The following is a 42874-nucleotide window of genomic DNA, read 5'->3' on the forward strand; positions in this document are numbered from 1 at the left end:
AACCCCCTTGAAGACGACGAGGTAGATAGGGCAGAGGTGGAAGTGTGGTAACACATGGAGCTGACTGTTACTAATCGGGTGAGGGCTTGACCAACCAGCCGAGGAAGCGGGCAAGAAACAGCAGGAATGAATCGGAACAAGCTTGCTTGTGGAGAGGCATTCATGATGATTCTTGAACATTTGCGAAGCAAATGACATCGAACGACGGAGTCGTGAGATGACCCCCGCTGGAGTAGCCTAAAAGAACAGGCGATGCAGCGCAAGCTGCGAGCCCGTAAAAAAAGGTAAATCGGCACGCAGGTTAAACTTGATTCAACAAAAACGATTAACCATCAACAAACACATGTATGTAGTTTTTAAGGTACAAACCTTAATAAATAATCCTCCTTAGCTCAGTCGGTAGAGCATGCGGCTGTTAACCGCAGTGTCGTTGGTTCGAGTCCAACAGGGGGAGTTTTTTTATGCCTGTAAACAGAGTGCTGTTTACAGGCATATTTATATTTTCACATAATATCTGTTTTAACTGAATCGGGCAAGTCTCCTGCGGGATGGCGAATCCTCAATCTGCAGACAAAATCCAGAAATTCAGTTTACTCTCATCATACTCGATCGAGGCTCTTTTTCCTGCAAAAAAATTCTCCAGAACCTGATACATTTCATCAAAATGTCCTTCACATGCACAATTCCCAAGCGGTTCGATCCAACAGGATTGTTTTCCACAAGCATCACGAAGATGAATGCGAAAATGAAGTCCCTGATCTTTAAGTAGTCCATTTAGTTCAATGATATCATTAAAAGAAATACAATACATAAAATCAACCTCCCGTCAAATAATTATTGTGGTTAGAAATATCATAGCAAAGAAAAGAAAAACAGGCAATACAGATGCCGGTTTTCCGACAACAGACTGGAAACTGTTTTCAAATCATGTTAAAATATATACTATAGTAAATTTTGTCAGTTCCCAGACATTTTGGTAATCAGATAAAAAATCATCTGATTCACTTAAGAATAATTATAAGAGAAAGAAGCAGACAGATAAGAATGGAAATATTTGATATCATAGATGAAAACGGAAATCCTACCGGAAAGACCGTAGAACGGAGCATTGCCCATGCAGAGGGAATCCGCCATCGCACTGCGCATATCTGGATCATCCGCCGGAAAAATGGAAGAACAGAGATCCTTCTTCAAAAAAGATCCAGAAACAAGGATTCTTTTCCAGGAAAATTTGATACTTCATCTGCAGGCCACATACAGGCAGGGGATGAACCGTTGGAATCAGCATTGCGGGAACTAAAGGAAGAACTGGGGATACATGCAGTGCCAGAAGATCTGCAGTTTGCAGGAAAATTCCCGATATCTTTTGCCAAAGAATTTCATGGAAAAATGTTCCTGGATGAAGAGATTGCCTTTGTTTATATCTACGATCATCCGGTAGAGATCGATCGTCTTACACTTCAGAAAGAAGAAGTAGAAGAGGTACAGTGGTTTGATCTGGAAGAAACGTATCAGCAGTGCAGACAGCACAGAGATAAATTCTGTGTTCCATTAGGAGGCCTGCAGCTTGTGCGGGAATTCATAAAAAATAACAACAATAACGAATATAAAGGAGAGAAACAGTCATGAGAAAAGATTTTGGTGCAAAACCTTATACCTATCCACAGCCAGTATTAATGATCGCCACATATGGCGAGGATGGCAAACCGGACGTTATGAATGCTGCCTGGGGCGGAATCAGTGATGATAAGGAAATTTCCATCTGTGTCAGTGAGAGTCACAAAACAACCGAAAATATTCTGAAAAAAGGCGCTTTCACAGTAAACATGGCGGATGTGGATCATATGACAGCCTGCGATTATGTGGGAATTGTTTCCGGAAACAAAGAGCCGGATAAATTTGCAAAAGCCGGATTTACAGCAGAAAAGTCCGAAAAAGTAGATGCCCCCATCATCAAAGAGCTTCCCATCTGTGTAGAATGTAAACTGAAAAGCTACGACAAAGAAACCTGCCGTCTGGTTGGTGAGATCGTAAATGTCAGCGTGGACGAACGTGTTCTGGACAAAAACGGAAATGTAGATGTAGCAAAAGCTGCACCGATCACGTTTGATCCGTTTAACAACGCATATATCCGTCTTGGCGAAAAGGTGGGCGATGCTTTTAAAGCTGGAGCTGCATTGAAATAAATAATATTTATGGAAACAAAAAAGTCTCTTTAAGAAGAAAGGATTGAAAAACCTGCCTTCTGGAAGAGACTTTTTTTATAATATTCCAAACTCTTTAACCAAATCAAGTAAGTCCCCTGCTTCAATTGCGAAAAGCAATAAGCAGTGGGTGGGGACTTGCTTGTATCAGGAGGAGTGCAAGCTCCTCCTGATAAACTGCGGAGCAGTTATTTGATGTAGAGCCACGTAACGAAGCGGATTGCGAATATCCGCTTGACATGCCTGGAAAATCCCGTCCTGATCATTACTTTTTGTTATAAAAGAAACAGCAGATGAAGCTACAGATCATATATGAACATAACAGATTCACGAAAAAACTTCGGATTATTCAGAAATTTCATGCTTGTATGTAAATATACGATATGATAACATAATCCATATATCATTTTTTGTAAAAAACATACAAAAAGGAGGAGCTGCCATGCGCCCAATGAGAGAAAAAATGCATACAGGAGAATTATATCTCCCTAATGACGATGAAATCTTTCAGGATCAGATCAGGAAACTGGACAGGCTTTATGACTTCAATATGACACGCCCTACACAGCTGGATAAAAGAAATGCTGAAAGAGATGTTTGCGGAGATTGGTGAAGATTGTTATATCGAGCCACCGCTTCACGCCAATATGGCAGGTGCATATGTCCATTTTGGAAAAAATGTCTATGCCAACTTTAACCTGACACTGGTAGATGACGGTCATATTTATGTTGGCGATTATACCATGATCGGTCCAAATGTGACCATCGCAACTGCGGGGCACCCGATCTTACCGGAGCTTCGTGAAAAAGGATATCAGTATAATATGGAAGTTCATATCGGTAAGAACTGCTGGCTGGGATCTGGAGTTGTTGTGTTACCGGGAGTTACTATTGGTGATAATGTTGTAGTTGGGGCCGGAAGTATAGTAACGAAGGATCTGCCTTCCAATGTGGTTGCAGTCGGTAATCCATGCAGGGTGCTGAGAGAAATGAATGAGCGGGATAAAGAATATTATTTTAAAGACAGAAAAATTGATTATTCTGAGATCGTTTAACCAAATCAAGTAAGTCCCCTGCTTCAATTGCGAAAAGCAATAAGCAGAGGGCAGGAACAGAGGCGTAAGCTTTTGCACATCAACAGATAATGCCGGGAGCAAAGGTCGAATGATCTTATGAAATATGAAACAGGTGGATGAGAACAGGAATGGATGAGGACCTGTCTGATGCTGAAAGAAAAGAGGAAAAATTATGGGAATGAATGAAACACCGTCAGCAGACCGTGTACATATCGGTTTTTTTGGCAGAAGAAATGCAGGAAAATCCAGTATTGTAAATAAAGTGACAGGTCAGGAACTTGCTGTGGTTTCCGATGTTAAAGGAACTACCACGGATCCGGTGAGCAAGGCCATGGAGCTGCTTCCAATGGGACCGGTTGTAATTATTGATACGCCGGGTATTGATGATGAAGGACATCTTGGAGAACTTCGAGTCCGAAAGGCAAAACAGGTACTGAACCGTGTGGATGTGGCAGTTCTTGTTGTGGATGCTACCCTTGGAAAAACCAATGTGGATGAGGAGCTGATCCACATTTTTAAAGAAAAGGAAATTCCGTACCTGGTTGTATACAATAAATCCGACCTTCTTTCGGAAAATCAGAAAATAAATGCGGATTTTCCGGATCGGAATCAGGAACCCTTCATTTACGCCAGTGCGGCAACAGGTCAGAACATCTATGAACTGAAAGAAAAGATCGCATCTCTTGCAGTAACCGATGATCTGAAATTACGTCTGGTAGGAGATCTCCTGGAGCCGTCAGACTTTGCGGTTCTTGTAGTACCGATCGATAAAGCCGCACCAAAAGGCCGCCTGATCCTTCCACAGCAGCAGACAATCCGGGATGTGCTGGAGGCTGGAGCAGCAGCCATTGTGATCAAAGAGAATGAGCTTTCCAATACTCTGGAAACTCTGGGTAAGAAGCCAAAGCTTGTGATCACAGACAGTCAGGTTTTTGCAAAGGTCAGCAAAGAAACACCGAAGGATATCTGGCTCACTTCATTTTCAATTCTGTTTGCCAGATTTAAAGGAAATCTGAAAACAGCGGCAGCCGGGGCAGCAGCCATTGACCGACTGAAAGACGGAGATAAAATCCTGATTTCGGAAGGTTGTACCCATCACAGGCAGTGTGATGATATCGGAACAGTCAAGCTTCCACGCTGGATCCGAAATTATACGGGGAAAGATCTGGAATTTGAGTATTCTTCAGGAAGAGATTTCCCGGAAGATGTGACGAAGTACAACTTGATCGTGCACTGCGGTGGATGTATGCTCAACGAGCGGGAAATGCGCTACCGTCAGAAATGTGCGCTGGACCAGGAAATCCCCATTACCAATTATGGAATTGCCATTGCTTACATGCAGGGAATCCTGAAACGATGTGTGGAAATGTTCCCGGATGTAAGAAAAGAGCTGGATGTTTAACCAAATCAAGTAAGTCCCCTGCTTCAATTGCGAAAAGCAATAAGCAGTGGGTGGGGACTTGCTTGTATCAGGAGGAGTGCAAGCTCCTCCTGATAAACTGCGGAGCAGTTATTTGGTGTAGAGCTACGTAGCGAAGCGGATTGCGAATATCCGCTTGACGAAAAGTCTGTAAAAAAAAGCCAGATGTTAAATACAACAGTGACATTAGGTTTCGGATGCGTAGAGAATTATGCTACGCTAATGATGGAACAGAAAGATATAGTAAATTTATGAAGCAGTTGTTTTTTGTACAGAATTGATTTCTGTGCAGAGAGCAGCTGCTTTTTGCATGCCATTCGTAAATCTGGAAATTTTTGAAAAAAGATAGTTTTATTTAACTTAACCAATTGACAAACAAAGAAAGTTATCTTAAAATAACATTGTTATTAAATAACGGCGTTATTGAATAAAGGAGACAATCATATGAGACCTGTAAATGAGAAACTGGCAGCAGATCTTCTGGAAGCAGGAAAGCAGGAATTTCTGGAAAAAGGATTTCAGGGAGCTTCCATGCGTGGGATCGCATCCAGACTGTCTGTGACCACAGGAGCACTGTACCGCTATTATACAGACAAGGAATCTCTGTTTGATGTACTGGTGGAAGAACCGGCCAGAGTGCTGGAAGAGAGATACCGGGCGATCCAGAGAAACTTTGCAGATCAGCCGGTGAAGGACCAGGTGCAGACACTTCCGGAGGTGTCTGATGAAGGTCATTCCTGGATGGTGGAATATATTTATGATCATTTTGATGCATTTAAACTGATCGTATGCTGTTCTGCAGGAACCCGTTATGAACATTATCTGGACGTACTCACAGAGATCGAGGTTAATTCCAGCATTGTCCTTATGGAAAAAATGAAAGAGGCGGGTTATCAGCCGGAAGAACTGGATGAGAATCTGATCCATATGGTGGCGAGCAGCATGTTTAACGGCATGTTTGAAACGGTACGCTACGATATGCCCAGAGAAAAAGCTATTTCCTATATGAACAGCCTGAGGGAATTTTATTCTGCCGGATGGTTCCGGTTACTGGGAATCAGCGGATCGTGACAAAGCAGAAGAGTGTAGTGGAAGTCAGTTTAATTATCTGATATCTGCAAAAAGGAGTTGATACATATGGAAAAAAAGAAAGAACCATCTCCAATATCCGTCGTATGGGGATGGGCAGAAAAATATCACAGTAAATTTTATGGTTCAGTAGTTCTGGCTGTACTTGGTGTGGCAGGAACCATGGCTGCGTATTTCAGTATTGCGGCGATGATACGCATTCTTCTGGAAAATGGAGATTTCAGCCAGTGCCTGCCATGGTGCGGTCTTCTTCTGAGCAGTTATCTGGTAAAGTCTGTGGGTTCTGCATGGTCCACGTCCATGTCCCATACAGCAACCTACTATACTCTGCGGGATATCCGTAAAAAAATGCTGGCCAAGCTTTCCAGAGTGCCAATGGGAACCATTCTGGATACTCCATCCGGACAGTATAAAACAACCATCGTAGACCGTGTGGAAGGGATGGAGCCCACGCTGGCCCATCTGATCCCGGAGATGACAGCCAACCTTCTGGTACCGGTTGCCATTGCAGTATATATTTTTGCACTGGACTGGAGAATGGGATTTGCTTCCCTTGTCACAACTGTGATCGGTATGGCCATCATGAGCCAGAGCGGAAGAACCTATGCAGTCCGCTGGGAAGGCGCAGTTGCAGTAGGAAAACGTATGGCAAATGCCATCATCGAGTATGTAGGCGGGATCCAGGTAGTAAAGGCTTTCAGCCAGTCCGCCGGATCTTATAAAAAATATTCCGGAGCAGTGGAAGAGAACGCACAGTACTATGTGGACTGGATGCATGACAACCAGAAATATATGTCCACCATGCAGACCTGGACGCCGTCCGTCCTGATCACCGTGCTGCCTGTAGGACTTCTTCTGTGGTCTCACGGCAGCCTTTCCGCTTCGGATTTTTTCACCATTATTGTCCTTTCCATGGGATTTGCGGGCCCGTTTCTGGCGGCTTTGTCCTTTGTGGATGAGCTTGCCATTGTGGGTGCCAACGTAAAAGAAATCAACGGTATCCTGGACAGCCCGGAACTGAACCGTCCGGAGGGAAAAACTTCTCTTTCTGATGAGAAGATCTGTCTGAAACAGGTATCCTTCAGCTATGGTAACCAGGATGAAAAAGTGCTGAAAGGCGTAAACCTTACCATCAACCCGGGAACAGTTACCGCACTGGTCGGACCATCCGGTTCCGGAAAATCCACCATTGCAAAACTGATCGCAGGTTTCTGGGATGTAACCGAAGGAAACATTACCCTTGGGGGAAAAGATATCAAAGAGATCCCTCTGGATCAGCTGAATCAGGAGATCGCCTATGTTTCCCAGGATAATTACCTGTTTGACCGTACCATCCGTGACAATATCCGTATGGGAAAATTAAATGCCACAGATGCGGAAGTGGAGGCAGTGGCAAAAGCTGCCGGATGTGACGGTTTTATCCGGAAGCTGGATAAAGGATATGATACCATCTGCGGCGAAGGCGGCGGACATCTTTCCGGAGGAGAGAAGCAGCGGATCTCCATTGCAAGAGCCATGCTGAAAAACTCGAAGATCGTGATCCTGGATGAGGCCACCGCAAGCATTGACCCGGAAAATGAGGCCATGATCCAGAAGGCCATCTCCGCACTGACAAAAGGGAAGACACTGATCGTGATCGCGCACCGTCTGGGAACCATCACCGATGCGGACAACATTGTAGTGGTTCAGGATGGTCATATTGAGGCACAGGGAACCCATGAGCAGTTGAAAGAAAACTGCCCGCTGTACAGCAAGATGTGGAATTCCTATCTGGGTGTCCGCGACGTGGCATAAGGGGGAAAGAGAAATGATCCGGATATTAAAAGAAATCATCGCCTTTTCAGGCAAAAAGAAAAAACTTTTTACAAAAGCCATGATCGTTTCCTTTATCGGAGCGGTCTTTGGAGCACTGCAGTTTCTGGCGCTGATGATGACGCTGGATATCATCGTAGGTGGGAAAGAAGCACATATTCTTCCGGTATTTGCAGTAATGCTGATCTCCATGCTGGGAAGGCAGGCCTGCTTTTACTATGCGACCAATGCGGAGACAGAAACCGGATATTTTATGGCAGCAGAGAAAAGAGTCCATATCGGAGACCGTCTGCGCTATATCCCAATGGGATTTTTTAATGACAACAGCCTCGGAAATATCACAGCAGTTGTTACTACTACACTTTCGGATGTGGAAAACAATGCGTCCAGATGTCTGGTCATTGTGATCGGAGGATTTTTAAATACTCTGGCTTTCTGTCTGGCGCTGTTTGTGATCGATGTGCGTCTTGGAGTGATCGCTATTATTGGTATTCTGGTTTACCTTGCAGTAACAGAATGCTCCACGGCAGCAACCGCAAAAACAGGCCCTGGAAGACAGCAGGCGCAGGAAGGACTGGTAAAATCTGTTCTGGAATATGTGCAGGGCATGAGCGTGGTAAAATCCTATGGTCTGGAAAAAGATAACGATCAGGCAGCAGCCAGGGCAGTGGATGACAGCTGCAAAAAAGCGCTGGCTCTGACAAGATCTGTGACACCGTGGATCGGTATCCGACAGGTAACTGCAAAGGTATTTGGCGCGGCGCTGGCAGTGGCAAGTCTTGTATTTTATTACAGTGGAAGCCTGGATCTTTCCAGATGTATCCTGATGCTGATCGCTTCCTTTATGGTATATCAGGAGCTGGAAAATGCAGGAAATATGTCCGACAATCTGCAGATGCTTGGGGAATCCATGCGGAAAGCAAATTCTATTGATGACACACCGACGATGGATACCGACGGCAGTGAAATCCGTCCGGAAGATGCATCTGTGGAATTTAAAAACGTAAGTTTCTCTTATGGTGACCGTAAGATCCTGGATGGCGTTTCCATCCAGATCCCGGCAGGAAGCACCACTGCGGTAGTAGGACCTTCCGGCGGCGGAAAAACTACGCTCTGCAATCTGATCGCCAGATTCTGGGATGTACAGGGCGGAGAGATCCTGGTAGGCGGCCACAATGTAAAGGAATACAAGCTGGACAGCCTGATGAAAAATATTTCCATGGTATTCCAGGATGTATATCTTTTTAATGACACCATCGAAAATAACATCCGCTTCGGAAAACAGGATGCCACCCATGAGGAAGTGGTGGAAGCCGCAAAAGCTGCCTGCTGTCACGATTTTATCATGTCCCTTCCGGAGGGTTATGATACGGTTCTCGGAGAAGGTGGTGGAACTCTTTCCGGCGGCGAGAAACAGCGGATTTCCATTGCAAGAGCCATGCTGAAAGATGCGCCGATCATTATCCTGGATGAGGCAACTGCAAGTGTGGACCCGGAAAATGAGGCGGAGCTGCAGAAGGCAATCGATGTGCTGATTCATAACAAGACCATTATCATGATCGCCCACAGACTGAAAACAGTCCGAAATGCGGACCAGATCCTGGTATTAAACGGAGGAAAGATCACTCAGAGAGGAACCCACGAGGAACTTTCCGCCCAGAGCGGTCTTTATGCAGATTTTATCCATGCAAGAGAAGAGGCAGCCAGCTGGAAATTGGCGTAAAGAAGATTTGTGCCTGAGATAAAAATAAGGGGTATTGCCGGCAGTTCTTAATAACTGCCGGCAAAATACATTCAGGAGATGTTTACAATTCCGGGAGAAAGTGCTATATTACTAGAGTTTGTATTTTAAAAATATAGAGGAGTTGTAAATAATGATCGACCAGGCACTTGCACAGGCTCTGCAAAAAGAGATTCCGGTACTTACAGCCCAGATCCGCAGCCTTTATGCGGAATTTGATAAAAAATTTCATCTCAATGGAGCGAAGATCCCCATTACTTTTGGCATGGAGCCGGACCTTCTTGGATCGTATACAAGAGGCAGTTACCACGAAAAAGAGCATTTTCATTTTTCCCTGCTGTTTATTGGCTATGCGGTAAAAAATCCTCTGAAAAAAGAGGACAGGCTGGATCTTTACAAACATGAATATGCCCATTATATGCAGCATAATTTTCACATTCCCGCAGAGTATCAGTGGCAGCACGGAACCCACGGAAGTGCCTGGAAATACTGCTGTTCCCTGACCGGCGCGGCGCCAACGCCATATTATAAAGCAGGGGAAGCACTGATGAAACACGACTACGAGAAAAAGCTCCGAAGCCCAATCCATGAACGGACAGTAACAGTACGGGATACTTACCGGAGAAAGCAGCAGCATGAAAATACCCGGAACAGCATTGTGCGCTACGAGATCGGAGAAGATGTGAGCCATCCGAAATTCGGAACCGGAAACATTGAACATGTGGAGCAGCTTCCAGGCTCAGTAAGGCTTCATATCCGGTTTGGAGAAGAATTGAAAGTGATCGATCAGAAGTGGCTTCTCCGGTCAAAATATAAATAGAACAAAATGGTATAAAAAAATCTCCGGCACAGAAAAACTGTGATCCGGAGATTTTTGAATTTTATAAATTCGATATTTTATTCAGAAACTTTCACAAACTGGCTGTTATAAAGATTCTGATAGAATCCGCCTTTTGCCATAAGTTCCTCGTGATTTCCCTGCTCAATGATACTTCCGTCTTTCATGACAAGGATCTCATCCGCATTACGGATAGTAGAGAGACGGTGGGCAACAATGAAGCTTGTTCTGCCCTGCATCATCCGGTCGAAGGCTTCCTGGATCAGCATTTCAGTACGGGTATCAATGCTGGAGGTTGCCTCGTCAAGGATCAGCATCGGTGGCAGGCACAACATGACACGGGTGATACAGAGAAGCTGTTTCTGTCCCTGGCTTAAGCTGTCTTCATAGAGAATGGTATTCAGGCCATTTGGAAGACGGCGGATAAATTCCCAGCTGTGGGACATTTTTGCTGCCTGGATCACTTCTTCATCCGAAGCATCCGGTTTTCCGATACAGATGTTGTCGCGGACAGTTCCATGTTTGATCCAGGTATCCTGGAGAACCATGCCATAGCTTCCGCGGAGGGCATGTCTGGAAACTTCGGTGATCGGTTTTCCGTCTACGGAGATACTTCCGCCGGTGACGTCGTAGAAACGCATTAGCAGGTTGATAAAAGTTGTCTTACCACAGCCGGTAGGACCTACGATGGCGATTCGTCGGCCAGGCTCTGTGTGAAGGTTAAATCCTTCAATGAGAGGTTTGTCCTCTTCGTAGCGGAAAGAAACATTCTGGATATCTACGGCACCTTTTACATCATCAAGAGTTCCGGACAGGTCCGGGCTTTCCGGTTTTTCTTCCAGAAGGTCAAAGATCCTGGTAGCGCAGGCCAGAGCGTTCTGAAGCTCTGTAATCACGGAGCTGATATCATTAAATGGTTTCATGTACTGGTTAGCATAGGCCAACAGGACGGAAAGCCCACCTACCGTCAGATGACCGCCCGGGATCAGGAATGCACCTACAAGAGCTACACCTGCATAGATGATGTTGTTGACACATCGTGTGGACGGGTTGGTGAGACTGCTGTAAAAAACAGCTTTCTGGCTGGCATTTCGAAGCTCCTCGTTGATCGAAGCGAAACGCTCCGAAGAACGGTTCTCATAGCCAAATGCCTGAACCACTTTCTGATTTCCGATCATTTCCTCGATCAGTGCAGTCTGACGTCCACGGGCATCACTCTGTGCACGGAACATCTGGAAAGAATGGGAGGAGATGAATTTTGCCACAAAAAAGCTCACCGGAGTCAGGACAATGACCATCAGTGTGATCCACACGTTTTTGGAAAACATGAAGATCAGAGTTCCGATGATGGTGATGATACCGGAAAACAGCTGTGTAAATCCAAGGAGCATACCATCAGAAAGAATATCCGTATCCGCAATGACACGGCTGATGATATCACCGGTGCTGTGTCCGTCCAGGTAGGACAGCGGAAGTTTCTGGATATGGCGGATGGATTTCGCACGGATATCCTGTACTGTGCGGTAGGTCATACGGTTGTTGATGATGCTCATGACCCAGGTGGCAATACCGGAAAGCACGATCATGACAAGAATACGGGAAAGATAGAATCCCATTCTGCCAAAATCAACTTCATGGGCAGCAACCACCTCATCAATGGCATAGCCGAAAAGTACGGGAACATACAGCTGCAAAATGACAGTAACTGCGGCAAGGATCACACTTAATACAAGAAGAAAACGGTATTTTCCGATAAAGCGGAGCACCTTGAAGAAGGTTGCCATGCTGTTTTTGTCTGTTTTGCTCATGCCAGGACCTCCTTTCCGGTTGCTTTTTCATATTTGATCCGTTCTTCCGGGAATTGTGAGAAAAAGATCTCACGGTAAGTTTCACAGGTGGAAACAAGCTCCTGGTGGGTTCCTTTTCCGGCGAGCTGGCCGTCGTCCAGTACCAGGATCAGATCGGCCTGGCGGATGCTGGCTGCTCTCTGGGATACCAGGAAAGTGGTGGTGTTTCCGCCAAGCTGATGGAGAGACTTCCGAAGTGCCGCATCTGTGGCAAAGTCAAGAGCACTGGCACTGTCGTCCAGGATCAGGATCTCCGGCTTTTTTACAAGGGCGCGGGCAATGGTAAGTCTCTGGCGCTGGCCACCGGAAAGGTTACGACCGTTCTGTTCCAGACGGAAATCCAGTTGGCCTTCTTTTTTCTCCACGATCTCACGGGCCTGGGCAGTGGTAAGAGCCTCCCACATTTCCTCATCTGTGGCATCTTCCCGTCCCCAGCTTAAGTTTTCGCGGATGGTTCCCTGGAAAAGCGCAGCCTTCTGAGGAACCACGCCGATTTTTTCCCGGAGCTCATTCTGTGAATAGGTCTGTACATTCTGACCATCCAGGATAACAGTTCCGGAACTTGCGTCATAGAAACGTGCGATCAGATCCACAAGGGTGGATTTACCGCTTCCGGTACCGCCGATGATTCCGATGGTAGAGCCTTTTTTTGCGGAAAAAGTAATGTCTGAAAGGCTGGGTGCGCCGGTTCCTGCATAGGAGAAGGTCACATGGTCAAAAGCAACAGCACAGTCGTTCTTTGCAGCTGCCGGTGCGGAAGTTTTCTCCGGGTAAGCCATGGTGGAGTCTACTTTTAGGATTCCGGCAACACGGTCTGCACAGGCCATGGATTTGTTCAGGGTAATGATCAGGGAAGCAAGTTTGATCAGCTCCACGATCATCTGTGCCATGTAGTTGTAGAGGGCAACGACTTCACCCTGCTGCATGTTTCCCAGATTGACCTGTACACCTGCAGTCTGGATCAGGATTACGGTTGCGATATTGATCAGCACATAGGTGGCCGGATTTAAAAGTGCGGAGATTTTTCCCACAAATTCATTCAGTTTTGTGAGAGCAAGGTTGCTTTCGTCAAACTCTGCAACTGCGTGATCTTCCCGGCAGAATGCACGGATCACACGGACACCGGTCAGGTTTTCTCTGGTAAGGCGTGTGACAGTATCCAGGCGTCCCTGTACTTTTTTGAAAAGAGGGATACTTAAGAACATGATCACAAAGACAAACAGGAACAGGATCGGGATGGCAACTACGAAGATCAGCGCACAGCGCACGTTGATAGTAAAGGCCATCACCATGGCACCGAAAACAATAAACGGGCTTCGAAGAAGAAGACGAAGGCCCATATTTACACCATTCTGTACCTGGTTTACGTCGTCGGTCAGACGGGTGATCAGGGTATCGGTTCCAAGGGTATCCAGTTCCGTATAGGAAAGCTTCTGGATGTGGTCAAAAACTGCCTGCCGTACTTCTGTGGCAAAACCTACACTGGCTTTTGCCGCAAAAAACTGGGCGGTAATGCTGACTGCCAGTCCTGCGGCAGCCATCAATATCAGGATAAAGAATTTCTGTACGATGTAGCCGTGATCGTTATGGGCAATACCCACATCAATGATCTGGGCAATGACGATAGGCACCAGCAGGTCAAACACAACTTCCAGAAACTTGAAAAAAGGAGCCAGAATGCTTTCTTTTTTGTAGTTTCGAAGATATTTTGCGAGTGTTCGCATTTCTTTTTCTTTCCTCCATTTCCTTTTTATTACAATAAACCTCTGTTATTATACTCTCTTCGGGATGATACGTATAATATTGTTTTTGATGCATTATAATATAAAATTTGTATTGAAGAAAACGTGAGTTTATGGGAAGATAATGATAGTATCTGCAAAAATGAAAAAATCATTAGTATGCAGATTCCAGATATCCGTTTGTTGAACAGAGACAGAGCGTGTTTGATGTGGATCATCCGGGAACGGAATGCGGAAATCACAGGAAATGTCATATACAATTAAAAGGAGGAAGATATGGAGATCAGACAGTTGGAATATTTTCATGAGATCGCGGCAACAGGAAGTATCCATGAAGCTGCAAGAAGGCTGAACATGTCCCAGCCGCCTTTAAGCTATCAGATCAAACAGCTGGAAGCGGAGCTGAATGTGAAGCTTTTTGAACGGACCAGGGCAGGAGTGACACTGACAGAAGCGGGAAAGCTTCTTTACGACAGGACGGAGAATATTTTAAATTATGTCCGTTCCACAGAGCTGGAAGTATCCAAGGCAGGAAAAAAGCAGGTCTTGCGTATCGGGATCACGCCCACTACGGTAACCACCATTATGCCTTATATTTCCAGATTTTCCAAGGAGAATTCGGATGTAAACTTTGAGGTACGGGATGCCATTACCTTTACACTTTTGAATTATCTTATGGATGGGATCATTGATGTCTCTGTGGTACGGACACCTATCAAGCTGGAGGGATTGAATTATCTGGAGCTTTCGGAAGAACCCATGATCGCGGTTCTTCCCCCTGAATTTCCGGAAAACGGTACAAAAAAAGAGGGCATCAGCCTTAAGGAGCTGACCAGACGCCCTCTTATTATTTACCGGCGGTACGAAGAATTTCTGATGAAAGCCTTTGGAGAAAAAAATCTCCAACCGGATATTTTCTGTGTCTGTGACGATCCCAGAGATGCCATGCTCTGGGTGCAGGAAGGTCTTGCGACTGCCGTTTTTCCAAGATCCATGGAAGATCTCTGTACAGATCTTCCGATCCGCATCATTGAAGAAGAGAAGCTGAAGACCAGGATCCTTCTTGCCTGGAAAAAAGACCGCAGGCCTTCCGCTGTAATGCAGGAGTTTATCAATATCTGTGAGGAATATAAAGAAATCAGTCTTTGAGATGTTCCTCTTTCCAGTGTTTCCACTTCTGAACGGCTTCCGGATTCTGTTTCTCCAGCCGTTCTTCCAGTTTCTTTCTGCGCTGTTCCAGCCGTTCCAGAACTTCCGGGTGTTCGGCCAGGATTTTTTCTTTTAGTTTGCCACGGCGTTTTTCCAGAAGCTGAAGGATCAGTCTCCGGTCGGAAGTCAGCTCTTCCGGCAATTCGTCCATATGTAACTCGATCCTTCGGAGAAGTTCATCCTCATCCAGAAGCCCCAGGCCATGCCAGTTATCCAAAAGTTCTTCCAGACCTTCTTCGGAGAGACGTTCAATATCCGGGATTTGGTGTAACTGCTCGATAATGTGATGGACAGATTCCTCGATCTCTTTTACTGCATCATCACCAAAAGCCCAGGCGAACTCTTCCAGGGTATTTTCTTCCTCTGCCGGAAGAAAAGCGATACTGCGGCGCAGAAGCTTTGTCTCGTCTTCCTTTGGAACATCCAGTTCATAAGGGGCTTCGATCCCTGCGTCATGCAGAGCAGCAAGAATGGTACGGCGGACCATACCGTCCTTGATCATATGACTGATGCCGAACTGACGCAGCTGGTCATTGATCTGAGTGGAATGTTCGGTGAGGTAAAAACGGATCCCACGTTTTTTCAGGCTTGCAGAGATGGCATCCAGCCGGTCGGCAGCAGTAACGTCAATGCTGTTGATGGCACTGGCATCTACGATCACTACTTTCGTATCTTTCTGGATGCTGTTCTCAATGTCCTCCTGAAAGATCTTTACATTTGCGAAAAACAGGTTTTCACTGAAACGGTAGATGACAACGCCTTTGATGGGATAGGCGTAACGGTTTCTGGAAAGATCAAAATAAACATCTCTGCCCGGGATCATGCCACGGAAAGAGCGTGGCGGGTTGGTAGCTTTCAGGATCACAGCTACGAAAGAGAGCAGGATGCCAATGATAACGCCGTAGATAGTTCCAAGGCAGAGCACGCTGAAACCGGCAGCCATAAAAATGTAAAATTCTGTCCGGCTCACCTTGAAAAGACGCACAGCCAGATGGGTTTCCACCACATCCATCAGAGCAGAGATCACAATGGCTGTCAGCACAGGAACCGGAAGATATCCGATAAAGCCGGTGCCAAAAAGAAGAATCAGAGCCATGGTGATCCCGGCAGTGATGGAAACTGCCTGAGATTTTCCTCCGTACTGTTCATTGAGGGAGGTGCGGGAGATACTGCCGTTTACTGGGCAGCAGCCTACTGCGGCGGCAGCAATATTTCCGGCGGCACAGGCCAGGATTTCCTGACGGTCGTTCAGCTTATAATCATTGCGGAACGCAAAGGTATTCTCTGCAAGAAGAGTTTCTGCCATAATGACAACAGCAACCATAAGGCCGCGGCCTGCTGCCTGGGTCAGATCAACATTTCCGAAATCCGGGATCACCAGGGAAGGAAGGCCACGTTCTACAGACTGCAAAAGCACAACGCCCTTTTCATCCACATGAAAAACAACGGTGGAGAGAACACCCAGGGCCATGATCGCGATGGCCATGGGGAATTTCGGCGCCAGTTTTTTGAATATGCGGATCAGTATCAGCGCACCAAGTCCCATGCAGAGGGAAAGCCAGCTTATATTTTTTGCGGCAGCGAAGATATGCTCTGCCAGCTCCAGAAGTTCACCGGAACCGGCCGGGCTTCCCATCAGCTTCGGGATCTGCATCAGGATGATGGTGACTGCGATACCGCTGATAAAACCACCCATAACAGGTGTGGAGATAAAGTCCACGATCTTATCTGCGTGAAGCAGAAAGAAGATAAACAGCCACAGACCTGCAAAAAGTGCAATGGCAGGGACATAATCCATGGCGGCTTCCGATTCCGCGGCAATGCCAAGGGTAGACAGTGCGCCGCCTACAATGGCAGCAGGTGCCGCGTCAACTCCGAAGATAAATTGCCTTGAAGTGGAAAAGAGCGCAAACAGCAGGATCGGCAGAACAGAACCATACAGTCCGTATACCGCCGGAATTCCGGAAATCTGGGCATATCCCATGGAGATAGGAATGGAAACCGCGGCGATGATGATACCGGAAAAAATATCTTTGAGAAGGTACTCTTTCCGGTAGCCCCACAGCGAGGAAAACAGGGAAAGCTTCATATAGTCACATCCTTTTCTGAAAAATATGTTCTATTATATACCAAAGAGAGCCTGCGGGAAAGAAGCAAAGCAAAGGTTCCGGGTGAAAAATCGTGGACAAAGGATATCTGCCATATTATAATAAATGCGAAATTACAGCTGTGGGGATGCGAAATCCTGTACTTTTGCTGTGTGAAAAAGATCATCAATGAAAGGTTAAGATATAAATGAAAAAAGCGATCATAGCAATGAGCGGCGGTGTAGACAGCTCCGTGGCAGCTCTTTTGACAAAGGAATCCGGTGACGAGTGCATCGGTGCAACCATGAAACTTTACAACAACGAGGATATCGGTGTCCACAGGGAAAAGACCTGCTGTTCCCTGGACGATGTGGAGGATGCCAGAAGCGTAGCCTATCAGATGGATATGCCTTACTACGTATTTAACTTTACCGCAGATTTCCATACAGAAGTCATGGACCGTTTTGTGGAGGCTTACGAAAACGGCTGTACACCCAATCCATGTATCGACTGCAACCGTTATCTGAAATTTGACAAAATGTTCCACCGTATGCAGGAGATCGGCTACGATTATATTGTAACCGGACATTACGCAAGAGTGGAATATGATGAGAACAGAGGACGCTATCTTCTGAAAAAAGCAGTGGACGACACCAAGGATCAGTCCTATGTGCTCTATATGCTGACCCAGGAACAGCTGGCACATGTAAAACTTCCTCTTGGCGGCCTTCGGAAAGATCAGGTCCGTGTCATTGCCGAAGAGCATGGTTTTATCAATGCCAGAAAACATGACAGCCAGGATATCTGCTTTGTGCCGGATGGCGATTATGCGAAATTTATCGAGAAATATACAGGCAAAAAAACACCGGAAGGTGATTTTGTAGATAAAGAAGGAAACTATATCGGACGCCATAAAGGAATCATCCATTATACCATCGGTCAGCGCCGTGGCCTTGGTATTCCGGCAGCCAGCCGTCTTTATGTCTGCGAGATCTCCCCGAAGACCAATACAGTTGTTCTCGGTGACAACGCAGATCTTTTCAGCAGTGAGCTTGAGGCAGATAGTGTAAACCTGATCTCTGTGGATAATTTAAGTGAGCCGAAGAGAGTGACTGCCAAGATCCGTTACCGTCATAAAGAGCAGCCAGCCACTGTATGGCAGACACCGGACGGCATCCTTCATGTGAAGTTTGATGAACCTCAGAGAGCGATCACAAAAGGCCAGGCTGTGGTAATGTATGACGGAGACGAAGTTGTAGGCGGTGGCGTTATAAATAAAATCTATAGCCAGTCATAAATAAAGGTGAGAACCTAAATAGATAAACCCCATTGACATACTAGGAAAAGGGTGATATGATTGCATCATCAAAAAACGGAGCACACAAAACAAGGTGAGCAACGTGATGATCAGGAGGAAATCATGAAGGTTTTACAGAAGTCAACAAGGGTGTTTATCGAAGAAAAGCGAATGTGTTGTTGTCGCTGATAAGCAGATGATCATAAGATAAGAAATTACTATTTTACCGAATATAAGAATAAAAGAAAAGAGGACAAACACATGAGCAAAATTACAAGAGATCAGAGAAAATTTAAATTTGAGACATTACAGCTTCACGTAGGACAGGAACAGCCGGATCCGGTTACAGATGCAAGAGCAGTACCAATCTACCAGACATCTTCCTATGTATTCCGCAACTGCGATCATGCAGCAGCACGTTTCGGACTTGCAGATGCTGGTAACATTTACGGACGTCTTACAAACCCGACAGAGGACGTATTCGAGAAGAGGATCGCAGCACTTGAGGGTGGCTCCGCAGCACTTGCAGTAGCATCCGGTGCAGCAGCTATCACATACACGATCGAGAACCTTGCACAGCAGGGAGATCACATTGTAGCAGCCAAAAATATTTACGGCGGTACAACAAACCTTCTGGAGCATACGCTTCCGGCATACGGAATCACAACAACATTTGTTGATGTATTCAATCTCGAGGAAGTGGAGAATGCGATCCAGGAGAACACAAAAGCTGTTTATATTGAGACTCTTGGAAACCCAAATTCTGATGTTGTAGATATTGAGGCTCTTGCAAAAATTGCTCACAAACATAAAATTCCGCTTGTTGTAGATAATACATTTGCAACACCATACCTCGTAAGACCAATTGAGTACGGCGCAGATATCGTTGTTCATTCCGCAACAAAATTCATCGGTGGCCACGGAACTACTATCGGTGGTGTGATCGTAGAGAGTGGTAAGTTTGACTGGGAGGCATCCGGCAAATTTGCATCTCTTACAGAGCCAAATCCAAGCTATCATGGCGTAAGCTTCACAAAAGCATGCGGACCGGCTGCATTTGTTACAAAGATCCGTGCGATCCTTCTTCGTGACACAGGAGCAACCATTTCTCCAGTAAGCTCATTCATCTTCCTTCAGGGACTTGAGACACTGTCTCTCCGTGTAGAGCGTCATGTTGAGAACGCACTGAAGGTTGTACAGTATCTGAATGATCATCCGCAGGTAGAGAAGGTTCATCATCCGTCTGTATCCACAGATCCAAGCCAGCAGGAGCTTTACAAGAAATATTTCCCTAACGGCGGCGGTTCCATCTTTACATTTGAGATCAAGGGAGATGCACAGAAGGCAAAGGATTTCATTGATAACCTTGAGCTGTTCTCACTTCTTGCAAACGTTGCAGATGTGAAATCCCTTGTTATCCATCCGGCTACTACAACACATAGCCAGTGCACAGAGGAAGAGCTTCTTGATCAGGGAATCAAACCAAACACAATCCGTCTTTCTATCGGAACTGAGAATATCGATGATATTATCCAGGATCTTGATGAGGCATTCAAAGCAGTTCAGTAAATAAGACAATTAAATAAGAAGAACACCTTCTAAATCAATAGCACAGAAAAATCTGCTCCGGGACGTATGAGAATATAGTTCCGGGGCAGATTTTTTTTAGGCGGCTTCCACAAGTTCTTCCAACGTTCCGAAAGTATATCCCATCTCTTTCCATTTCGTCAGCAGTTCATCCAGGATGGAAGCGTTTGTAGAGGAAGTGCTGTGCAGCAGCACAATAGCACCCGGATGGATGCGTCCCAGTAATTTCTCGAAAGCTTCTTCTTTTGAGGGCTGTTTATCCTGATACCAGTCCACATAGGCCAGGCTCCAGAAAAACGTGTGATACTCCAGATCTTTTGCCATCTGGAGGTTTTCCGTGCTGTAGATCCCCTGTGGCGGACGGTAAAATTTTGTCATTTCTTTTCCAGTTGCTTCTTTATAAAGAGCCTCCACATCTTCAAGCTGTTTCTGAAAAGCTTCTTTTGTGGAGATACCGGACATATCCGGGTGAGTCATGGTGTGGTTGCCAACGGTATGGCCTGCATCCACAATTTCCCGGATCAGTTCCGGCTTTTCCCGGATCAGGGTTCCCACAACAAAAAATGTGGCATATACCTGATGTTTATGTAAGGCGTCCAGAATGGCAGGCGTGTTTCCATTATCATAGCCTGCGTCGAAAGTGAGATATATTTTTTTCTCATCAGTATCATCTGCGTACCAGGCATTGTATTTTTTCAGTTCCTCTATGGAAGCATTTCCTGTAGGCCGTGTGCCCTTCTCCTGAAAACCAAGCCCCCAGTTTTCACTCTGAGAAGACAGAGAAGCAGAAGAGGGCCGGCTGTTTTCCATAGAATTCTGGTCGGATCGTGATCCGGAAGAAAAATGGGAAGAAATCTTTCCCACAAGACTGCCAAGAGCAAAAGCCATGACAAAGAAAAAGATAAGGCGGTAGATATGTTTTTGTTTCATGGGAACCTCGGAGAAAATGGAGTTATTAATATGCTTATGAACGTACAGAGGAAGATATGAAGACAAATGATAATGAGGATAGGTTCAGCAGAATATTCAGGAGAGCCAGAGATAAATAAGCAAAAAATAAGAGCCATCAGCGATCAATTTCTTCTGCCGATGACTCTTTCAATTTTCATTATCCAATGGAATATACCTCTCATTTCTTAGATTTAAAACTTATACGGAATTAAAATTTACGTTCTCGGTGGTCCGTACCTCCTTGTTTTAATTATGATGGAAAATCTTTAAATCTTCTGGTGGACTGTACCTCTCTTTCTTAGATTATGGGAAGTAAGTTATGTTTTCGGTGGGTTCACGCTCCTTTTTGATTTGTTTTTTTGTTTTCCGTTTGTTTTATTTGATGGTTATACTATAACAGACAAAAACGATATTGTCAACACTAAATTTGAAAAATAATAAAAATAAATTAAAAGAGAAGAATAACTAAAATAAAATATCTGAAATATTCAGATAATATTGACGCCGGAGAATACGTATAGACCAAAACCTTTTCGGACAAGCTACCCTTATGAACATAAGAAGAGAACAAAAAAGCGCAGGAGATCATAAACAGTATTATTATTTTCAAGGAGGGAAAACTTATGCTACGTTATCTGCCTGTTCGAAAAGTTCACGCTAGACAGGTCCTGGATTCCAGGGGGAATCCTACGGTGGAAGCGGAAGTAACAGTAGGAGAAGGAATCATAGGGATCAACGGATTTACGGGAAGAGCCATGGTGCCGTCCGGAGCATCCACGGGGAAATTTGAGGCTGTGGAGCTGCGGGACGGAAACCGTGAGGAATATCTGGGCCAGAGTGTGAAAAAAGCGGTGGAGAACATCAATACCCGTCTGGCGGATGCCATCATCGGAGAAAATGCCCTGAACCAGGCATGGATCGATCATCTTCTGATCGAAACGGACGGAACGGAAAACAAAAGCAGTGCAGGAGCCAATGCCACACTGGCAGTATCCCTGGCAACGGCCCGTGCTGCAGCCGGTGCACTCCGGCTTCCTCTTTATCAGTACCTTGGAGGTTGTCATACCATGCAGCTTCCGGTGCCGATGATGAATATTTTAAATGGGGGAAAGCATGCGGACAACACCGTAGATCTTCAGGAATTTATGATCATGCCAACCGGGGCAGGGTGTCTGGAAAAAGGTATCCGTATGTGTGCGGAAGTTTACCAGCACTTAAAGCTCCTTCTCCGGGAAAAAGGACTTTCCACAGCAGTTGGTGATGAAGGAGGCTTTGCCCCGGATCTTCCGGATTCAGAGGAAGTGCTGACCCTGATCGTCCATGCAGTGGAAAAAGCAGGATACAAACCTGGTGAAGAGATCACCATTGCCATCGATGCAGCCTCCAGTGAACTTTATGATGAGGAAAAAGGCGTGTACTTTTTCCCGGGGGAGAGCCGCATGAAAGGGGAAAAGATCTACCGGGATGCCAGGGAGATGACAGAGTACTACGAGAAACTGGTGGGAAAATTTCCCATTGTTTCCATTGAGGATGGGCTCTGGGAGGATGACTGGGAAGGCTGGAAATACCTGACGGAACATCTGGGAAAAAAGGTCCAGCTTGTGGGAGATGATCTGTTTGTCACCAATATCAAACGTCTGCGCTGCGGTATTCAGCTTGAAGTCGCCAATGCCATCCTCATCAAGGTAAATCAGATCGGAACCCTCACGGAAACCCTGGATGCAGTGGAGATGGCCCAGCATGCGGGATATCGCGCGGTGATCTCCCACAGATCCGGCGAGACCGAGGATTCCTTTATCGCAGATCTGGCGGTAGCTTGCGGAGCCGGACAGATCAAAACAGGTGCGCCCTGCCGTTCGGACCGGAATGCCAAGTATAATCAGCTTCTGCGGATCCATGAACAGTTTGGGACCCTTGGAAGATATGCCGATCCTTTTGCAAAAAGATCTCAGAAAAAGCCCTGCATAAAATAAACGGAAAATGGTTGAAATCCCGGTTTAGCTATGGTAAAATAACCTCTAGTTGATTAGGAGGTGTAACCGCGTGAACATTTTGAAGATTATTCTGACTGTAATTTATGCAATAGATTGTATCGCTCTGACTGTTGTCGTACTGATGCAGGAGGGCAAGCAGCAGGGTCTTGGCTCTATCGCCGGAGTAGCTGATACTTACTGGGGTAAGAATAAGGGCCGTTCCATGGAAGGTGGTCTCGTAAGAGGTACCATTATCATGGGAGTTATTTTCTTTGTACTGTCAATCGTACTGAACATTATCTGATCTGCCGGGAGCAGAACAGAAGTTGGGAACACTCTTGCTGCGTTAGCATGCAGAAGAACCTCGGATGGAGACTTCTTTTGTTAATCAGCAGGAGTGTTTTTGCGTTGATACAGGGTCACGGGTGAGACTTCCTCTGGAATGATAACAGGGTAAAAATGAAATAGAAACAGGAGAAATTGTGAAAAGATCGAAAAATTTTGAAAAAAGAAAAAAGTTTATAATGGAGCTTCTGGGAGATCCGCTGTATAAACCTATGCGACTGCGGGAGATGGCATCTCTCCTCCAGCTGGATAAGAGTGAGAAAAAAGAGCTTTTTGATGTGCTGGACGAGCTTTGTGCCCAGGGAAAGGCGGAAGTGGATAATAAAGGAAGATACAGCAAGGTTTCCGGCAAGCGCAGAGACAGACGGAAGAAAAAAGATGCTCTGAAGGCAGAAAAGCAGGAGCGTGGCCGTAAGGGAAGAGAACATAAGGAACACGAGCATGAGGAACGCCATTTTTCCGAGAAGGACGGAACTATTATGGAAGGAACGTTCATTGGCCATTACAAGGGCTTTGGCTTTGTGAAAGTGGAAGACCAGGAACAGGATATTTTTATTCCGGAAAGTGACACGGGAAGTGCCATGCATCAGGATAAAGTACAGATTCTTGTACGAAACGGACATAAAGAGGGCAAGCGCCCGGAGGGTGTTGTCCTGAAGGTTCTGGAGAGAGGAATGCCTTCCATCGTGGGAACCTACCAGAGCAGCCGGGATTACGGTTTTGTGATCAGCGATAACCCCAAATTTTCCAAAGATATCTTTATTTCCAGGAAAAATTCCATGGGAGCCAAAGATGGAGATAAGGTAGTTGCGGAAATTGTGGACTATGGTTCCAGAAACCGGAAGCCGGAAGGAAAGATCACAGAAGTGTTGGGAAATTTACGTTCACCAGGAACAGATATCCTTGCCATTGTGAAGAGTTTTAACATTCCGAGTGTATTTCCAGATAAGGTACTCCGTCAGGCAGACCGTGTGCCGGATCATGTGCAGGAAGCAGATATGGACGGAAGACTGGATCTTCGGGATCTTGTCACAGTTACCATTGACGGCGAGGATGCAAAGGATCTGGATGATGCCATTTCACTTACAAAAGAAGACAGGATCTATCATCTTGGGGTACACATTGCAGACGTCAGCAATTATGTCCAGGGTGGCAGTGCCCTTGACAGGGAAGCACTGAAGAGAGGAACTTCGGTTTATCTTGCGGACCGCGTGATCCCCATGCTTCCGGAACGGCTTTCCAATGGGATCTGTTCTCTGAACCAGGGACAGGATAGTCTTACTTTAAGTTGCCTGATGGATGTCAATGAAAAAGGTAAGGTAATTTCCCATAAGATCGCGGAAACAGTGATCCGCGTAGATGAGCGTATGTGCTACACCGATGTAAAAAATATTCTGGAAGATACCGATGATGCGGCAAAGAAACGTTATGAATCCCTGATTCCCATGTTTTTCCTGATGAAAGAACTTTCCGGGATCTTACGCAGCCGCCGCCATACAAGAGGTTCCATTGATTTTGATTTTCCGGAAAGCAAGATCATACTCAACGCAGCAGGAAAAGCTATTGACGTACAGCCTTACGAGGCCAATGTGGCAACCAGGATCATTGAGGATTTTATGCTTCTTGCCAATGAAACCGTGGCACAGGAATACTGTACCGGAGATTATCCGTTTGTATACAGAACCCATGAGAATCCGGATCCGGAAAAGATCGAAAGTCTTCTGATGCTCCTTCATAATGAGGGCGTTAACATCCGGAAATCCGGGCAGGAGATCACACCAGGTGAGATCCAGGAGATTCTGGAAAGCATTGAGGGAATGCCAAATGAGGCGCAGATCAGCCGCCTGACATTGCGTACCATGAAACAGGCAAAATATACCACCGAATGCAGCGGACATTTCGGTCTTGCGGCGAAGTATTACTGTCACTTTACTTCTCCGATCCGGAGATATCCGGATCTTCAGATCCACAGGATCATCCATGACCGTCTGAGAGGCAGACTGGTAAGAGAAGGACGTACGGAGCATTATAAGGAGATCCTGGATGAAGTGGCACGCCAGTCCAGTGTGTGCGAACGGCGTGCAGATGAGGCGGAAAGAGAATCTGACAAGCTGAAGAAAGCAGAGTATATGTCCTATCATCTGGGCGAGGAGTATGAGGGGATCATATCCGGCGTTACAGGCTGGGGACTTTATGTGGAACTTCCAAATACTGTGGAAGGACTGATCCATATCAATACATTACGAGACGACTATTATGTATTTGACCAGGATGCATATGAACTGCGGGGAGACATGACAGGAAGGATCTTCCGTCTTGGGCAGAAAGTCCGTGTCCGTGTGGCAGATGCGGATAAAATGCTGAAAACCGTGGATTTTGTTCTGGATGAAGAAGACTGAGGGAGCGCGAAATGGCAAAAAAAACAGGAATGAAACTGATCGCAAATAATAAAAAAGCTTTTCATGACTATTTTATCGAGGACACTTATGAGGCCGGCATTGCACTGGCAGGAACCGAGGTAAAATCCTTACGTTCCGGCAAATGCAGCATCAAGGAGGCCTTTGTCCGGGTGGAAAACGGGGAGGTTTATGTATATGGAATGCATATCACTCCTTATGAAAAAGGAAATATTTTTAACAAAGATCCTCTTCGTGTGCGGAAGCTGCTTCTGCACCGTTACGAGATCAACAAGATCGAAGCCAAATTAAAGGAAAAAGGACTGACCCTGGTACCTCTGAAGGTTTATTTCAAGGACAGCCTGGTAAAAATAGAGATCGGCATGGCACGAGGTAAGAAGCTTTACGACAAGCGTCAGGATATTGCCAAGAAGGATCAGAGAAGAGAAGCAGAGAGAGACTTCAAGGTAAAAAATCTTTATTAATCAGCCGGTTTCTGCTGAAAAAAATATGATAAAAAGCGGGGAATGAAAAATGGCAGAGGTACAGGAAAGACGTAAAAAAACGGTGGAAGCGTCCATGACAGAACAGGTTCATCTGATCATGCAGCAGCATCTGAACGGGGGCGGAAGGCTTTTTGGCGGAGCGCTGATGCAGTGGCTGGATGAGGTTGCCGGTGTGGTGGCCATGCGCCATGCGGAAACCTATCGTGTGGTAACTGCGGCAGTGGACAACCTCCAGTTCAAACATGCGATTTATGAGGGAGAGATCGTAGTACTTAAAGGATATGTAACTTATGTGGGAAGAACTTCCATGGAAGTTGAGATTGATACGTATGTGGAACAGCCGGATGGTATACGCCGGACTGTAAATCGGGCGTTCTTTGTGATGGTGGCCGTAGATAAAGACCAGAAACCGATCCAGGTACCGGAACTGATCATTACCACAGAAGCAGAAAAAGCCCGGAATGAAGCGGCGAAAATGCGCCGTGACATGCGGAAAAAAAGAAGAGAAAACGGCTTTTGACCTCAGATGTTTTAATTTTTGACATAGTCTGAAAAATCTAAAGATTCTGTGAAATTCAAACCGGTCAGGTTGACAAGAAAGTGATACTCTGTAATAATAGAAAGAGGTAAGCTGACAGCAAATTGAACCATTTTATATGGAGGAGATATAATGAAAAAACGTTATTTGATTCTTGCAGGAATTCTTGCGGCAAGTATGCTTGCTGCCGGATGTGGGAAGAAGAATTCCGTGGCACCTGAACAGAAAGTGGAAGCAACTGTGACACCGACTGTGACAGAAGCAGCGAAGACAGATGTGGTAGAAATGCAGACATCTACAGATGATACAGCAAACATCAAGAATGTGATGGGAACCAAGAGTGAGACAACCACAAGTATTGTGTTTACAAATAAAATGGGCTCTGCAATTTCCGCGATTTATGTCCGTCCTACCAGAGATGACGGAGATGACAGCGATGAGACATGGGGCAGTGATCTTGTAAACGGTAAGTTTACACTGGCCGACAAGGATAAAGCTGTTTATTATATGGAAAAGAGCCAGAAAGATGATGACGGTAACGCAGTAACAAGTTTTGATGTGAGAATTACGTTTTCTGACGAGGAGCAGAATGAATGCTTTTTCCGTAAACTGCCGCTTCTGACAATTTCTCAGCTAAGCTTCTGCATGGATGGCGAAGGCGAAGATGGAATCCCATATGCTACATATCTGGCAAGTGGAAGCACCAAGGAAGTTTCCACACTGAAGGATGTGAAGGCGAGACTTGGCATTGAAGATGACAGTGAAGAGAGCGACTCCAGTGACAGTAGTACAGATTCCACAGACGGTACAGATTCCAGCAGTACAGATTCCACATCTTCTTCAGCAGATAGCAGCAGGGATAATACTGACAGCAGTGATTCCAGCAGCACGGATTCACCATCTGCTCCGTCTTCAGATTCTTCGGATGATCCGGATCCTACAGAAGCACCATCCAGTGACGAAGATCCGGCATCTGTGGCAACAGGATATATTGGCCAGTCCATGACAGATCTTGTAAATGCATGCGGCAGTCCGAATGGCAGTGACTATGAGGACGAACCGGAGTCCGGTAAGACAGGTTATTATTATTATGATACGTTTACGGTTTCCACAACTTTTGACGATGATGGCAATGAAGTTGTGTCCGGCGTATGGTAAAGGAGAATAAACATATGAAAAGAGTGTTACTGAAATTAAGCGGAGAGGCTCTTGCAGGAGAGCAGAAGAGAGGTTTTGACGAAGCAACCGTTACAGAAGTTGCCAAACAGATCAAGACTATCGTGGATGAGGGACTTCAGGTTGGTATCGTAATCGGAGGAGGAAACTTCTGGAGAGGACGTACCAGCGGGGCAATGGACAGAAGTAAGGCTGACCAGATCGGTATGCTTGCTACAATCATGAACTGTATCTATGTATCTGACATCTGCAGATATGTGGGACTTAAGACAGAGGTGTTTACCCCGTTTGTATGTGGCGCATTTACTACTCTTTATTCTAAAGATGCTGTAGAAGAGAGCTTCGCAGAAGGAAAAGTTGTATTCTTTGCAGGTGGTACCGGTCATCCATATTTTTCCACAGATACAGCTACAGTACTTCGTGCTGTTGAGATTGGCGCAGATGCCATTCTTCTTGCTAAAGCTGTTGACGGAATCTATGACAGCGATCCGAAGGTAAATCCGGATGCCAAGAAGTATGATGAGATTTCCATTGATGAAGTGGTTGCCAAGAAACTGGCAGCTATGGACCTCACCGCTTCCATCATGTGCATGGAGCAGAAGATGCCGATGCTGGTATTCGGTCTTGATGAAAAAGACAGCATCGTCAACACGGTACACGGTAAGTTCTCCGGAACAAAGGTAACTGTGTAATCAGAAGGGAATAATAAAAAAATAACCATACAGGGAGATATGTGAAATGGATGAGAGAATTCAGGTATACGAAACAAAAATGGGAAAAACACTGAATGCTTTGGAGAGTGAGCTGACAACAATCAGAGCCGGCCGTGCAAACCCGCATATTCTTGACAAACTTACCGTAGATTATTATGGAGCACCAACTCCGATTCAGCAGGTGGCAAACATTTCTGTTCCGGAGGCACGTATGATTCAGATCCAGCCATGGGAGTCCAGCATGATCAAAGCTATCGAGAAAGCAATTCTCTGCTCTGATCTTGGTTTAAACCCGAGCAACGATGGAAAAATGATCCGTCTTGTTTTCCCGGAGCTTACCGAGGAACGTCGTAAAGAGCTGGTAAAAGACGTTAAGAAAAAAGGCGAAGGTGCCAAGGTTGCAGTAAGAAATATCCGTCGTGATGCCAACGATGCATTTAAGAAACTTGCAAAACAGGATGTTTCTGAGGATGAGATCAAAGAGCTTGAGGATCAGATCCAGAAACTTACAGATAAGTACATCAAGGAAGTTGACAAGGCGATCGAGAACAAGTCGAAAGAGATTCTGACTGTATAATTGTAAGAGATACGAGGATAAAGAGGGCTTCTTTGAAGAAGCTCTCTTTCTGTATGGAGGAGATTTATGAACGTACCAAATCATATAGCGATCATTCTGGATGGAAACGGAAGGTGGGCAAAGGAACGAGGAATGCCGAGAACCTACGGACATGTAAAGGGATGCGCCAATCTTGAAAACATTTGTTATGATATCAAAGACCTTGGGGTGAAATATCTTACGGTTTACGCTTTTTCCACAGAAAACTGGAAACGCTCCAGAGAAGAAGTGGAAGCACTGATGAAACTGTTCCGCAGTTATCTTAAGAAATGTATTAAAATTTCCAAGAAAAATAATATGCGGATGAAAGTCATCGGGGATATTACTGCTTTTGCACCGGATATTCAGAAGAGTGTCCGGGAACTGGAGGAATATTCCAAAGATTTTGACGGTATTTATTTTCAGCTGGCATTAAATTACGGAAGCCGTGATGAGATCCGCCGTGGAATGCAGAAGATGGCACAGGATGTAAAAGACGGAAAAGTTGAGCCGGACAACATTACAGAGGATACCATTGAGAGCTATCTGGACACTGCCGGTGTACCGGATCCGGATCTGATGATCCGCACAAGCGGAGAACAGCGCCTTTCCAATTTCCTGCTCTGGCAGCTGGCTTATTCCGAATTTTATTTTACCCCGGTTGCGTGGCCGGATTTCAATAAAGAAGAGCTGATTAAAGCCATCGAGAAATATAATCAGAGAGACAGACGTTACGGTGGCGTCAAGGAGGAGTAGATCATGTTTAAGACAAGACTGATAAGTGGTATCATCCTTGTCATCATTGCCCTGGCAACCATTATTTCTGGCAGCTGGATCCTGTTTTTTACACTTCTGGTTGTTTCACTGATCGGAATGAGAGAGCTTTACAAGGTAATGAAGGTAAGTGATGAGCACATTACTGTGCTGGAACTTGTGGGATATCTTGGAGCAGTGCTTTATTATATTGCCATGAAATTTGACTTTGGAAGTTATGGAACAATGGCGATCATCATCAGTATGATCCTGATTCTGTTTGTCTATGTATTCGGTTATCCGAAATACCGTGCGGAACAAGTGATGGCAGCATTTTTCGGAGTGATATATGTTGCGGTGATGCTTTCCTTTATCTATCTTACCAGAAGCCTCCCGGACGGAAAATTCCTGGTATGGCTGATCTTCTTATGCTCCTGGGGCTGTGATACCTGCGCTTACTGTGTGGGAATGCTCATCGGCAAACATAAGATGGCGCCGGTTTTAAGCCCGAAGAAATCCATCGAGGGAGCTGTAGGCGGCGTTGTGGGAGCGGCACTTCTTGGAGTGATCTATGCAGCGGCCACACAGGGAAAAATGGCGGAGTATGCCCTGATTTGTGCAGTTGGAGCCCTGATCTCCATGGTAGGTGATCTGGCAGCATCTGCGATCAAGAGAAATCAGAACATTAAGGACTATGGTAAGCTGATCCCGGGCCACGGAGGAATCCTGGACCGTTTTGACAGCGTGATTATCACAGCTCCTGTTATTTACTATCTTGCAAAAACGATTCTTGGAATTTAGGAGATATTGAAATGAAGAATATTGCAATCTTAGGTTCTACCGGTTCCATCGGAACTCAGACACTGGATGTGGCAAGAAAAAATGAAGATCTTCGTGTTGTTGCGGTCAGTGCGGGAAAAAGTGTGGAGAAACTGGAAGAACAGATCCGGGAGTTTCATCCACTTCTGGCTGCAATCTGGGATGAAAAGGCAGCCCGGGACCTGAAAACACGTATTGCGGATACGGACACAAAGGTAGTCAGCGGAATGGAAGGACTTCTGGAACTTGCGTCCATGCCGGAATCCGATATCCTTGTCACTGCGATCGTGGGAATGATCGGGATCCGCCCTACCATGGAGGGAATCCGTGCCGGAAAGGACATCGCCCTGGCGAATAAGGAAACCCTTGTCACAGCCGGTCATCTGATCATGCCAATGGCAAAGGAATACGGCGTATCCATCCTCCCGGTTGACAGTGAACACAGCGCCATTTTCCAGGCTATCCATGGAGAAGAAAACGAAGAGATCCATAAACTTCTGATCACGGCATCCGGCGGACCATTCCGCGGACGTACCACAGAAGAACTTCGAAATGTTACGGTTGCGGATACTCTGAAACATCCAAACTGGGTAATGGGACGGAAGATCACTGTAGATTCCGCGACCCTGGTAAACAAAGGTCTGGAAGTTATGGAGGCCAAGTGGCTGTTTGACATGGACCTGGATCATATTCAGGTGGTGGTACAGCCACAAAGTATCATTCATTCCATGGTGGAATTTAAAGACGGCGCGATCATGGCACAGCTTGGAACTCCGGATATGAGACTTCCGATCCAGTACGCTCTGTACTATCCACACAGACGTTATCTGGATGGAGACCGTCTTGATTTCACGAAACTTCGTGAGATCACATTTGAGGTTCCGGATATGGAGACATTCCGCGGACTTCCTATGGCAATCCAGGCATCCCGGGAAGGGGGAAGTATGCCGACTGTCTTTAATGCGGCCAATGAGCTTGCAGTAAAGAAATTCCTGGAAGAAAAGATTGGCTTTCTGGATATTTATGAGATTATTGCACAGTCTATGGAAAGACATAAAAAAATCGCGCATCCGGATCTGGATGAGATCCTTTCTGTAGAGCAGGATACTTACCAGTGGATCGAAAGTAGGTGGTAAATTGAGATTTGTGATTGCTGTAATTATTTTCAGCGTTGTGATACTGATCCATGAACTGGGACATTTTCTCCTGGCAAAAAAGAACCACATTGAGGTGGTGGAATTTTCTCTTGGCATGGGTCCGAGGATCATAAGTACGGTAAAAGGTGGCACCCGCTATTCCGTGAAATTGCTTCCTCTTGGCGGTTCCTGTGCCATGGCGGGAGAAGATGCGGAAGATGACAGTCCGGGAACCTTTAATTCCGCTCCTGTGTGGGGCAGGATCGCGGTGGTTGTCGCTGGCCCGGTATTTAATTTTCTACTGGCCTTTGTTCTGTCTGTGATCATTGTGGGTTGTATTGGCTATGATCCTGCAACCGTATTGCAGGTAACAGAAGGCTCCGCAGCGGAAAAGGCGGGCCTGAGAGAAGGCGATGTGATTACAGAGTATCAGGGATATCATATTGACCTGGGAAAAGATCTCTATGTGTATTCGTATCTCAATGAACTGAAAGAGGGAGATACCATTCATCTGAAGATAAAACGTGATGGAAAAGAACAGGAGATCTCCTATAAGCCGGATGTGAATGTACGGTATCTCCTTGGTTTCAACCGTTCCGATGTAAATTCCATGATAGTAGAATCCCTGATCAAGGGAATGCCGCTGGAAGAAGCAGGTCTGGAAGCGGGAGATGTGATCACGAAGATCAACGGTGTGGAAGTCCCGGATGGAAATGCATATGAAAAATATATCGAGGAGCATCCGCTGTCTGATGAACCTGTGACGATCACCTATGAACGGAACGGGCTGGAATATGAGGCGGAGATCACACCAAGAGAATACCGGACACCGGTTTCCGGTTTCGGCTACAACACATACAGCGAAAAGACTTCCGGCTTCAATGTTCTGAAATATGGTGCGGTGGAAGTGAAATATATGATCCGTACTACGATCTTAAGCCTGAAAGAGCTTGTGACCGGTCATCTTGGAATGAAAGACTTAAGTGGTCCTGTGGGTATTGCGGATGCCATTGGCGACACTTACGAACAGTCCAAGAGTGAGGGAACGCTGATGATCTGGATGAATTTGTTGAATATGGCAGTTCTTCTTTCTGCAAACCTGGGAGTGATGAACCTTCTTCCTCTTCCTGCGCTGGATGGAGGAAGGCTGGTATTTCTGGTGGCAGAAGCGATCCGGAGAAAACCGGTAAACCGTCAGGTAGAAGGCATGATCCATTTTGCAGGGCTGATGCTTTTGATGGCGTTGATGGTTATCGTTATGTATAATGATATTCTGAAGATATTCTGATGAGGATTATGAAGTAAAGATATATAAAAGATGGAATGGTCAGGAAGATGTCCGGATTGTTCCATCTTTTTTTAATGAAACATATGAAACCAAGATGAAACACATGAAACAAGATTGACATTCTATTTGTAACTTTGTACAATCAAAAATGTAGATAGCGATATTAAATCGTGCAAAATACTAAAAGAAATAAGGAATAAATCTCAAATAATAAGAAAAAATCACATAAGGAGATGAGACAATGGCAGGTACAATCAGAAAGGTTGCACAAATGGCACATGTGTCTCCAGCAACTGTTTCAAGATATTTTTCAGGACAGAATGTAGTGAGTGATGAATTATCCAGAAGAATTGAGGAGGCAGCTAATACGGTTGGTTATGTGCCAAATCATCCAACACGTAAGTCAGATGGTGTGATCGTAGTTCTGATTCCTAATCTGGAATTTGGATATTTCAGTGAATCCATAAAGGAGATTATCCGGCAGATGCCAAAATACAAATGTAGAGTGATATTTCTTCCTACATTTCCGGGAGATGATAGTTATAAGAGTATCCTGAAGGAATTGTATGTGATGGGAGTTATTTATCTGGAGGAGGAGATTGACCGTGAGGTGATACGATATATCCGGGCAAAGAATATCAAAGTGGTTATGCTGGGAGGCGCAGCTTTTGACAGCAGATGCGATATGGTACACATTAACGATATGATGGCTGCTTACGAGGGAATGAAATATCTTCTTGAAATGGGACACAGGGAGATACTGATTCTGACTGATCTTTCTACAAGCATCAGTTCAGGATTCCAGCGGTTAGTTGGCTGTAAGAAGGCAATGGAGGAATATGGACTTATGTTCAGTGATGACATGGCAGAATACGGTCAGCTTACCTTCGAAAAAGGCTATCGATCTATGAACAGTGCATTGCGAAAGAAAAAGAAGTTCACTGCAGTGTTTGCTTTTTCCGATGAGACTGCGGTAGGAGCAATTACAGCGCTAAATGAACATGGTTTGAAGGTTCCGGAAGATGTATCCGTTTTGGGATTTGATGGATTAAGTATATCAGAGCGGGTGGTTCCTAAACTTACTACGATTTATCAGCCACTGGATAAGATGGTGGAATGGACTCTTGAGATTTTGTGTAACAAAAGTAGAAACAGAGAAGAAAATATAGAGTATACACTACCCTATAAATTATTGGAAAGAGGAACTGTACTCAGAAGGGAGGAAATATAAAATGGGGGGGAAGAGCTTTAAAGATATTCTTTGGAAAATATTTAGATTTGTTTTCCTGGGATTTATGGCACTGATTTCAGTAGGACCATTAGTATGGATCGTGATGTCATCCTTTAAATCCAATAAGGAGATCCTATCATCTGCATTTGCACTGCCTACATCATTAAGCTTTAATGGGTATAAGGCTGCATTGGATTTGGCTCCAATTTTTAAGTTTTATGGAAACAGTGTTGTGATTTCTTTCACAAGTACCCTGCTAAATATCCTGATTGTTTCCATGGCTGCCTATGTGTTGGCCAGATATACGTTTAAGGGAAGTACCTTTATCACATTGCTTTTATCTGCGTCTCTTCTTGTACCTACTTCAGCACTTCTGATGCCAATCTATAAGATCATGATGGGAATCGGAATGTTTGATACAAGGTCAGGGCTTGTACTTGTGTATGCGGCACTGGGACTTCCTACTTCACTTTTCGTATTCAAAAGCTATTTTCAGGGCATCCCCAAGGAACTGGAAGAAGCTGCCTATATTGACGGAGCCGGGTTTTATCGGACATTCTTTGTAATTGTATTTCCATTGGCTAAATCAGGACTTGCAACAGGGGCAATTTTACAGTTCCTGACGTCATGGAATGAGTTCATGTTCGGACTCGTTCTTACCAAAAGCACAGAAGTAAGGACCCTTCCTCTTGCTCTGAATTATTTTACATCTCAGTTTTCGTTTAACTATACAGCGATGTTTGCGGCATTGACTATGGTAATTCTACCAAGTATCGTAATCTATGTATTGCTGCAGGAACAGGTTACTACCAGTATGGTAGCAGGATCTGTCAAAGGTTGAAGATGAAAATTTATAAATTATATAAAAGGAGGCAATTAATATGAAAACAAAAAAGGTGATGGCCACAGTATTGTCAGCAGTGACAGCATTATCCATGGCAGGAGGCATGGCCACAACAGTAAAAGCGGATGATGTGACAGAAATCACATTTCCTACATCCTGGGTTGGTGTCAGTGTTAATACAGAATGGTTCCAGGATCGTCTGGAAGCTTTTAATGAGGAGTACGGTGACAGTATCAAGGTCAATGTGGAAGAAATCGCAGGTGATCAGAACTATGTGGATAAGCTGAAAGTTCTGTATTCTTCCAATTCTCTTCCGGATACATTCAGTACAGGTGGATATAATCTGATTGATTCAATGAAGGATCAACTTGTCGACCTTACTGATTATGTAGATGATGACTGGAAAAAACTTGCAACTGATGCATGCTGGGATGTAAACTCCCGCGATGGTAAGATTTATGGAATTCCTTATACCAGACAGGTAATAGGATACTTCTACAACAAAGATCTCTTTGCTCAGGCAGGAATTGAGAAACCGGCAAAGACATGGGACGAGTTCTTTGAGCAGTGTGACAAGCTTCTGGATGCAGGCATTACACCGCTTTCCATGGATACTGCAGATTCCGGTTGGGTAACTTCACTGATGCTTGGTGCTATGATTGGTGAGAGCGATGAGGGAGAACAGTTTATGAATACCATGCTCCCGACAGATTATAATACAAAAGAATTTATCGATGCAGCAACCAGGATTCAGACCATGTTTCAGAAATATACAACTCCGGATGCAGTTGGTGGAAAATATGAGAATGCTGCAAGCAACTTCTTTATGGGACAGACAGCTATCATTGCAAATGGTCCTTGGATGATTAGCGATTTCTATGATACTTCTATGGTTGAAGATGGATTTGCAGATAAAGTCGGTACTGCAATGTATCCTGGTGATGTTATGTATAACAGTGGAAAAATTGGCTTTAATGTTGCTTCCAAGGATGAGAAAACACTGGATGCAACTCTTACATTTGTAAAATTCCTCACAAATGAGGAGAGCCAGCTTAAAATGCTTGAAATTACAGGCGATATTCCGGCTATGGAGGGTCTTACATCTGATAATGTAAAGCCACTTGTAAATGAAGTCATCGCAAACGGCGATAAAGCAGCGCACAGTATTAATGATTTCCAGAGCCTTTGGTATGCAAATGTAGTGGATGAGATCAGTATTCAGTATCCGCTTCTTGCGCAGGGTGAAATTACTCCGGAAGAGTTCGCACAGGCTCTTACAGACGCTGCACAGAAAAACTGATAATTATATGATTTCCGCGGCTTCGGCAGGACATACCTTCTTCTGAAGTCGCCGGAGGCTAAGAACAGACTGAAACAGGAGAGATGAGAAATGAAAGTTAAAAAATGGAAACTGGCAAGCTTTCTTTTGCCGTGTCTGCTCCTTTTTGCATTGATTTACCTGGCTCCGATGTGTATGGTGTTTGGAAGTTCATTTTTTGAATGGAAAGCAGGCGGTGTATTTAAATTTATTGGACTGGATAATTATATCAATGCTTTCCGGAACGACGCACGAATGCTTACAGCACTGAAGAATACGGGAATCTGGGTTGTGCTTCAGTCTGTTGTGCATGTGATGCTAGGAACTGTGATCGCGTTTATGCTTTCAAAAAGAAAAAAAGGTTGGAAAGTCCTCAGAACTATCTATATGATCCCGAATGTGGTATCTGCAGCGGCACTGGCTGTTATTTTCCTGAATGTATTTAATGCGCAGTATGGTATTATCAATTCTTTTGTAAAAACAGTAACCGGGAAACCATTTATGAAAAACTGGTTCTTTGATCAGAACAGTGCCTTTATCACAGTTACATGGAGCTGGCTTCTGTATACAGGAATGATCATCATTCTTGTGCTTGCAGGTGTTCTGTCCATTCCCGAGGATGTTGTGGAAGCGGCCAAGATCGATGGTGCTACAGACATGCAGATCAATATGAAGATTCGTCTCCCACTGATCCGTACTATTATTGGAACCTGTGAGATTCTGGCGGCAACCAGTATGCTGAGAGAATTTGAACTCATTTATCTGACAACCAACGGAGGGCCGGGAGATACAACACTGAATCTTCCACTATACCTGTACAAAACATCTATGACAGATAATAATTATGGTTATGCCAACATGATGGGAGTAATTCTTATTATTGCAGGGGTAATTGTAGTAAGTGCCATTAATCGGTTGTTTAAGATGAATGAGGCAGACTACTAAAAAGACAGAAAGAGGAGGAATTACAGATGAAAATAGCAGTAATCGGCGGTGGTGGAGTACGTTCCATGTTTTTGGCAAAAAGCCTTGCTCAGAGCAGTTTGGAATTGGGGATCAACCAAGTGATTTTTATGGATAATGATCCAAAGAAGCTTAATATCTATGGTAAAATGGCACAGCAGGTTGCAAAACGTCTGCAGCCAGACTTGCAGCTGGAACTTACCGGCGACCCTGTAGAAGCCATTAAAGATGCAGATTATATCATAACAACGATTCGTGTTGGAGAGGATGATATGCGTATCCAGGATGAACGAGTAGCTCTGAATCTGGGGGTTCTGGGGCAGGAAACTACCGGTGCGGCAGGGTTTTCTTTTGCTATGCGTTCTGTGCCGGCTCTGGTAAAATATTGTGAGCTTGCAAAAAAATACGCTTCTCCGGATGTAAAGATCTTTAACTTTACCAACCCAGCGGGAGTAGTATCTCAGACTCTGCGTGATATGGGATATGATTTTACCTATGGTATCTGCGATGCTCCAAGTAGTCTTCTCCATTCCTTTGCAAAAATGTATAAGGTTCCGCAAAATTCTGTGACGGGAGACTGCTATGGATTGAATCATCTTTCTTTTTTTGACAGTATTAAGCTGGATGGAAAAGAGATTTTGCCGGAGCTTTTAAAAGATGAAAGATTGTATACGGATACAGATATGCGTTTCTTTAAAAAAGATCTGGTAGAGCATATGGGATGTATTCTTAATGAATATTTGTATTATTTTTATTACAGAGAAGAAGCAGTTCAGCATATTTTGGATGCGGGTATCACCAGGGGAGAAGTGATCCGTGATGTGAATATCCATATGACGGAGGAACTGTCACACATGGATGTCGAAAATGATTTTGAAAACTGCCTGAAGGTTTATGATAAGTGGTATGGCAAACGTGAAGATGCTTATATGGCAAATGAGACCGGCGTATCCAGAGCAAAAGAACCCTATCATTTTGATATTTATGCAAAGGATGATGGAGGCTATGCAGGTGTTGCCCTGAAATATATCCGTTCCAAATTAAGTGGAAAAGACAGTGAGATGATCCTTTGTGTACCGAATAACGGAGCAATTCCGGGACTCCTTAATACAGACATTGTGGAAGTTACATGTGATCTTAAAGATGGTGAGATGATTCCGCATAAAGTCCCAAATCCCGGGGAATTGCAGATGGAACTTATTCGCAGGGTGAAGATTTACGAAAGGCTGGCTTCTGAAGCAATCCGTACAAGAAGCATTAGTAAAGCAATTGACTGCCTTATGGTGCATCCTCTTGTCAATTCCTACTCACTGGCCAAGAAACTGGTGGAAACATATTTAGCCACAAATAAAGACTATATGGAGGAATGGAACTGATATGAGTTTTGTAGGTGGCGTAGGCTATTCCAATATTGATCTGATCTATTCTGGTCTTGATAGACTGCCTGATAAGGGAGAGGAGATTTTCGCCAGAGGATTTTCCATGCAGTTTGGTGGTGGGATTCCGGCTACCATGATCAATCTTTCAAGGCTTGGAGTTGAGTCCAGAATTATTACTTTTGCAGGGCATGATCTTTTTTCGGAATTTGTGAAAAAAACACTGAATAGCTATCCGGTAAAAACTGTGAATCTTTATAAAGGAAACAAGATGCCGGTGGTGCTGTCTTCCACCTTGCTATATTGTGGTGACAGAAGTTTTATTTCATATACAGACGGAATGGATCTTAATGATGCTGTTATGGATGAAGTTTATGAAAATCTGAAAGGTGCATATGTGGTAGATATGCATGTTGGATTTTTAGATGTGTATAAAAGACTGAAAAAAGATGGTTGTATCCAGATTTTTGATACGGGATGGGAAGATGATCTGACATTGGAAAAATACAAGGATTATCTGGAAATTGCAGATTATTATATTCCCAACCAGAAAGAGGCCATGAAGATTACAGGAACGTCCAGTGTGGAAGAGGCTGCTGACATTCTGTCGGAATTTTTTTCTGACGTGACGATCAAAATGGACAAGGAAGGGTGCCTGCTTAAAAATAAGGATGGAATAAAAATCATATCTTCTGTACAAAATGTAAAAGCTATTGATGCAACAGGAGCAGGAGATGCATTTATGAGTGGCTTTATTTATGGACTTTATCATCATTATCCAATTGAACAGTGCATTAAGTTTGGAAATGTAACAGGAAGTGCGTGTGTTCAGGGAATGGGCTGTATCAGCAATTTTGTCAATGAAGAACAGCTCTTGGAAATTGCGGGAACGCTAGAAGTCAGAGACCTTTGAAGAGGTGGAAAAAATTTATAATCTGTAACTGAAAAAGGTGTCTCTTATTTGTATATCAGGTAAGAGACATTTTTTTTATGCAAACATATACTAGCAGAGAACCAGTGTGCTTTCAGGCACAAAAAGGAGCCTCTGTTTATGAAAAATCATTCTTATATTTCCATGCAGCAGGATATGCCGGATCAGGGACAGCTGCAGGTGACGGTGCTGGACAGTGCCAGTAACCGTCCTGTGGAAAATGCTACAGTGCGGATCTCGTACACAGGAGTCCCGGATAATGTGATCGAAGAAATCCGTACGGATTCCTCCGGAAAAACGCCTATGCTGGAGCTGGTAGCTCCTCCACTGGAATACAGCATGAAACCGGTGGAGCAGCAGCCTTATGCAGAATATACAGTTCGGATCAGTGCAGAAGGTTTTACACCAAAAGAAGTTGCCGGGACAGAAGTTCTTCCCCATTCCATTGCCAGGCAGGGAGCATCCCTTAGCAGACAGCAGGGTAGTGGAGAGGACTATCAGCGGATCGTCATCGGACCCCATACGCTTTTTGGGGAATATCCTCCCAAAAATCCGGAAGCAGAGATCAAGCCGATAAATGAAACCGGAGAGATCGTATTAAACAAAGTGGTGATCCCGGAGTATATCGTAGTCCACGACGGGCCAATAGGGGATACCTCTGCACAGGATTATTATGTAAGATATAAGGATTATATCAAAAACGTGGCCAGCAGTGAGATCTACGCAACTTGGCCGGAGGACACGATACGTGCCAATGTTCTGGCAATCATGTCGTTTACTCTGAACAGAGTTTATACAGAGTGGTACCGGAACAAAGGTTATGATTACACTATCACCTCCTCAACCGCATACGACCACAAATGGATCAACGGCCGGAATATTTTTGAGAGCATTGACCGGATCGTAGATGAACTTTTTGAAAATTATCTTTCCAGACCGGATGTGCGGCAGCCGATCCTGACCCAGTACTGTGACGGGCGGCAGGTGCAATGCAGGGATCGGGGATGGATGACCCAGTGGGGAAGCAAGGCACTGGGGGACCAGGGATATTCCGCGATTGAGATTTTGCGGAGTTTCTATGGAAACGATATGTATATCAATGTGGCGGAAGCGGTTTCCGGGATTCCTGCATCCTGGCCGGGATATGACCTGACTATCGGTGTCACCGGAGAAAAAGTGCAGCAGATCCAGGAACAGCTCAATGCCATAGCAAAGGCCTATCCCGCCATTCCGACAGTAACAGTGGACGGTATTTATGGCCCTGCCACTGCGGCATCTGTAAAAAAATTTCAGAATGTATTCGGACTTCCCACATCCGGAGTGGTGGATTATCCGACCTGGTATAAGATCCAGGAAATCTATGTAGCAGTGACCAGGATCGCGGAACTGCGCTAGGTTGGAAAAAAGTGTTTGACGTTCCGGAATAAACCAAGTATAATGGCTGTTTGTATCTTTAAACGTATTGCAAAAGGAGCGATGAGAATGACATTTTATCAGGAACTGCAGTTAAGCTCAACCGGATCAAAACAGCTGATTCGAAATACCACAGACAAAAAGGAAAAGCGAAGACATATTCTGATCTATAATTTTAAAGTATATCTTGTCATGGCATTTTGTGTGGCAGTTGTGACATTGTACAGTAAGATAACCGGTAATGACAACAGCGTTGTAGGAGTAACCGTACTTCTGGCCGTGCTGGTTTTAAGACAGGCGGATTTCGGGATCCGGACCACACACGGCCTGCTGTCCATTGCCGGGATCTTCAGCATTTTGATTATAGGACCGAGGCTGTCCAACATGGTTTCACCGGTGCCGGCATTTTTTGTAAATGCCGTAAGCATTCTTTTACTGATGATTTTGGGATGCCACAATGTGATCATGTATAACCATTCTACATTTGTCCTGGGATATCTGCTTCTGATGGGATACGACGTAACTGGAAAGGCGTATGTGCTCCGCGTGGAGGGACTTCTGGTGGGAATGATTCTCTGCATGGTGATCTTTTACAAGAATCAGAAAAACCGTCCATACCGAAGAACATTTCTGGATCTGTTCCGGGAATTTGACCTGCATTCTGCAAGAGGCAGATGGTACCTGCGACTGACACTGATCGTTTCCAGCGCCATGCTGATCATGTCACTCCTGGGACTTCCAAGAGCAATGTGGGCCGGAATCGCCTGCATGTCTGTGTGCCTGCCGTTTACCGAGGACTGTAAAGGCAGAGCCGGAAAAAGAGGCATGTTCAACATTGTGGGATGTCTGCTGTTTGTGGTACTTTATCTGGTGCTTCCAAAGTCCATGTATCCTTACATCGGAATGATCGGAGGAATTGGTGTTGGATATTCTGCAGGCTATGCGTGGCAGACAGCATTTAATACATTTGGAGCGCTGTCCATCGCATCAGGACTGTTTGGAATGCCGGCAGCAGTGCTGCTCCGTATCGGAGCCAATGTGTTCGGGGCGGTTTATACCATGGTTTTAAATACGCTTGGAGATAAACTGGTACAGTATATGTGGGTACGGAAAAAGGCGGAAATCTGATTGACAAAATAATGCACCGCGGGAGATAATAACCGGGTGCATTATTTTTTTATCCTCTTACAGCAAGAAGACTCCGACCTCTAAGGTGGGAGATGAATTGCGTCTGCTACTTACTTGATAGAGCACTCTAATCATAGTATAATATCTTCAGTTGAATAATAAAAAATTGAAATATAATAAATTTAGATAACAACGCATATTTAGTATGCTTACTATACTATCATCTTGTGCTTGTGGTCAGGTACCGCAGGTGGGTTTTCGAGGAAAAGGAAGTGGCATGGTGGCAAACAGAGCATATAAATTCAGAATATATCCCAATGGTGAGCAGAAGATTTTGTTTGCTAAGACTTTCGGTTGTGTCAGAATGGTATACAATCATTGGCTTGATAGAAAGATTCGGCAGTATGAGGAGAACAAGACCAATGTAGCATATACCATTTGTGCAAAAGAAATGGCTGCAATGAAGAAAACGGAAGATCAAACAGCTGAAAACAGGTTTTCCAAGGTTCAAATCAAAAAAGCGGAATAAAAA

The 42874-nt window shown here is 44.9% G+C and carries 36 protein-coding genes, 1 tRNA gene, 1 rRNA gene and 2 pseudogenes; 35 read left to right on the forward strand and 5 right to left on the reverse strand.

The window, feature by feature from the left end; translation table 11 throughout:
- Both G5B06_RS18795 and G5B06_RS13765 read left to right on the forward strand, forming a co-directional pair.
- Positions 1-94 (forward strand): 23S ribosomal RNA (locus G5B06_RS18795); the annotation flags it as partial.
- Between the two features lie 287 nt (positions 95-381).
- Positions 382-454, forward strand: a tRNA-Asn gene (locus tag G5B06_RS13765).
- 105 nt (positions 455-559) lie between these two features.
- Here the strand turns inward: G5B06_RS13765 and G5B06_RS13770 are convergent.
- Entirely contained in the window at positions 560-811 is a 252-nt protein-coding gene (locus G5B06_RS13770; protein WP_021977951.1) for an RDAC family protein, read from the reverse strand.
- A gap of 233 nt (positions 812-1044) precedes the next feature.
- Here G5B06_RS13770 and G5B06_RS13775 point away from each other — a divergent pair, with 233 nt between their 5' ends.
- The 8 genes and pseudogenes from G5B06_RS13775 (at position 1045) to G5B06_RS13810 (ending at position 10162) form a co-directional block, all read left to right on the forward strand.
- Positions 1045-1629, forward strand: a complete 585-nt coding sequence (locus tag G5B06_RS13775) for an NUDIX hydrolase (RefSeq protein WP_148448869.1) — start codon at positions 1045-1047, stop codon at positions 1627-1629.
- Positions 1626-2186, forward strand: coding sequence for a flavin reductase family protein (locus G5B06_RS13780; protein ID WP_148448871.1), 561 nt, complete (start codon positions 1626-1628; stop codon positions 2184-2186). The genes G5B06_RS13775 and G5B06_RS13780 overlap by 4 nt, the downstream gene beginning before the upstream one ends.
- A gap of 460 nt (positions 2187-2646) precedes the next feature.
- Positions 2647-3259: pseudogene (locus tag G5B06_RS13785) on the forward strand (sugar O-acetyltransferase).
- A 193-nt stretch (positions 3260-3452) separates the two neighbouring features.
- Positions 3453-4682, forward strand: a complete 1230-nt coding sequence (hydF, locus tag G5B06_RS13790) for a [FeFe] hydrogenase H-cluster maturation GTPase HydF (protein WP_021977955.1) — start codon at positions 3453-3455, stop codon at positions 4680-4682.
- 462 nt (positions 4683-5144) lie between these two features.
- Positions 5145-5771 carry a TetR/AcrR family transcriptional regulator gene (locus G5B06_RS13795; RefSeq protein ID WP_148448872.1) on the forward strand — a complete coding sequence of 209 codons (627 nt, stop codon included), beginning with the start codon at positions 5145-5147 and terminating at the stop codon, positions 5769-5771.
- Between the two features lie 66 nt (positions 5772-5837).
- Positions 5838-7583 (forward strand): ABC transporter ATP-binding protein, encoded by a 1746-nt coding sequence (locus G5B06_RS13800; RefSeq protein WP_148448874.1) that lies wholly within the window; start codon positions 5838-5840, stop codon positions 7581-7583.
- A 13-nt stretch (positions 7584-7596) separates the two neighbouring features.
- A complete protein-coding gene (locus G5B06_RS13805; RefSeq protein ID WP_173772292.1) occupies positions 7597-9324 on the forward strand; it encodes an ABC transporter ATP-binding protein in 1728 nt (575 codons plus the stop codon).
- Between the two features lie 151 nt (positions 9325-9475).
- Complete coding sequence (locus tag G5B06_RS13810) at positions 9476-10162, forward strand: hypothetical protein (RefSeq protein WP_173772294.1); 687 nt, start codon at positions 9476-9478, stop codon at positions 10160-10162.
- A gap of 77 nt (positions 10163-10239) precedes the next feature.
- On the opposite strand, the gene G5B06_RS13815 is transcribed toward G5B06_RS13810, so the two are convergent.
- Together G5B06_RS13815 and G5B06_RS13820 are read right to left on the reverse strand one after the other, a co-directional pair.
- A complete protein-coding gene (locus tag G5B06_RS13815) occupies positions 10240-11988 on the reverse strand; it encodes an ABC transporter ATP-binding protein (RefSeq protein ID WP_173762788.1) in 1749 nt (582 codons plus the stop codon).
- On the reverse strand, positions 11985-13751 hold the full coding sequence (locus G5B06_RS13820; RefSeq protein ID WP_173762789.1) for an ABC transporter ATP-binding protein: 1767 nt from the start codon (positions 13749-13751) through the stop codon (positions 11985-11987). The genes G5B06_RS13815 and G5B06_RS13820 overlap by 4 nt, the downstream gene beginning before the upstream one ends.
- Before the next feature lie 294 nt (positions 13752-14045).
- Here G5B06_RS13820 and G5B06_RS13825 point away from each other — a divergent pair, with 294 nt between their 5' ends.
- Positions 14046-14918: a LysR family transcriptional regulator gene (locus G5B06_RS13825; protein WP_173762790.1), complete on the forward strand. Its 873-nt coding sequence runs from the start codon at positions 14046-14048 to the stop codon at positions 14916-14918.
- On the opposite strand, the gene G5B06_RS13830 is transcribed toward G5B06_RS13825, so the two are convergent.
- The gene (locus G5B06_RS13830; protein ID WP_173772302.1) at positions 14908-17067 is read right to left on the reverse strand and encodes a SulP family inorganic anion transporter; all 2160 of its coding nucleotides are present in this window, start codon (positions 17065-17067) and stop codon (positions 14908-14910) included. The genes G5B06_RS13825 and G5B06_RS13830 overlap by 11 nt on opposite strands.
- A 206-nt stretch (positions 17068-17273) precedes the next feature.
- Here G5B06_RS13830 and mnmA point away from each other — a divergent pair, with 206 nt between their 5' ends.
- On the forward strand, positions 17274-18362 hold the full coding sequence (gene mnmA, locus G5B06_RS13835; protein WP_173762792.1) for a tRNA 2-thiouridine(34) synthase MnmA: 1089 nt from the start codon (positions 17274-17276) through the stop codon (positions 18360-18362).
- Positions 18363-18623: 261 nt separating this feature from the next.
- The gene (locus G5B06_RS13840) at positions 18624-19931 is read left to right on the forward strand and encodes an O-acetylhomoserine aminocarboxypropyltransferase/cysteine synthase family protein (RefSeq protein WP_015526804.1); all 1308 of its coding nucleotides are present in this window, start codon (positions 18624-18626) and stop codon (positions 19929-19931) included.
- Positions 19932-20027: 96 nt separating this feature from the next.
- On the opposite strand, the gene G5B06_RS13845 is transcribed toward G5B06_RS13840, so the two are convergent.
- Positions 20028-20879, reverse strand: coding sequence for a polysaccharide deacetylase family protein (locus tag G5B06_RS13845; protein WP_173762794.1), 852 nt, complete (start codon positions 20877-20879; stop codon positions 20028-20030).
- 644 nt (positions 20880-21523) lie between these two features.
- On the opposite strand from G5B06_RS13845, the gene eno reads away from it, so the two are divergent.
- The 22 genes and pseudogenes from eno to G5B06_RS13950 all read left to right on the forward strand — a co-directional run bounded on the left by eno (position 21524) and on the right by G5B06_RS13950 (position 42871).
- Entirely contained in the window at positions 21524-22873 is a 1350-nt protein-coding gene (gene eno / locus G5B06_RS13850) for a phosphopyruvate hydratase (protein ID WP_173772304.1), read from the forward strand.
- Between the two features lie 70 nt (positions 22874-22943).
- On the forward strand, positions 22944-23177 hold the full coding sequence (gene secG, locus G5B06_RS13855; RefSeq protein WP_021652956.1) for a preprotein translocase subunit SecG: 234 nt from the start codon (positions 22944-22946) through the stop codon (positions 23175-23177).
- 178 nt (positions 23178-23355) lie between these two features.
- Positions 23356-25617: a ribonuclease R gene (gene rnr / locus G5B06_RS13860; RefSeq protein ID WP_173772306.1), complete on the forward strand. Its 2262-nt coding sequence runs from the start codon at positions 23356-23358 to the stop codon at positions 25615-25617.
- An 11-nt stretch (positions 25618-25628) separates the two neighbouring features.
- Positions 25629-26099 (forward strand): SsrA-binding protein SmpB, encoded by a 471-nt coding sequence (gene smpB / locus G5B06_RS13865; RefSeq protein WP_021652954.1) that lies wholly within the window; start codon positions 25629-25631, stop codon positions 26097-26099.
- A 49-nt stretch (positions 26100-26148) separates the two neighbouring features.
- The gene (locus G5B06_RS13870) at positions 26149-26640 is read left to right on the forward strand and encodes an acyl-CoA thioesterase (RefSeq protein ID WP_244092712.1); all 492 of its coding nucleotides are present in this window, start codon (positions 26149-26151) and stop codon (positions 26638-26640) included.
- A gap of 150 nt (positions 26641-26790) precedes the next feature.
- Positions 26791-27816 (forward strand): hypothetical protein, encoded by a 1026-nt coding sequence (locus tag G5B06_RS13875; RefSeq protein WP_180215161.1) that lies wholly within the window; start codon positions 26791-26793, stop codon positions 27814-27816.
- A gap of 14 nt (positions 27817-27830) precedes the next feature.
- Positions 27831-28526 carry a UMP kinase gene (gene pyrH / locus G5B06_RS13880; RefSeq protein ID WP_021976283.1) on the forward strand — a complete coding sequence of 232 codons (696 nt, stop codon included), beginning with the start codon at positions 27831-27833 and terminating at the stop codon, positions 28524-28526.
- A gap of 46 nt (positions 28527-28572) precedes the next feature.
- A complete protein-coding gene (gene frr / locus G5B06_RS13885; RefSeq protein WP_148448895.1) occupies positions 28573-29124 on the forward strand; it encodes a ribosome recycling factor in 552 nt (183 codons plus the stop codon).
- Positions 29125-29190: 66 nt separating this feature from the next.
- Positions 29191-29898 (forward strand): isoprenyl transferase, encoded by a 708-nt coding sequence (locus G5B06_RS13890; protein ID WP_173763044.1) that lies wholly within the window; start codon positions 29191-29193, stop codon positions 29896-29898.
- 3 nt (positions 29899-29901) lie between these two features.
- A complete protein-coding gene (locus G5B06_RS13895) occupies positions 29902-30696 on the forward strand; it encodes a phosphatidate cytidylyltransferase (RefSeq protein WP_148448899.1) in 795 nt (264 codons plus the stop codon).
- A gap of 11 nt (positions 30697-30707) precedes the next feature.
- Positions 30708-31850, forward strand: a complete 1143-nt coding sequence (dxr, locus tag G5B06_RS13900; RefSeq protein WP_173772308.1) for a 1-deoxy-D-xylulose-5-phosphate reductoisomerase — start codon at positions 30708-30710, stop codon at positions 31848-31850.
- Between the two features lie 10 nt (positions 31851-31860).
- Positions 31861-33138 (forward strand): RIP metalloprotease RseP, encoded by a 1278-nt coding sequence (gene rseP / locus G5B06_RS13905; RefSeq protein ID WP_330606730.1) that lies wholly within the window; start codon positions 31861-31863, stop codon positions 33136-33138.
- Between the two features lie 241 nt (positions 33139-33379).
- Complete coding sequence (locus G5B06_RS13910; RefSeq protein ID WP_021652946.1) at positions 33380-34369, forward strand: LacI family DNA-binding transcriptional regulator; 990 nt, start codon at positions 33380-33382, stop codon at positions 34367-34369.
- Position 34370: 1 nt separating this feature from the next.
- On the forward strand, positions 34371-35210 hold the full coding sequence (locus G5B06_RS13915; RefSeq protein ID WP_021652945.1) for a carbohydrate ABC transporter permease: 840 nt from the start codon (positions 34371-34373) through the stop codon (positions 35208-35210).
- Positions 35211-35250: 40 nt separating this feature from the next.
- Entirely contained in the window at positions 35251-36513 is a 1263-nt protein-coding gene (locus tag G5B06_RS13920) for an ABC transporter substrate-binding protein (RefSeq protein ID WP_021652944.1), read from the forward strand.
- Between the two features lie 90 nt (positions 36514-36603).
- Positions 36604-37476: a carbohydrate ABC transporter permease gene (locus tag G5B06_RS13925; RefSeq protein WP_110103627.1), complete on the forward strand. Its 873-nt coding sequence runs from the start codon at positions 36604-36606 to the stop codon at positions 37474-37476.
- A 26-nt stretch (positions 37477-37502) separates the two neighbouring features.
- The gene (locus G5B06_RS13930) at positions 37503-38870 is read left to right on the forward strand and encodes a 6-phospho-beta-glucosidase (protein ID WP_173733692.1); all 1368 of its coding nucleotides are present in this window, start codon (positions 37503-37505) and stop codon (positions 38868-38870) included.
- A 1-nt stretch (position 38871) separates the two neighbouring features.
- Complete coding sequence (locus G5B06_RS13935; RefSeq protein ID WP_173763040.1) at positions 38872-39783, forward strand: carbohydrate kinase family protein; 912 nt, start codon at positions 38872-38874, stop codon at positions 39781-39783.
- 138 nt (positions 39784-39921) lie between these two features.
- Positions 39922-41196: a peptidoglycan-binding protein gene (locus G5B06_RS13940; RefSeq protein ID WP_274602770.1), complete on the forward strand. Its 1275-nt coding sequence runs from the start codon at positions 39922-39924 to the stop codon at positions 41194-41196.
- 87 nt (positions 41197-41283) lie between these two features.
- The gene (locus G5B06_RS13945) at positions 41284-42342 is read left to right on the forward strand and encodes an FUSC family protein (protein ID WP_173763039.1); all 1059 of its coding nucleotides are present in this window, start codon (positions 41284-41286) and stop codon (positions 42340-42342) included.
- 176 nt (positions 42343-42518) lie between these two features.
- Positions 42519-42608 (forward strand): annotated as a pseudogene (locus tag G5B06_RS19455) (IS200/IS605 family transposase); the annotation flags it as partial.
- A gap of 14 nt (positions 42609-42622) precedes the next feature.
- Positions 42623-42871 carry a helix-turn-helix domain-containing protein gene (locus G5B06_RS13950; protein ID WP_173772312.1) on the forward strand — a complete coding sequence of 83 codons (249 nt, stop codon included), beginning with the start codon at positions 42623-42625 and terminating at the stop codon, positions 42869-42871.
- Positions 42872-42874 lie beyond the last annotated feature (3 nt).

Origin of the sequence: Blautia luti, from assembly GCF_013304735.1 — a bacterium.
Taxonomy (GTDB): Bacteria; Bacillota; Clostridia; order Lachnospirales; family Lachnospiraceae; genus Blautia_A.

What these genes read in the sequence shown, in the direction of transcription:
- G5B06_RS13770 (WP_021977951.1), bottom strand. Translation starts at nt 811, where the DNA reads ATGTATTGTATTTCTTTTAATGATATCATTGAACTAAATGGACTACTT.
- G5B06_RS13775 (WP_148448869.1), top strand. Translation starts at nt 1,045, where the DNA reads ATGGAAATATTTGATATCATAGATGAAAACGGAAATCCTACCGGAAAG.
- G5B06_RS13780 (WP_148448871.1), top strand. Translation starts at nt 1,626, where the DNA reads ATGAGAAAAGATTTTGGTGCAAAACCTTATACCTATCCACAGCCAGTA.
- hydF (WP_021977955.1), top strand. Translation starts at nt 3,453, where the DNA reads ATGGGAATGAATGAAACACCGTCAGCAGACCGTGTACATATCGGTTTT.
- G5B06_RS13795 (WP_148448872.1), top strand. Translation starts at nt 5,145, where the DNA reads ATGAGACCTGTAAATGAGAAACTGGCAGCAGATCTTCTGGAAGCAGGA.
- G5B06_RS13800 (WP_148448874.1), top strand. Translation starts at nt 5,838, where the DNA reads ATGGAAAAAAAGAAAGAACCATCTCCAATATCCGTCGTATGGGGATGG.
- G5B06_RS13805 (WP_173772292.1), top strand. Translation starts at nt 7,597, where the DNA reads ATGATCCGGATATTAAAAGAAATCATCGCCTTTTCAGGCAAAAAGAAA.
- G5B06_RS13810 (WP_173772294.1), top strand. Translation starts at nt 9,476, where the DNA reads ATGATCGACCAGGCACTTGCACAGGCTCTGCAAAAAGAGATTCCGGTA.
- G5B06_RS13815 (WP_173762788.1), bottom strand. Translation starts at nt 11,988, where the DNA reads ATGAGCAAAACAGACAAAAACAGCATGGCAACCTTCTTCAAGGTGCTC.
- G5B06_RS13820 (WP_173762789.1), bottom strand. Translation starts at nt 13,751, where the DNA reads ATGCGAACACTCGCAAAATATCTTCGAAACTACAAAAAAGAAAGCATT.
- G5B06_RS13825 (WP_173762790.1), top strand. Translation starts at nt 14,046, where the DNA reads ATGGAGATCAGACAGTTGGAATATTTTCATGAGATCGCGGCAACAGGA.
- G5B06_RS13830 (WP_173772302.1), bottom strand. Translation starts at nt 17,067, where the DNA reads ATGAAGCTTTCCCTGTTTTCCTCGCTGTGGGGCTACCGGAAAGAGTAC.
- mnmA (WP_173762792.1), top strand. Translation starts at nt 17,274, where the DNA reads ATGAAAAAAGCGATCATAGCAATGAGCGGCGGTGTAGACAGCTCCGTG.
- G5B06_RS13840 (WP_015526804.1), top strand. Translation starts at nt 18,624, where the DNA reads ATGAGCAAAATTACAAGAGATCAGAGAAAATTTAAATTTGAGACATTA.
- G5B06_RS13845 (WP_173762794.1), bottom strand. Translation starts at nt 20,879, where the DNA reads ATGAAACAAAAACATATCTACCGCCTTATCTTTTTCTTTGTCATGGCT.
- eno (WP_173772304.1), top strand. Translation starts at nt 21,524, where the DNA reads ATGCTACGTTATCTGCCTGTTCGAAAAGTTCACGCTAGACAGGTCCTG.
- smpB (WP_021652954.1), top strand. Translation starts at nt 25,629, where the DNA reads ATGGCAAAAAAAACAGGAATGAAACTGATCGCAAATAATAAAAAAGCT.
- G5B06_RS13870 (WP_244092712.1), top strand. Translation starts at nt 26,149, where the DNA reads ATGGCAGAGGTACAGGAAAGACGTAAAAAAACGGTGGAAGCGTCCATG.
- G5B06_RS13875 (WP_180215161.1), top strand. Translation starts at nt 26,791, where the DNA reads ATGAAAAAACGTTATTTGATTCTTGCAGGAATTCTTGCGGCAAGTATG.
- pyrH (WP_021976283.1), top strand. Translation starts at nt 27,831, where the DNA reads ATGAAAAGAGTGTTACTGAAATTAAGCGGAGAGGCTCTTGCAGGAGAG.
- frr (WP_148448895.1), top strand. Translation starts at nt 28,573, where the DNA reads ATGGATGAGAGAATTCAGGTATACGAAACAAAAATGGGAAAAACACTG.
- G5B06_RS13890 (WP_173763044.1), top strand. Translation starts at nt 29,191, where the DNA reads ATGAACGTACCAAATCATATAGCGATCATTCTGGATGGAAACGGAAGG.
- G5B06_RS13895 (WP_148448899.1), top strand. Translation starts at nt 29,902, where the DNA reads ATGTTTAAGACAAGACTGATAAGTGGTATCATCCTTGTCATCATTGCC.
- dxr (WP_173772308.1), top strand. Translation starts at nt 30,708, where the DNA reads ATGAAGAATATTGCAATCTTAGGTTCTACCGGTTCCATCGGAACTCAG.
- G5B06_RS13910 (WP_021652946.1), top strand. Translation starts at nt 33,380, where the DNA reads ATGGCAGGTACAATCAGAAAGGTTGCACAAATGGCACATGTGTCTCCA.
- G5B06_RS13915 (WP_021652945.1), top strand. Translation starts at nt 34,371, where the DNA reads ATGGGGGGGAAGAGCTTTAAAGATATTCTTTGGAAAATATTTAGATTT.
- G5B06_RS13920 (WP_021652944.1), top strand. Translation starts at nt 35,251, where the DNA reads ATGAAAACAAAAAAGGTGATGGCCACAGTATTGTCAGCAGTGACAGCA.
- G5B06_RS13925 (WP_110103627.1), top strand. Translation starts at nt 36,604, where the DNA reads ATGAAAGTTAAAAAATGGAAACTGGCAAGCTTTCTTTTGCCGTGTCTG.
- G5B06_RS13930 (WP_173733692.1), top strand. Translation starts at nt 37,503, where the DNA reads ATGAAAATAGCAGTAATCGGCGGTGGTGGAGTACGTTCCATGTTTTTG.
- G5B06_RS13935 (WP_173763040.1), top strand. Translation starts at nt 38,872, where the DNA reads ATGAGTTTTGTAGGTGGCGTAGGCTATTCCAATATTGATCTGATCTAT.
- G5B06_RS13940 (WP_274602770.1), top strand. Translation starts at nt 39,922, where the DNA reads ATGAAAAATCATTCTTATATTTCCATGCAGCAGGATATGCCGGATCAG.
- G5B06_RS13945 (WP_173763039.1), top strand. Translation starts at nt 41,284, where the DNA reads ATGACATTTTATCAGGAACTGCAGTTAAGCTCAACCGGATCAAAACAG.